Here is a 54,953-nt window from a genome sequence, read left to right as displayed (position 1 = left end):
CCGGATTTATCGTATTGCGCCGCGCGCCGGGCCAGCCGCGCCGACAGAGCCTTGGGGTCCAGCGGAGCGGGCGCCGCCCAAGACTGGACCGTCTCCACCAAATTGAGCAGCGCCCGGCCATCGCCATCGGCCATCTCAAGCAGCGCCAGTCGCGCTTCTTCCGTCAACGGCAAAGGCAGACCCAGATCCGCCTCGGCCCGCGCAACCAAAGTGTCCAACGCAGAGGCATCAAGCCGCTCCAGCACCAGCACCTGCGCCCGGGACATTAACGCGGCGTTCAACTCAAAAGACGGATTCTCGGTCGTCGCGCCAATCAGAACGAGGGTGCCGTCTTCCATATGTGGCAGAAAGCTGTCTTGTTGCGCCTTGTTGAAGCGGTGAATCTCGTCGACGAACAATAAGGTGCCCTGCCCGGTCTGCCGCCGGATGCGTGCAGCCTCGAACACCTTTTTCAGGTCCGCGACGCCGCTAAAGATCGCGCTGATCTGGACGAAACTTAAATCGGTCTGATCTGCCAGCAACCGGGCAATAGTGGTCTTGCCGACACCAGGCGGCCCCCATAAAATGAGCGATCCCAACCGACCCGATGCCAGCATCGCCCCCAGCGGGCCTTCCGGCCCCAGCAAAGACTGCTGCCCGATCACTTCGGACAAGGTTGCAGGCCGCAACCGGTCGGCCAAGGGGCGGTGTCCCTCAGTGGTCGGAACCGGCGTGGCGCCAAACAAATCCATTGTCACCCTCCTGAACAGGCCTAACCAGCGGGCCAGACAGCCCTGCCCCACACTAACGCGCAGCACAGGAAAAGAAAAAGCCCCGCGCCAAAGGCGCAGGGCTGTCGTCCCGGGTCACCCCAAGAAAAACTTAGTCTTCGGCGTTCGCCAGTTCGCTTTCAACGCGAGCCTTGTCGCCAGCGCCTTTGGCCGAAACGTCGCGGTCTACGAATTCGATGATCGCCATCGGTGCCATGTCGCCATAGCGGAAGCCAGCCTTCAGAACGCGGACATAGCCACCCTGACGGTCTTTGTAGCGCGGTCCAAGCACCTCAAACAGTTTCGCCACATAGGCGTCCTGCTTCAACTGGCTGCCAGCCTGACGGCGTGCGTGCAGATCGCCGCGCTTGCCAAGGGTGATCAGCTTTTCGATGATCGGACGCAATTCCTTTGCCTTCGGCAAGGTCGTCTTGATCTGCTCATGTTCGATGAGCGAGCCAGCCATGTTCGCCCAGAGCGCCTTGCGGTGCTCGTGCGTGCGGTTCAGGCGGCGGTATCCTCGTGCGTGACGCATGGGTCAAGTCCTTTTGATTGTACTTTGTCCGGCCCCCGATGCGTGTCGGGCGCGCTCCTTATTGGGGCAGAAGTGCCCGGGTCTTCATGCCAACGGCGCGGTACCGTGTGGCGATGCGGCAGGCACCAAAGGCACCTGCCGCAAATCTTTTAGAACTGGTCTTCGAACTTCTTGGCCATGTCTTCGATATTCTCAGGCGGCCAATCTTCGACGTCCATACCAAGGTGCAGACCCATACCCGACAGCACTTCCTTGATCTCGTTCAAGGACTTGCGGCCGAAGTTCGGGGTGCGCAGCATTTCTGCTTCAGTCTTCTGGATCAAATCGCCGATATAGACGATGTTGTCATTCTTCAGGCAGTTTGCCGAACGGACCGACAACTCCAACTCGTCGACCTTCTTCAGAAGCAACGGGTTGAATTCCAGCCCATCATCTTCGTTGTCCGCGCGGGCCGGTTCCGGCTCGTCGAAGTTGACGAAGATCTGCAACTGGTCCTGAAGGATACGCGCAGCATAAGCCACGGCATCATCCGGGGTGATCGACCCGTCGGTTTCCAGCGTCAGTGTCAGCTTGTCATAGTCCAGCACCTGGCCCTCACGGGTGGGCTGCACATCATAGCTGACGCGCTTGACCGGCGAATAGATCGCGTCGATCGGGATCAGACCGATGGGCGCATCTTCGGGACGGTTCTTGTCCGCCGCGACATAGCCTTTGCCGGTGCCGACGGTCAGTTCCATGAACAGATCAGCGCCGTCATCCAAGTGACAGATCACGTGATCGCGGTTCAGAACCTCGATCCCGGCGGTCTGCGAGATGTCGCCTGCGGTCACGACGCCCGGCCCTTTGGCCGAGATCGACACCCGCTTCGGGCCTTCCGCTTCCATCCGGATCGCAACGCCCTTAAGATTAAGAACGATGTCGGTCACGTCTTCGCGAACGCCAGCAACGCTGGAGAATTCATGCAGAACGTTATCAATCTGAACGCTGATAATGGCGGCGCCCTGAAGCGACGACATCAGAACCCGGCGCAATGCGTTGCCCATGGTCAAGCCAAAGCCGCGCTCCAGCGGTTCTGCTGTCACGGTCGCCTTGCGCTGCGGGTCCGCACCCGGACGAATGTCCAGTTGCGTCGGTTTGATAAGTTCTTGCCAATTTTTTTGGATCATGCCTGTCGCCTCCATGCTCGTTCCCGTCTCATGTCCGAAGTCGGGAACACCCGAGGATAAAATGACAAAAGCCGGCCGCTCCTGACGGAGCGGCCCAGCCAATGTTTGCCGTGTGTCAGACGCGGCGGCGCTTGGGCGGCCGGCAGCCGTTATGCGCAATCGGCGACACGTCGCGGATCGAGGTGATGTTGAACCCGACAGCCGCCAAAGCGCGCAGCGCGCTTTCACGACCCGAACCCGGGCCCTGCACTTCGACTTCGATGGTCTTAACGCCGTGATCCTGAGCTTTCTTGCCAGCGTCTTCTGCGGCAAGCTGAGCGGCGTAAGGCGTCGACTTACGCGAGCCTTTGAAGCCCATGGTCCCAGCCGAGGACCATGCGATTGCATTGCCCTGAACGTCCGAGATCAAGATCTTGGTGTTGTTGAACGTCGAGTTCACATGCGCCACACCAGCGGCGATGTTCTTGCGTTCTTTTTTCTTGGTCGTGCGTGTTTTGGTATCGCGTGCCATGATCTGTGCGCCCCCTTATTTCTTCTTGCCAGCGATGGCTTTTGCAGGGCCCTTGCGGGTACGCGCGTTGGTGTGGGTCCGCTGACCACGCACCGGAAGACCACGACGATGGCGCAGACCGCGGTAGCAGCCAAGATCCATCAAACGCTTGACGTTCATTTGAACTTCGCGGCGCAGGTCGCCTTCGACAGTCAAATTCGCGTCGATAAACTCGCGCATCGCCAGAACTTCGGCGTCGCTGAGTTCGTTAACACGACGAGTCGCATCGATGCCGACAGCTTCGCAAACTTGCGCAGCGCCAGACGGGCCGATGCCATGAATATATGTAAGGGCGATTGGAACCCGTTTGTTGGTCGGGATGTTTACGCCGGCAATACGTGCCACGTGGTCTGTCCTTTCGTTGCGGTTCCGTAACCCCAGAACCTTTTTTCACAACTTTAGCCGGACGTGAGGTCCGGCCTCAGAAGTATTCACTCCGGTCCGACCATGCCTTGCGGCACCGGCGGACCGATTCTCATATGAGAAGCGTCGGCTTATGGATATTTTTACGAGTCGTCAAGTCCGTGGGATCACGGTTTCGTCAAGCATCCAAAACCTTGGCTATATCTCCGGCGACGTCATCCATCGATCCAAGCCCCTTAACCCAAGCAAGTTGGCCCTTGGCATGGTAGTAACCGATCAACGGCGACGTCTTCTTGTAGTATTCGGTCAGCCGGGTTTGCAGGCTTTCCTCGTTATCATCCTTGCGGCGCGTAAACTCGGTTCCGCCACACACATCGCAGACACCTTCGGCAGCGGGCAGCTTGAACGCGTCGTGATACCCTGCCCCACACTTGGCGCAGGTAAAGCGCCCGGTGATCCGCTCGATCAGTTCGTGATCGTTGACTTCCATCGCGACAACCGCGTCCAGAGTTTGACCATTGCGGGTCAGCATCTCGGACAAAGCATCGGCTTGCGCCAAGGTCCGCGGGAAGCCGTCAAAGATCACGCCGCCGCCGATATCGCCCTGCAGCTTTTCTTCGATCAGGCCGATCACGATTGCGTCCGTCACCAGTTCGCCAGCATCCATGATGGCCGCAACCTTGTTGCCCATGGCGGTGCCCGACGTGCGGGCCTCGCGCAACATGTCCCCGGTGGACAGCTGCACCATGCCACGTTCTTCGACCAGGCGCTTGGCTTGCGTTCCCTTACCGGCCCCCGGAGGCCCCAGTAGAATAATATTCATCGACGGGAGGGTCCCTTTCTAGCGGAGGAACGCTTCTTCCCCCGAAGGTTAGATTTCTCGATCAGGCCTTCATACTGATGCGCCAGCATATGCGACTGAACCTGTTGGATGGTGTCCATGGTGACCGACACCACGATCAAGACCGACGTACCACCGAAGTAGAACGGCACCGCCAATTGCGACCGCAAAATCTCAGGGAACAGGACCACGAGGGCCAAATAGGCCGAGCCAATGACCAGAACCCTGGCAACCACGTAATCCAGATACTCGGCCGTACGCTTGCCGGGCCGAATGCCCGGAACAAAGCCATTCTGGTTCTTCAGGTTGTCCGCAACTTCATCCGTCTTAAATGCAACGTTCTGGGTGTAGAAATAGGTGAAGAACACCACCATTGCGGTCATGAACAGCAGGTACAGCGGCTGACCAGGGCCGAAATAGGCCAAGATCGTGGACAGGACCGGACCGGTCTGATTGCCCGAGAAGGTCGCCAGCGTGGTCGGCAACAGCAGCAGTGACGAGGCGAAGATCGCCGGGATGACCCCAGCCGGGTTGACCTTGATCGGCAGATGCGAATTACCACCATCATAGACCTTCATGCCAACTTGGCGGCGCGGGTACTGGATGTGGATTTTGCGCAGCGCGCGCTCCATAAAGACGACGAAGGCCACCAGCGCCAGAACCATGATCAGCACGCCAATAATCACTGCAGGGCTAATTGCGCCAGAGCGACCTTGGCTGAAGAACTGTGCCAGTGCGGCCGGAAGTTCGGCAACAATACCGACGAAAATGATCAAAGAGATGCCGTTGCCGATGCCGCGAGCGGTGATCTGCTCACCCAGCCACATCAGGAACATGGTGCCGCCGACCAGCGTGATGATACAGGCAATGCGGAAGAACCAACCGGGATCGGTGACCAAACCGCCCGATTCGAGGCTGATCGCCAGACCGTAGGCTTGGAACGTCGCCAGCAGCACGGTGCCGTAGCGCGTGTACTGGTTCATCTTGCGGCGGCCCTGCTCACCTTCTTTTTTCAACTGCTCCAGAGGCGCCCACATGGAGCCCAACAGCTGAATAATGATCGAGGCAGAAATATAAGGCATGATGCCGAGCGCAAAAATGCCCATCCGGCTGATCGCGCCGCCAGTGAACATGTTCAGAATGCCGCCGATGCCGGCCGAGGCCTGCTCCATAAAGGCGCGCAATTCCCCGCCGTCGATGCCGGGCACAGGAATATACGTTCCCAGCCGATAGACCATCAAAAGTCCGATGGTGAAGAGGATGCGCTGCCTGAGCTCGGTCGCCTTCCCGAAGGCGCCCCAGCTCATGTTCGCCGCCATTTGTTCCGCAGCCGATGCCATGCTGTGTCTCTTTCAACGTTGCGCCGCCGACCCGGCTTCCGGATCGGCGGCGCTGGAAAACCTGAGAAAGATGTAAGCGGCAATTACGCCGCCCACAACCGTTTACTCTGCCGCAACCGCCGAAGTGGCCGTCAGTGAACCGCCTGCTTTCGAAACGGCCTCAATGGCCGAAGCCGATGCGCCAGTGACGGTCAAGGTGACCGCTGTGGTCAATTCGCCCTTTGCAAGGATGCGAACACCGTCCAGCTTGCGCCGGATCGCGCCAGTCGACACCAACACGTCTTCGGTGATCGGCGCACTTGCGTCGAGCTTGCCCGCGTCGATGAACTTCTGGATCAGGCCCAAGTTGATGACGGCGTATGCTCTCCGATTCGGCTTGTTGAAGCCGCGCTTAGGCAACCGCTGGTAGAGGGGCATTTGGCCGCCTTCATACCCATTGATCGCCACACCCGAACGCGAGTTTTGACCCTTGATCCCGCGACCACCGGTCTTACCAGTGCCGGAACCCGGACCGCGACCGATGCGCTTGCGCTTTTTGGTGGCGCCGGGATTGTCGTGCAGTTCATGCAGTTTCATGTCGCTTAACTCCTATGCCGGACATGCCCTACCAGCGACGGTGTGAGGCAGACTCGGCGTTTCTAATCAGGATGCAGGCCATCGGCCCGCAAAGTGTCTTGGTCGTCTGGCTCCGGCCGAGACCGGAACATCGCGCCTGATACACGCGCCTAGCGCGAGGATCAAGCACCTCTCGGGAAATCCCTCTGGTGACATCGCTGCCCACCGAGCCAGGATCGCCGGAAACGCATGTTGCACGACCGCTAAGCGGCCACTGCGCGTCAGCCCTTGGTGGGGCCGCTGCCACGACGGGATGCAGTCTTGGGACCGCTCAACCGCTTGGCGTTAGACGCTGTTTTGGCACCGATGGGCGTAATTGCCGCAAGCGCCACTGCTGCTGTGCCGCGCTGTGCCGCATGGGCTCGCGCCGCCATCTCAAATAATTTTGCCATCGCAGCAGGCTTTTCAAGCACCATCCGCGCGGCTTCTTCCGGCTTCATGGTTCCAAGCGCCATTTGCATACACCGGCGTTGGATCACCACATTGGCCGTGATCACCATCTGCCCATACGCAAACGCTGCTTTGTTCCAAGTCTGAGCGGCGGTTAGCAGGGCAGAGAAATCGAACATGGGAGTCGATCCAGACAATAGAAAATGCCCCCCGCCGAAGCGGAGGGCAAACACGGTTTAACCGCGCTCTTCGATAATTTCGACCAGATGTGGGATGCTGTTGACCATGCCACGAACGGAAGGGGTATCTTCCAGTTCACGGGTCTTGTGCATCTTGTTCAGGCCGAGGCCGACCAGCGTAGCACGCTGCTTGGCGGGGCGACGGATGGGCGAACCCACCTGCTTGACGACGATGGTTTTTGCCATTGATTCGATCCTCACGCGTCTGCGGTTTCAGCAGCTGCTTCGGCGTCAGCCGAAACCGGTGCGTCATCCCGCTTGGGAAGAATATCAGAGACCTTTTTACCACGGCGCTGTGCCACCATACGGGGGCTGCTTTCCTTGGTCAGGCCATCGATCGTTGCCCGGATCATGTTGTACGGGTTCTGCGAGCCTTGCGACTTCGCAACAACGTCCTGCACACCCAGCATCTCGAACACAGCGCGCATTGGACCACCAGCGATGATGCCGGTACCTTGCGGTGCTGTGCGCATCACGACTTTGCCAGCGCCCCAACGGCCCTGCATGTCATGGTGCAGCGTGCGACCTTCGCGCAGCGGGATACGGACCAGCTGACGACGGGCTTGCTCGGTTGCCTTACGGATCGCCTCGGGGACCTCTTTGGCCTTGCCCTTGCCGAAGCCGACGCGGCCCTTTTGGTCGCCAACGACGACAAGCGCGGCAAAGCCAAAGCGCTTACCACCCTTAACGGTCTTGGAGACGCGGTTGATCGCAACCAGACGATCGGCGAATTCCGGGTTTTCGTCGCGATCGCGACCTTGCCGGCGGTTGTCTTCTCTAGCCATACGGCATCCTTTCGTTACGGCACGAGGTGCCGCATTCGGTCAATCGCAGTAGGCAAAAACGGCCCCTGGATCATCGAGGCAGCACCGAAACGCCACCTCCACTCAATAGAATGGGGCACCCAACCGGGTGCCCCTCTAAGTCTTTAGAACTTCAGGCCACCTTCACGGGCTGCGTCGGCCAAAGCCTTCACCTTCCCGTGGAACAGGAAACCGCCGCGGTCGAAATAACATTCGTCGAGGCCCTTTGCCTTAGCCCGCTCGGCAATAGCCGAACCAACTTTGGTCGCCGCGTCGATGTTGTTCTTCCCGACAACGCCCAGATCCTTCTCGAGCGAGGACGCCGAGACCAAGGTCACGCCATTCACATCGTCGATCAGCTGGACGCTGATGTTCTTGTTGCTGCGGTGAACCGACAGGCGCGGACGCCCATTCGCCATTTTCCGCAGTTTGTTCCGAACGCGCATACGGCGCTTCAGAAACAGTGTTCTTTTGCTGTTTGCCATGTGCCCGTCCTTACTTCTTCTTGCCTTCCTTGCGGAAGATGAACTCGTCTTTGTACTTGATACCCTTGCCCTTATAGGGCTCAGGCGCACGCCATTCGCGGATGTTTGCCGCGACTTGGCCGACGAGTTGCTGATCGATGCCCTCGATGATGATCTCGGTCTGCTTGGGGCAGCTGACGGTCACACCTTCGGGGACGATGAATTCAACGTCGTGGCTATAGCCAAGCGCCAACTTCAAGTTGGTGCCGACCATTTGAGCCCGGTAACCAACACCGTTGATTTCCAGTTCCTTGCGGAAGCCCGTGGTCACACCCTCAACGAGGTTGCCAACCATGGTCCGCGACATACCCCAATGCTGCAAAGCAACCTTGGACTTGCCACGAGGCATCACCGAGATGGCGCCCTCTTCCATAGTCACGTTGATCTGATCGGACGCGGTGAAGCTCCGGGTGCCTTTCGGCCCCTTTACTTCAACGGTCTGACCGGACACCGTTGCGGTGACACCCGACGGAAGGGCAACCGGCTTTTTACCGATACGAGACATATCCTGCCCTCCTTAGAATACGGTGCAGAGCACTTCGCCGCCAACATTGGCAGAACGTGCAGCAGCATCCGACATCACGCCGCGGGGCGTGGAGACGATGGAAACACCCAAGCCCTGACGGACCTGCGGCAATTCCTGGGAACCCGAGTACACACGACGGCCGGGGGTCGAAACGCGGTGGATTTCGCGAATAACCGGGGCGCCATCGAAATACTTCAGGCTGATTTCAAGGGCAGGATGGCCGTTTTCGTCCGTGGTTTTCTCATACCCACGGATATAGCCTTCGTTGGCCAGCACATCGAGAACCCAGACGCGCAGCTTGGAGGCTGGCGACTTAACTACGGACTTCCCACGCATCTGCGCATTGCGGATGCGGGTCAGCATATCACCAAGAGGATCGTTCATTCTTTGCCCTCCTTACCAGCTCGATTTCACGAGACCGGGGATTTGGCCATTCGAGCCAAGTTCCCGCAGCGCGATCCGGGACAGCTTTAGCTTGCGGTAGTACGCATGCGGGCGGCCGGTCAGCTGACAACGGTTGTGAAGACGGGTTGCGGACGAGTTGCGCGGCAGTTTTGCCAATTTCAAGCGGGCTTTGAACCGCTCTTCCATCGGAAGACTGTCATCTTTCGCGATCGCTTTCAGTTCAGCGCGTTTGGCGGCGTACTGTTCCACCAGCTTCTCACGCTTCAACTGGCGTTCGATCATTGCTTTTTTTGCCATGTTCGTGTCTCTCCCGCGATCAGCTGGTGAAGGGCATGTTGAAGAACTTCAACAGCGCCTTGGCTTCCGCGTCGGTCTTCGCGGTTGTACAAATGATGATGTCCATACCGAGGACCGAGTCGACTTTGTCGTACTCGATTTCGGGGAACACGATGTGCTCTTTCAGACCCATGGCATAGTTGCCACGACCGTCGAAGGACTTCGGCGAAATGCCGCGGAAGTCGCGAACGCGTGGCAGTGCGATGGTGACCAGACGATCGAGGAATTCGTACATCTTCTCGGCGCGCAACGTCACTTTACAACCAAGCGGCATCTCTTCGCGAACCCGGAAGCTTGCAACAGATTTCTTGGCGTAGGTGATGAGAGCTTTCTGACCGGCGATGGTGGTCATGTCTTCTTGTGCGAATTTCACCTTTTTGGTGTCCTTCACGGCCTCGCCGACGCCCATGTTCAGAACGATCTTGTCCAGACGCGGGATCATCATCTCGTTCTTGTACGAGAATTCTTCCTTCATCTGAGCCCGGATCGTCGAACGGTACTGAGCTTTTAGGCGCGGGGTATAATCGGTGGTGTCGAGCATCAGACGGTCTCCCCCGTGGTCTTGGCGAAGCGCACTTTCTTACCGTCTTCCATGCGGAAGCCGATCCGGGTGGGTTTGCCGTTTGTGTCGATCAAAGCCAGATTGGACAGATCAATCGGGGTTGCGGTCGGTACGCGACCACCCTGAGTGTTCTGGGTCTGCTTGACGTGACGAATAGAAATATTCACGCCGTCAACCACAGCCTTGCCGGCTTGCGGGTTAACCGAAGTGATTTCGCCTTCACGGCCCTTGTCCTTACCGGACAGAACCAGAACCTTGTCACCTTTGCGGAGCTTGGCAGCCATTACAGCACCTCCGGCGCAAGCGAGATGATCTTCATGAAGTTCTTCGCGCGCAGTTCACGAACCACCGGCCCAAAGATACGGGTGCCGATCGGCTCATTGTTGTTGTTTAGAATGACGGCGGCATTACGATCAAAACGGATCGCGGTGCCATCTTCCCGGCGGACTTCTTTCGCGGTGCGAACGACGACAGCCTTACGGACATCACCCTTCTTAACGCGTCCACGGGGAATAGCCTCTTTCACCGACACCATGATGATGTCGCCGACAGAAGCATAGCGGCGATGCGAGCCGCCAAGGACCTTGATGCACTGCACCCGGCGTGCGCCGGAGTTGTCAGCAACATCCAGATTGGTCTGCATCTGGATCATTTAGGTTTCTCCCGACCTTTGGGGGGGCTTCATGCCCATTCCCCCAGGGTTTCGTAAACCAGAAAGTAACGACCTTAGGCGGTCAGAACTTCCCAGCGTTTCGTTTTCGAGCGCGGCGCACATTCAATGATGCGAACCTGATCGCCTTCTTTGAAGGTGTTCTGCTCGTCGTGAGCCCGGTATTTCTTGGACTTACGAATCGTCTTCTTCAGAACCGGGTGCGTAAAGCGACGCTCGACCGAAACGGTCACGGTCTGCTCGTTTTTGCTGCTGGTCACGGTGCCGGTCAGGATGCGTTTGGGCATAGTGTTAGGCTCCCTTTTCAGCAGCCGCTTCAGCGGCTTTTTGGTTCAGAATGGTCATCACGCGAGCGGCGCCACGACGGACGACGCGCATGCGTGCAGTATTTTCAAGTTGCCCGGTGGCCTGTTGAAAGCGGAGGTTGAAGGCCTCTTTCTTCAGATTGACCAGCTCTTCACGAAGCTGATCTGGGGTCTTGTCACGTAGTTCAGTGGCGTTCATCGCCCTTTTCCTTTCAACGTCACCGGAACGCCCCTAGCGGGTGACGCCGAATCCGGTGGAGTGCGAGTAGAAGCTGGCTCAATAGGGATAATGGCGGGGCATGGCAAGCACTGATTGGAACTTCGTGCAGAACGTGACCCAAAGCGCCCACTTAAGCGCCCTCCCTGCCCCATCCCAAACCGCGGCACGGCGCCCAAACAACGGGCTGGCACCACAAAGCGCGCGCCCGCCCCTGCAGCCGATAACGAGGTACAAATGGAAAATGGCCCCGCCGGTTTCCCGGCAGGACCATTTTTAAGTTTGTGCAGAGCGAAAATCGCTCAGGCGATTACCAGTCTTCGCGAACCACGAAGCGGGTCTTGATCGGCAGCTTCATTGCAGCAAGGCGCAGGGCCTCGCGCGCAACAACTTCGGTCACGCCGTCCAGTTCGAACATGATCCGGCCGGGTTTCACCCGAGCGGCCCAATAATCGACAGAACCTTTACCTTTACCCATCCGCACTTCGGTCGGCTTGGAGGTGACAGGAACATCCGGGAAAATCCGGATCCAGACACGGCCTTGACGCTTCATGTGACGCGTCATGGCCCGACGGGCAGCTTCGATCTGACGCGCTGTGATACGCTCAGGTTCGGTCGCCTTCAGGGCATAGGTCCCGAAAGAGATGTCCGATCCGCCTTTAGCTTCGCCGTGGATACGGCCTTTGTGCTGTTTGCGGAATTTCGTGCGCTTTGGTTGCAGCATCTGTTCGGTTCCTTACCTACGGTTGCCGGGGCCACGGTTGGTCTGTGCGCCACGTGGCGTCGGACCATCCTGAAGCTCCTGCGCCTTGCGGTCGCGTGCAGCCGGATCGTGCTCCAGAATCTCGCCTTTGAAGATCCAGACCTTGATGCCGATGATGCCGTAGGGCGTCATGGCTTCGACCAAAGCATAGTCGATGTCTGCGCGCAGCGTGTGCAACGGCACCCGACCTTCACGATACCATTCGGTCCGCGCGATCTCGGCACCACCAAGGCGGCCCGCGACGTTCAGACGGATACCAAGGGCACCCATACGCATGGAGTTCTGCACCGCACGCTTCATGGCGCGACGGAAAGACACCCGGCGCTCCAGCTGCTGTGCCACGTTCTCGGCGACCAAATAGGCGTCAAGTTCGGGCTTGCGGACTTCGACGATGTTCAAGTGAACGTCGCTTTTGGTCATCGCGGCAATTTTCTTGCGGAGCGTCTCGATGTCCGCGCCTTTTTTGCCGATGATGACGCCCGGACGTGCAGTGTGGATCGTAACGCGGCACTTCTTGTGCGGACGTTCGATGATCACACGGCTGATCCCGGCTTGCTTGCACTCCTTGCGGATGAACTCGCGAATCCGGATATCTTCCAGCAGCATATCGCCGTAGTCTTTGGTGTCAGCATACCAACGGCTGTCCCAGGTCCGGTTGACCTGAAGCCGCATGCCGACGGGATTGACTTTATTACCCATTAGGCTTGCTCCTCAACCTGGCGGACCTTGATGGTCAGTTCCGAGAACGGCTTCATGATCTTGCCGAACCGGCCACGCGCCCGAGGACGCCCGCGCTTCATGGTCATGTTCTTGCCGACATAAGCTTCGGCAACGATCAGACCGTCCACGTCGAGATTGTGGTTGTTCTCGGCATTCGCGATGGCCGACTGAAGACATTTCTTCACGTCGTCCGAGATACGCTTGGACGAGAACGTCAGATCAGACAGAGCCTTGTCGACCTTCTTGCCGCGAATCATCTGCGCCACGAGGTTCAGTTTTTGCGCGCTTGTACGCAGCATCCGGACTTTCGCCATAGCTTCGTTGTCTGCCACGCGCCGGGGGTTCTTTTCCTTGCCCATGACTTACTTCCGCTTCGCTTTTTTGTCGGCGGCATGGCCATAATAGGTCCGCGTCGGCGAATATTCACCGAACTTCTGACCGATCATGTCTTCGCTGACGTTCACCGGGATGTGTTTCTTGCCGTTGTAAACGCCAAACGTCAGGCCCACAAACTGGGGCAGGATCGTCGAGCGACGCGACCAGATCTTGATGACTTCGTTCTTTCCCGAATCACGGGATTTTTCGGCCTTCTTCAGCACATAGCTGTCGACAAAAGGCCCCTTCCAGACTGAGCGTGCCATCTATTAGCGGCCCTTCTTCTTGGCGTGACGCGAACGCAGGATGAGCTTGCTGGACGCCTTGTTCTTGTCGCGGGTGCGGGCACCTTTGGTCGGCTTACCCCAAGGGGTCACTGGGTGGCGACCACCCGAAGTCCGGCCTTCACCACCACCATGAGGGTGATCAATCGGGTTCATAACCACACCGCGCACCGACGGACGGATGCCCTTGTGACGGTTACGGCCGGCTTTACCGAAGTTTTGGTTGGAGTTGTCAGGGTTCGACACGGCACCAACGGTGGCCATGCATTCCTGACGCACCAGACGCAGTTCGCCCGAAGACAACCGGATCTGAGCGTAGCCGCCATCGCGACCAACGAACTGGGCATAGGTGCCAGCGGCGCGTGCGATCTGGCCGCCCTTGCCTGCTTTCAGCTCGACATTGTGCACGATCGTACCGATCGGCATGCCCGAGAACGGCATCGCGTTGCCCGGCTTAATGTCAACTTTGGCGCCTGCGACGATCTTGTCACCGATCCCAAGACGTTGCGGTGCAAGGATATAAGCCTGCTCGCCGTCATTGTACTGGATCAGCGCGATGAACGCGGTCCGGTTGGGGTCATACTCGATCCGCACGACGATACCGTCGACATCGAATTTGTTACGCTTGAAATCGACGATGCGATAGAGACGCTTCGCGCCACCGCCGCGGCGACGCATCGTGATCCGTCCGGTGTTGTTCCGGCCGCCCATCTTGCTCAGACCCTCAGTGAGGCTCTTAACAGGGCGCCCTTTCCAGAGCTCCGAACGGTCGATCAGAACCAGCCCACGCTGGCCAGGCGTCGTCGGTTTATACGACTTGAGTGCCATGCTTTCTGTCTTCCGTTGTTGTTCTGCCCCGAAGGGCAATCGTCTAATAGTAGCGGCCCCGGATTACTCCGGAGCCGAAGAAGATGCGGAGCTATCAGAGCCCGGTAGAGACGTCAATCGTGTTACCCGCTTCGAGGGTCACATAGGCCTTCTTAACGTCTTTACGTTTGCCGAGCATACCGCGGAACCGCTTGACCTTGCCTTTGGTGACGGTCGTGTTGACGGCCTTCACTTTGACATTGAACAGCGACTCGACCGCTTCTTTGATCTGAGGCTTGTTGGCATCGATTGCCACCTCAAATACCACCGCATTCGCCTCGGAAGCCAAGGTGGCCTTCTCGGTGATGATCGGCTTACGGATCACGTCGTAGTGTTGTGCTTTCGTGCTCATTTCAAACGAGCCTCCAGAGCTTCGACACCAGCTTTGGTCAACACGAGTGTTTCCCGCTTCAAGATGTCATAAACGTTGGCGCCCATCGATGGCAGCAGGTCCACACCTTCGATGTTAGCCGCAGCGCGCGCAAAGTTTGCGTTCACTTCAGCACCATCGATGATCAGAACACGCTTCCAACCGAGGTTCTTAACTGCTTTGGCCAGCAACGCTGTTTTCGCTTCGCTCAGAACGGCTTCGTCCAGAACGATCAGGTTGCCAGTCGCGGCTTTCGAGCTGAGCGCATGCTTCAGACCCAGTTTACGGAACTTCTTGGTCAAATCATGACCGTGGCTCCGTGGAGTCGGACCTTTATAGATACCACCACCGCGGAAGATCGGCGCATTGCGATCCCCGTGACGCGCGCCGCCAGAACCTTTCTGGCGAACGATCTTCTTGGTCGAATAGCTGGTCTCGGACCGAGTCTTCACCTTGTGCGTGCCAGCTTGCGCATTGTTGCGCTGCCAGCGGACGACACGGTGCAGAATGTCAGCGCGTGGTTCCAGGCCGAAGATGTCTTCGCCCAGATCGACGCTGCCGGCTGCAACGCCGTCCAGATTGATCACGTCGAGTTTCATTCCTCGCCTTCCTTCTTCTCAGCAGCGGCGGCCAGTTCAGCAGCAGCTTTTGCAGCTTCAGCTTCTTCAGCAGCGGCCTGAGCCGCGGCTTCAGCCGCCAGACGCTTGGCTTCTTCAGCGATCGAACGCAGACCTGCGGGCAGGATTGCATTCTCGGGGAACGGCTTCTTCACCGCATCCTTGACCGTCACCCAGCCACCCTTGGAGCCCGGAACCGCGCCCTTGACCATGATCAGGCCACGGTCGAAGTCGGTCTTCACGACTTGAAGATTTTGGGTCGTGATACGGGCGGAACCCATATGACCGGCCATCTTCTTGCCCTTAAACACCTTGCCCGGATCCTGACACTGGCCAGTCGAACCGTGCGAACGGTGGCTCACCGACACACCGTGCGACGCCCGAAGACCGCCGAAGTTGTGCCGCTTCATCGCACCTTGGAAGCCTTTACCGATCGAGGTACCGCTGACATCCACGAATTGGCCGGCGAAATAATGATCTGCAGTGATTTCTTCACCAACTTCGATCATGTTTTCGGGGGCAACACGGAATTCCGCGACCTTCCGCTTGGGGGCCACATTCGCAACTGCGAAATGGCCACGCATAGCTTTGCTGACCCGCTTGACCTTGGCCGTACCGGCGCCCAACTGGACGGCGGAATACCCATCGGTCTCGGCAGTGCGCTTAGCAACCACCTGCAGGTTATCGAGTTGAAGGACGGTCACAGGAACCTGCTTTCCATCCTCCAAGAACAAGCGGGTCATGCCCACTTTCTTTGCAATCACACCAGAGCGCATGGTCAGCCCCTTATACCTTGATCTCAACGTCAACACCGGCGGCCAGGTCGAGCTTCATCAGCGCGTCCACTGTCTGCGGCGTTGGGTCGACGATGTCGAGAAGGCGCTTGTGGGTCCGGATTTCGAACTGGTCCCGCGACTTCTTGTTGACGTGGGGGCTCCGGAGAACGGTGAATTTTTCGATCTTGTTCGGCAGCGGGATCGGCCCGCGCACTTGCGCACCGGTCCGCTTGGCCGTGTTGACAATCTCAAGAGTACTCGCATCGAGCACCCGATAGTCAAAGGCCTTCAGCCGGATGCGAATGGTCTGGCTTTGCATTATTCTTTGCCTTTCGCGGCGAGAGAAAGAGAGGTGGAGCGCGGATGATCCCGCGCCCCACAGTCATTCCCGAAGGTCAGTCTAGATTATTCGATGATCTTGGAGACCACGCCGGCACCAACGGTGCGGCCACCTTCACGGATGGCGAAGCGCAGCTTCTCTTCCATCGCGATCGGGGCGATCAGTTCAACGTTGAACTTCAGGTTGTCGCCCGGCATCACCATTTCGGTGCCCTCAGGCAGCACAACCGTGCCGGTCACATCCGTGGTCCGGAAGTAGAACTGCGGACGGTAGTTCGCGAAGAACGGCGTGTGACGGCCGCCCTCTTCCTTGGTCAGGATGTAGGCCTCGGCTTCGAACTTGGTGTGCGGTGCAACCGACTTCGGCTTACACAGAACCTGACCACGCTCAACGCCCTCACGGTCGATGCCGCGCAGCAGAACGCCGACGTTGTCACCAGCTTCACCACGATCGAGCAGCTTGCGGAACATTTCCACGCCGGTACAGGTCGAGGTTTTGGTGTCTTTGATGCCAACGATCTCGATGCTGTCGCCAACATTGATCACGCCGCGCTCGATCCGGCCGGTCACAACAGTCCCACGACCCGAGATCGAGAACACGTCCTCGATGGGCATCAGGAACGGCAGGTCAACCGCGCGCTCAGGGGTCGGGATGTACTCGTCCACAGCCGCCATCAGCTTCTTGATCGACTCTTCGCCGATTTCCGGACGGGTGCCGTTCATCGCGTGCAAAGCCGAACCCGGAATGATCGGGATATCGTCGCCGGGGTAGTCGTAGGAGGACAGCAGCTCGCGGATCTCCATCTCGACCAGCTCGAGCAGCTCTTCGTCGTCCACCTGGTCGACCTTGTTCATGTACACAACCATGTACGGAATGCCGACCTGACGACCGAGCAGGATGTGCTCGCGGGTCTGGGGCATCGGGCCGTCGGCTGCGTTCACAACCAGGATCGCGCCGTCCATCTGGGCAGCACCGGTGATCATGTTTTTGACGTAGTCGGCGTGGCCGGGGCAGTCGACGTGGGCGTAGTGACGGCCTTCGGTCTCATACTCAACGTGAGCGGTCGAGATCGTGATCCCACGTGCCTTCTCTTCCGGCGCGCCGTCGATCTGGTCATAGGCTTTGAAATCGCCGAAATATTTGGTGATTGCAGCCGTCAGCGTCGTCTTGCCGTGGTCAACATGGCCGATCGTGCCAATGTTCACATGCGGCTTGCTGCGGTCGAACTTTGCTTTTGCCATGATGGCCTCCTGTTCTCGTCGGACGGTGGGGAAACGCCCACCCTACGGGGTTGCGGTAGGGTGGGAAAGACCCACCGACCGTTATGCGTATTTCGCTTGAATTTCGTCGCTGATGTTCTGCGGCACGGGATCGTAATGGTCGAACTGCATCGAGAAGTTCGCCCGGCCCGAAGACATCGACCGCAGAGTGTTGATGTACCCGAACATGTTCGCCAGCGGAACGAAGGCTTCGATCGCGATGGCATTGCCACGCGTGTCTTGACCCTGAACCTGCCCGCGACGCGAGGTCAGATCGCCGATCACACCACCGGTATAATCCTCCGGCGTGATGACTTCGACTTTCATGATCGGCTCAAGCAACTTGGCTCCAGCGCGGCGCAGACCTTCGCGCATGCACATCCGGCCTGCGATTTCAAAGGCCAGAACCGAGGAGTCCACGTCGTGGAACTTACCGTCGATCAAGGCAACCTTAACGTCGATCACCGGGAAGCCCGCAAGCGGACCGCTATCCATGACCGACTTCACGCCCTTTTCGACGCCCGGGATGTATTCCTTCGGAACCGCACCACCAACGATCTTGGATTCAAACGAGAACCCTTCGCCCGGTGCTGTCGGCGTGATGATCATCTTGACCTCACCGAACTGACCCGAACCACCCGACTGCTTCTTGTGGGTGTAGGAGTGCTCGATCTCGTGACCGATGGTCTCACGATAAGCCACCTGCGGCGCACCGATATTGGCTTCGACCTTAAATTCACGCTTCAGACGGTCCACCAGAATGTCGAGGTGAAGTTCGCCCATGCCCTTCATGATGGTCTGACCGGATTCCTGATCGGTCTCGACGCGGAAGGACGGATCCTCGGCAGCAAGACGGGCCAGACCCTGAGACATTTTCTCTTGGTCTGCTTTGGTCTTCGGCTCGACCGCGATCTCGATAACCGGATCGGGGAAAGTCATCGTTTCCAGAACCACAGGATCAGCCACCGAACACAGGGTATCCCCAGTGGTGGTGTCTTTCAAACCTGCGAGTGCAATGATGTCGCCCGAAAACGCCTCGTCGATTTCCGACCGGTTGTTCGAGTGCATCATCATCATCCGGCCCACACGCTCTTTCTTCCCCTTGGTGGAGTTGAGCATGGTGTCGCCCTTGTTCAGCTTGCCCGAGTAAATCCGGGTAAACGTCAAGGAACCAACGAAGGGGTCGTTCATGATTTTGAAGGCAAGACCCGAGAAGGCCATGTCATCGTCAGCACGACGGGGAATGTTGCGTGTTTCAGTTTCGTCGCCGGGCTTAAAGCCCATGTAGTCAACCACATCCAGCGGGCTGGGCAGGTAATCGACAACCGCGTTGAGCAACGGCTGGACGCCCTTGTTCTTGAACGCCGAGCCACACAGAACCGGCACGAAGGACATGCTGAGCGTACCCTTACGGATTAGCTTGCGCAGTGTCGGAACGTCGGGCTCATTGCCTTCCAGATACGCTTCCATCGCGTCGTCATCCATGTCGACGGCGATTTCGATCAGGTTGGCGCGCCACTCGTCGGCAAGATCCTTCAGCTCGTCGCGAATCTCGCACTGAATCCAGGTCGCGCCCAGATCTTCGCCCTTCCAGACCCACTCCTTCATGGTGACGAGATCGATCAAGCCTTCCAGCTCGGTCTCGGACCCGATTGGGATCTGAATCGGAGCCGGAATTGCTCCGGTCCGGTCAGCAATCATGCGAACACAGTTAAAGAAGTCAGCGCCGATCTTGTCCATCTTGTTGACGAACACGATGCGCGGAACTTTGTAACGGTCGGCCTGACGCCAAACAGTTTCGGTCTGCGGCTCAACACCCGCGTTGGCATCCAAAACAGCAACCGCACCGTCGAGCACCGCCAGCGACCGTTCAACTTCAATAGTGAAGTCAACGTGGCCGGGGGTGTCGATGATGTTCAGACGGTGCTTTTCAGTATCCGGCGTGGTGCCGTCCTCAGTGCGCTCCCAGAATGTGGTGGTCGCTGCCGAGGTGATCGTGATGCCCCGTTCCTGCTCCTGCTCCATCCAATCCATGGTTGCGGCGCCATCATGCACCTCACCAAGGTTGTGGGACTTGCCGGTGTAGAACAGGATCCGCTCCGAACAGGTAGTTTTACCTGCATCGATATGCGCCATGATACCAAAGTTACGGTACCGGGAAAGGGGATAGTCACGTGCCATTGGGTCAGTCCTTCAGGCGAAAATAGAGATTACCAGCGGTAGTGGCTGAATGCCTTGTTGGCGTCGGCCATTTTATGGGTGTCTTCGCGCTTTTTAACAGCCGTTCCACGCATGTTCACAGCATCGACCAACTCACCGGCCAGACGCTCTTCCATGGTGTTTTCGTTGCGCTTGCGCGCAGCAATGATCAGCCAGCGAATAGCCAAGGCTTCGCGACGCTCAGGACGAACTTCGACAGGCACCTGGTAGGTCGCACCACCGACGCGGCGCGAACGCACCTCGACCGACGGCTTGATGTTTTCCAGCGCCTCGTGAAAGACCTCGACCGGAGCTTTCTTCAGCTTCGACTCAACGCGATCAAACGCGTTGTAGACGATTCCTTCGGCGACGGATTTCTTACCGTCAACCATCAGGTTGTTCATGAATTTCGTAAGAACGCGGTCGCCGAACTTGGCATCGGGCAGAACTTCGCGTTTTTCAGCAGCGTGACGACGGGACATTTCTGCCTCTCCTTATTTGGGGCGCTTAGCGCCATATTTCGAACGCCGCTGCTTACGGTCCTTGACGCCTTGCGTGTCGAGCACGCCGCGCAAGATATGGTAGCGGACACCCGGAAGGTCTTTCACACGACCGCCGCGGATCAGCACAACAGAGTGCTCCTGGAGGTTGTGGCTCTCACCGGGGATATAGCTGATAACTTCGAAGCCGTTTGTCAGGCGCACCTTGGCGACCTTCCGCATAGCCGAGTTCGGCTTTTTCGGAGTGGTCGTGTAGACGCGGGTGCAAACACCACGCTTCTGAGGGCAGGACTCCAAGTGCTGTGACTTAGAGCGTTTAACTTTGGGCTGCCGCGGCTTGCGGATCAGCTGTTGGATCGTTGGCATTCCGGTTTTTTCCCCGCGTTGCGCATCATTTTCGTCTCGGCAGCACGCCGCAGAGACGTGCAGGTTCATCAGTTTGCGTCGGACCCTGCGGACAAACGCAAAAACCGCTCCCGCTCCCAACTCCGGGGAACGACGCGGCGGGTTCCAGAGGATCGGGGCTTTAGGCCCGGATCTTGACCACGGTAAATCTGACCCGATCATGGAGATTTCCCGACCGGTTCGGCGGCGTATAGAGGGAGTCGCAGGGGGTGTCAACAGGCACAGGGAAAGACTATCCCAATCCGGCCCCAAACCGGCATGGCCCCGGCAGATTGGTCATGACCTAAGCGGCGGGTTTCCCCCTGCCCTTCTGTCAAAACCCTGCCCAGGCCGCGCGCCATGCCTATCGTGCCTTTCAGCGCCGAGTGCAAGCCCAAGCGGTTGGGGCCGTAGAGTCAACGCGTTACCGCCCAGACGTCACCTGCGGGCCTGTCAGCCCCCGCCATCCCACCCCGTTCATGAAGACGCATCGCACACGCCTGCCCCCCAGGCATGACCCACCGGCGCAGAGAGCGTGATCTAGCGTAGGCGCGACGGCTGACCTCCCTACCGCACCGGCCCAACGAAAAAGGCCCCCCGCGTTGCGGAGGGCCTTTGTTCTGATTGTGAGGAAGATCAGCTTCAGCTGTTTTCCGGCGTCTCCACCAGAGTCTCTTCCGGATCTGCACCGAACACGTCGTTTGCAGTGGTCTGCGGCTCAGGAGCCGCGAGAGCCAGCGCCGCTTCGGCTTCGGCCTTCTTCTCGTCCACGACCAGCTGATCGCGGTCGAGAGCGATCTTGCGAACCCGCATGCTGGCGCCGCCCGTCCCTGCGGGGATCAGACGCCCAACGATGACGTTCTCTTTCAGGCCAACCAGTTTGTCGCGCTTGCCCTGAACCGAAGCCTCGGTCAGCACCCGCGTGGTTTCTTGGAACGACGCCGCCGAGATAAACGACCGGGTCTGAAGCGATGCCTTGGTGATCCCCAGCAGGATTGGCTCGGCCGTGGCCGGACGCATCCCGTTGTTGAGCGCCTTGGTGTTCATCTCTTCCAATTCGGCCTTGTCGACATGTTCGCCCTTCAGAAGGGTGGTCTCGCCGCTGTCCAACACTTCGAACTTTTGCAGCATTTGCCGCACGATCACTTCGATGTGCTTGTCGTTGATCTTCACGCCCTGCAGGCGATAGACGTCCTGCACTTCGTCGATCAGGTAGTCGGCCAGCGCCTCGATCCCCATGATCCGCAAGATGTCATGCGGCGCGGGGTTGCCATCCATGATGTAGTCGCCCTTCTGGACGAAATCGCCCTCGGCAACCGGGATGTGCTTGCCCTTGGGCACCATGTATTCGACCGTGTCCAGCGTATCGTCTGCTGGCTCGATGCTGATGCGACGCTTGTTCTTATAGTCGCGCCCGAACCGGACATAGCCGTCAACTTCGGCGATGATGGCGTGATCCTTGGGACGACGGGCTTCGAACAGTTCGGCCACACGCGGCAGACCACCGGTGATGTCCTTGGTCTTGGCACCCTCGCGCGGAATACGCGCCACCACGTCACCGGCTTTGACTTCTTGGCCTTCTTCGACCGAGAGAATCGCATCCACCGACATCCCATAGGTCACCGGGTTTCCGGCATCGTTGCGCATCGGTTCGCCGGTTTCCGGATCCATGATGATGATCTCGGGCTTCAGGTCGTTGCCTTTCGGCGCGGAGCGCCAGTCGATCACGATCTTCTGCGTCATGCCGGTCGCTTCGTCGGTATCTTCGCGCACGGCAATACCGGACGCCAGATCAACGAATTTCGCGACACCATCCCGTTCAGCAATCATCGGCAGGGTGTAGGGGTCCCATTCGTACAGCTTCTCGCCGCGCCCGACCTTTTGGCCGTTCTTGACGTGCAGCTTGGTCCCGTAACCCAGCTTGTGGCTGGCACGTTCCTCACCGTTCTCGTCGATGACGACGATCTGCATGTTCCGGCCAATGACGATCTGATCGCCAGCAGCGTTGGTCAGCAGGTTAGGATTGCGGAACTCGGCCTTCCCTTCGACGCTACTTTCTTGGAACGACTGTTGGCCACCCTGCGCAATCCCGCCAATGTGGAAGGTCCGCATGGTCAACTGTGTGCCCGGCTCGCCGATCGACTGGGCCGCGATGATGCCAACGGCTTCACCTTGGTTCACCAGCGTACCACGAGCAAGGTCACGGCCATAGCACATGGCGCAGACGCCTTCATCTGCTTCACAGGTCAGCGGCGACCGGATCCGCATCTTGGCCACGCCAGCAGCCTCGATCAGATCGGCTTTGCGTTCGTCGATCAACTCGTTCTGAGTCAGCAGCACTTCATCCGTGCCCGGACGCAGCACATCATCAGCCGAAACCCGACCAAGGATGCGTTCCGCCAGCGACGACACCACTTCACCATCATTTACGGCCGCTTCAGCCGTGATGGCCTTGTCGGTGCCGCAATCATGGCTGCGCACGATGCAATCCTGCGCCACGTCCACCAAACGACGGGTCAGATAACCCGAGTTCGCCGTCTTAAGCGCGGTATCAGCCAGACCCTTCCGAGCCCCGTGGGTGGAGTTAAAGTACTCCAACACGGTCAGACCTTCTTTAAAGTTCGAGATGATCGGCGTCTCGATGATCGAGCCATCCGGCTTGGCCATCAGACCGCGCATCCCGCCGAGCTGCTTCATCTGAGCGGGCGAACCACGGGCCTTGGAGTGGGCCATCATGTAAACCGAGTTCGGTTCCTGCTCGACCCCATCTTCAACCCGCATCGCCGAGATGTCGGCCATCATCGCATCCGCGACCTGATCCGAACACTTCGACCACGCGTCGATCACTTTGTTATACTTCTCGCCCTGAGTGATCAGGCCGTCCATATACTGCTGCTCGAACTCTTTGACCTGATCCTTGACGCCGTTGACAATCGTCCACTTGCTGTCCGGGATCACCATGTCGTCCTTACCGAACGAAATGCCGGCCTTGAACGCTTCGCGGAACCCGAGGGTCATGATCTGGTCACAGAAGATAACCGACTCTTTTTGGCCACAATAACGATAGACCGAGTCGATGACCTGCTGAACTTCACCCTTGCGCAGCAGACGGTTCACCAGATCGAACGGTGCTTTCGCGTTCAGCGGCAGCAGCGCACCCAACCGGATCCGGCCAGGCGTGGTTTCGAACCGGCGGAAGACTTCGTTGCCCTCTTCGTCGATCTGCTTGATCCGCGCCGTAACTTTGGCGTGCAGATGGACAGCGCCGGAATCCAGTGCGTACTGAACTTCGTCGACATCCGCGAAGACCATGCCTTCGCCCTTCATGCCTTTGCGTTCCAGCGTGACGTAATAGAGGCCAAGAATCATATCCTGCGACGGCACGATGATCGGTGCGCCGTTTGCAGGCGACAGAACGTTGTTCGTGGACATCATCAGGACGCGCGCTTCCAGCTGAGCCTCAAGGCTCAGAGGGACGTGCACAGCCATCTGGTCGCCGTCAAAGTCAGCGTTGAACGCCGAGCAAACCAGCGGGTGCAGCTGGATCGCCTTACCTTCGATCAGCTTCGGCTCAAACGCCTGAATGCCAAGACGGTGCAAGGTTGGTGCGCGGTTCAGCATCACGGGATGCTCGCGGATCACCTCGTCAAGAATGTCCCAAACTTCAGGACGCTCTTTTTCCACCAGCTTCTTGGCTTGTTTGACGGTCGAGCTAAGCCCCTTCGCCTCAAGACGGCTGTAGATGAACGGCTTGAACAGCTCGAGCGCCATCTTCTTCGGCAGCCCGCACTGATGCAGCTTCAATTCCGGCCCGGTCACGATGACCGAACGACCCGAGAAGTCGACCCGTTTGCCCAAAAGGTTCTGACGGAAGCGGCCCTGCTTCCCCTTCAGCATATCGCTGAGGGATTTCAACGGACGCTTGTTGGCACCGGTGATGACGCGGCCACGACGACCGTTATCAAACAGCGCATCGACCGATTCCTGCAACATCCGCTTTTCGTTCCGAACGATGATGTCCGGCGCGCGCAGCTCAATCAAACGCTTGAGGCGGTTGTTCCGGTTGATCACCCGGCGATACAGATCGTTCAGGTCGGACGTTGCAAAGCGGCCCCCATCCAGCGGCACCAGCGGGCGCAGCTCAGGCGGGATGACCGGCACAACCGTCAAAATCATCCATTCCGGGCGGTTGCCGGACTCGATGAAGTTTTCGACGATCTTCAGGCGCTTGATGATCTTCTTGGGCTTCAATTCGCCCGTGGCTTCTTTCAGATCTTCGCGCAACGTCGCGGCTTCGGCTTCCAGATCGATCTGGGCCAGCATGTCGCGAATGGCTTCAGCCCCGATACCGGCAGTGAACGCGTCGGCGCCATAAGCGTCCTGCGCATCCATGAACTCGTCTTCCTGCATAAGCTGACCATAGGTCAGGTCTGTCAGGCCGGGTTCAATCACCACGTAGTTTTCGAAGTACAGAATCCGTTCCAGATCCCGCAGGGTCATGTCCAGCATCAGACCGATCCGGCTGGGCAACGACTTCAGGAACCAGATATGCGCAACCGGCGCTGCCAGTTCGATATGGCCCATCCGCTCGCGGCGGACCTTTTGCAGCGTGACTTCCACGCCGCATTTCTCGCAGACAACGCCGCGATACTTCATGCGTTTATATTTGCCGCACAGGCATTCGTAATCTTTGATCGGGCCAAAGATACGGGCACAGAATAGGCCGTCGCGCTCGGGCTTGAACGTCCGGTAGTTGATGGTCTCGGGCTTTTTGATCTCGCCGAAGGACCACGACAGGATCCGTTCGGGAGATGCCAACGACACCTTGATTTCGTCAAACGTCTTCACCGGGGCGACCGGATTGAACGGGTTATTGGTCAGTTCCTGGTTCATTTTGCGTCCTTACATGTCAGGGGATGGGATGATCGAGGCGCGAGCGCCTCAATCCTCCTCCGCATCCAGGAGTTCCATGTTGAGGCCCAAGCCGCGGACCTCTTTGACGAGAACGTTGAACGATTCCGGTACACCGGCTTCGAAGTTGTCCTCGCCTTTGACGATCGATTCATAGACCTTGGTCCGGCCGGCAACGTCATCCGACTTCACCGTCAGCATCTCTTGCAGGGTGTAGGCGGCGCCGTAAGCTTCCAGAGCCCAGACCTCCATCTCCCCGAAGCGCTGACCACCGAACTGCGCTTTACCGCCCAGCGGCTGCTGGGTGACCAAGCTGTAAGGCCCGGTCGAACGCGCGTGGATCTTGTCGTCCACAAGGTGGTGCAGTTTCAGCAGGTACTTGACCCCAACCGTCACTTTGCGGGCGAATTCCTCGCCGGTGCGGCCGTCGAACAGGCGGGACTGGCCCGACTGGTCAAATCCAGCACGCAGCAGCGCATCGTTCACGCCCTCTTCGCGCGCACCGTCAAAGACGGGCGTTGCGATTGGGACACCGCGGGTAACGTTGGACGCCGCCTCAACCAGACGCTTGTCGTCCATGTCTTTGATGCCTTCTTCAAAGACATCATCGCCATAGCCGATCCGCATTGCTTCACGCACCGGGGTCAGATCACCATTGCGGCGGTAATCCTGCAGCGCCTCGTCGATCTTGATGCCAAGACCGCGGCTTGCCCAACCCATGTGGGTTTCCAGAATCTGACCGACGTTCATCCGCGACGGCACACCCAGCGGGTTCAGACAGAAGTCGACCGGGGTCCCGTCCGCAAGGAACGGCATGTCCTCCATCGGAACAACCTTGGAAATAACACCCTTGTTGCCGTGACGTCCGGCCATTTTGTCGCCCGGTTGCAGCTTGCGCTTCACCGCCACGAACACTTTGACCATCTTCATCACGCCCGGGGGCAGATCGTCGCCACGACGGACCTTTTCGACCTTATCCTCAAAGCGCGCGTCCAGCGCCCGACGCTGTGCGTCGAACTGGGCGTTCAGAGCTTCGACCTGCTTGGCCTCTTGCTCTTCTTCCAGAGCCAACTGCCACCACTGACCTTTGGACAGAGTCGCCAGCAAGTCCTCGGTGATTTCCGAACCCGGCTTGACGCCTTTGGGGCCCTTCACCGCGATCTTGCCGTGGATCATGGAATTCAGGCGCGAATAGATGTTGCGCTCAAGGATCGCCAACTCGTCATCACGGTCACGCGACAGACGTTCGACTTCTTCGCGCTCGATCTGAACTGCACGTTCGTCTTTGTCGACGCCGTGACGGTTGAACACCCGCACTTCCACGATCGTGCCGTAGTCACCCGGGGGCAACCGCAGCGACGTATCCCGCACGTCCGAGGCTTTTTCCCCGAAGATGGCGCGCAGAAGCTTTTCTTCCGGCGTCATCGGGCTTTCGCCCTTGGGCGTGATCTTACCAACCAGAATATCCGCCGGACCGACTTCGGCACCGATATAAACAATCCCGGCTTCGTCGAGGTTGCGCAGAGCTTCCTCACCGACGTTGGGAATGTCGCGGGTGATTTCTTCTGGCCCAAGCTTGGTGTCGCGCGCCGCCACTTCGAACTCATCAATGTGGATCGAGGTGAACACGTCGTCCCGGGTAATCCGCTCGGAGATCAGGATCGAGTCTTCGTAGTTGTAGCCATTCCACGGCATAAAGGCGACGATGACGTTCTTACCAAGCGCCAGTTCCCCCATATCGGTGGATGGACCATCGGCGATCACTTCGCCTTTGGTGACCATGTCACCCACCTTCACCAGTGGCCGCTGATTGATACAGCTGTTCTGGTTCGAGCGCTGGAACTTGCGCATCCGATAGATGTCGACGCCCGGATCGCTGGGATCCAGATCGTCGGTCGCACGGACCACGATACGGGTCGCATCAACCTGGTCGATGATACCGGTCCGCTTCGCCACAATCGCGGCGCCACTGTCGCGGGCAACAACTTCCTCGATGCCGGTGCCGACCAGAGGCGCTTCGGCCTGCAGCAACGGAACCGCCTGACGCTGCATGTTCGAGCCCATCAAGGCGCGGTTGGCGTCGTCGTTTTCAAGGAACGGGATAAGCGAGGCCGCAACCGACACCAACTGCTTCGGCGACACGTCGATCAGGTCGACATTCTCGCGCGGGCTCATGGTGTAGTCGCCCGATTGCCGGGTGTTCACCAGATCGTTGATGAAATAGCCGTTCTCGTCCAGCTGCGCGTTGGCCTGCGCCACGGTATGACGCATTTCTTCAGTCGCAGACATGTACTGCACTTCGTCGGTCACGTGACCGTCAACCACTTTGCGGTAAGGGGTCTCGATGAAGCCGTACTTGTTCACCCGCGCGAAGGTGGCGAGCGAGTTGATCAGACCAATGTTCGGGCCTTCCGGGGTCTCAATCGGGCACATCCGGCCGTAGTGCGTGGTGTGCACGTCGCGGACTTCAAAGCCAGCACGTTCGCGGGTCAAACCGCCCGGCCCAAGCGCCGACAAGCGGCGCTTGTGGGTGACTTCCGACAGCGGGTTGGTTTGGTCCATGAACTGCGACAGCTGCGACGAGCCGAAGAATTCACGTACAGACGCGGCAGCAGGCTTGGCGTTGATCAGGTCCTGCGGCATCACCGTGTCGATTTCGACCGACGACATCCGCTCTTTGATTGCCCGCTCCATGCGGAGCAGACCAACGCGGTACTGGTTTTCCATCAATTCCCCGACCGAGCGCACACGACGGTTGCCCAGGTGGTCGATGTCGTCGATGTCGCCCTTGCCGTCACGCAATTCCACCAGCGCCTTGATACAGGCAACGATGTCAGCTTTGCGCAGGGTCCGCTGGGTGTCTTCAGCATCGAGGTTCAGACGCATGTTCATCTTGACCCGGCCAACGGCGCTGAGGTCATAGCGTTCGCTATCGAAGAACAATGTGTCGAACAGGGCCGAGGCCGCGTCAACGGTCGGCGGCTCGCCCGGGCGCATCACACGGTAGATATCCATGAGCGCGGTATCGCGGTTCATGTTCTTGTCCGCAGCCATCGTGTTACGGATGTAAGGACCGACATTGATGTTATCGATGTCGAGAACCGGAATATCGGTGATGCCAGCGTCGATCAGCTCTTTCAAGGTGCCGCCGGAAACATCGCCTTCCTTGTTCAGCTCCCACGTCAACTCATCGCCAGCTTCGACATAAATCGCGCCGGTTTCTTCGTTGATGATGTCTTTGGCCACATAGCGACCGATGATCGAATCGAACGGAACCAGCAGTTCCTTGACATTGCCTTCGTCGATCATCTGCTTGACAGCGCGCGGCGTGATCTTCTTGCCAGCCTCGGCAACGATCTCGCCAGTTGCGGCATCGACAAGGTCATGCACCGGGCGCGTGCCCCGCGACCGTTCCGGGAAGAACTTGGTCGCCCAGCCGCGATTGTTCATCAAGCGGAATGACACGGTATCGTAATACGCATCACAGATATCCTCTTGGTCCAAACCAAGCGAATACAGCAATGTCGTTACCGGCAATTTCCGGCGACGGTCGATCCGCGCGTAGATCTGGTCTTTGGCGTCGAATTCGAAATCCAACCACGACCCGCGATACGGGATGATCCGGCAGGCAAACAGCAACTTGCCCGAAGAGTGAGTCTTGCCCTTGTCGTGATCGAAGAACACGCCGGGGCTGCGGTGCATCTGCGACACAATAACGCGCTCGGTCCCGTTGACGATAAACGTGCCGTTCGGTGTCATCAAAGGCATGTCGCCCATGAAGACATCTTGCTCTTTGATGTCCTTGACCGATTTTGCGCCGGTATCTTCGTCGATATCAAACACGATCAGACGCAGTGTCACCTTCAAAGGTGCCGCGTAGGTCATGTCGCGCTGCTGACATTCCTCAACGTCATATTTCGGCTTTTCCAGCTCGTAACTGACAAATTCCAAAACCGACGTCTCGTTGAAGTCTTTAATCGGGAAGACCGATTGGAACACGCCTTTCAGGCCTTCGCCATCCAGCGGAACCGGGCTGTCGCCGGACCTTAGAAACAAATCATAGGAGGATTTCTGAACTTCAATGAGGTTCGGCATCGCCAGAACTTCACGAATTTTCCCATAATACTTGCGGAGTCGCTTCTGGCCAAGGAAGGTCTGAGCCATATGTCTTATCGCCTTTCGTTTCGTCCGGAAACAACCACCGCCGGGGCCACGGGGTGCATCCTTGAAACAGGGGGGACGGTCCATGCTGGCACCCTTCCCAGGGGGCGCCTTCCGACCAGTTCCCGCCGCCTGGAGAGGACCCGGTGCAGACGGGTCCTCTCCAAGATGCGGACGGCTGAGCCCGGAAAGACCGGGCTCAGCCAAGGTATGTCAGGGTCGGACCCGGATAGGGTCCGCCATGATTACTTCAGTTCGATCTCGGCGCCAACGGCTTCGAGTTTCGCTTTGATGTCGTCTGCTTCAGCTTTGGCAACGCCTTCTTTGACGGGCTTGCCACCAGCTTCGACCAGTTCCTTGGCTTCTTTCAGGCCAAGACCGGTGATCGCGCGGACTTCTTTGATGACTTTGATTTTCTCAGCGCCAGCGGCTTTGAGGATCACGTCGAACTCGGTCTGCTCTTCTGCAGCTTCTGCAGAGGCAGCCGGGCCGGCCATCATGACTGCGCCACCGGCAGCCGGTTCGATGCCATACTCGTCCTTGAGGATGGTTTTCAGTTCCTGTGCTTCGAGAAGCGTCAGGTTAACGATTTGTTCAGCAAGTGCTTTCAGATCAGCCATTTTCTCTGTTCCGTCTTATATGATGTGTTCCAGCGTCCTGATGGCGCCACACACGGGGGTCTCACGCGGCTTCGCCGCGCTCCTCGATTGTCGAAAGAATGCTCGCAATGTTCGAAGCAGGTGCGCCAATAGCCCCGGCAATGTTCGAAGCAGGTGCGCCAATACAGCCGACGATGGAAGCAATAAGCTCATCGCGCGACGGCATTTTCGACACGGCCTCAACACCAGCCCGGTCCAGAGCCGTCTCTCCCATTGCCCCGCCTAGGATCAAGAACTTCTTGTTATCCTTGGCGAAATCCTCGGCTACCTTGGCTGCTGCCACGGGATCCTCGGAGTAGGAAAGAACGGTCATGCCCGTCAAAAGCGAACCAATGCTTGCGCACGGTTTGCCCTCAAGGGCGATCTTGGCGAGCCTGTTTTTGGCAACACGTACGGACCCACCGGCAGTACGCATACGCGCCCGCAGATCCTGCATTTCGGCAACCGTGAGTCCCGCGTAATGGGCAACCACTACAACGCCAGAGCTTTCGAAGATCTGGCCGAGTTCGTCGACCAATTTCTCTTTCTGGGCTCTATCCACAGTTTCACTCCAAATTTGAGGGGTCTCCCCCTCGGCTCACGTCGTGCTGAGTTTCCTCAGCGTTCGGGTCCTATGTCAGGGTCCCGAGGTCAGATCGCCCGAGGGCCGGAAAACCGGCACCCAGAGAAATGTCTCGATCCCCATCTCAGGAAGGATATTAAGCCCCTACCTGTCAGTCTTGCGACCAGCAGCAGGCGCCCCCTCCGTCTCGGACAGGACAGGGTCCACGGCCGAAGCCTGATCCCTGTCATTCAGCAGGTCACCCTGCCAAATCTTGTGTGCTCAGACTGCCGAAGCAGCCGAGTCGACCGATACCGAAACGCCCGGGCCCATTGTCGAGCTTAGGTTGATCCGCTTCAGATAGGCGCCCTTGGCACCTGCCGGCTTAGCTTTGGCCACCGCATCGACGAAAGCACGGATGTTTTCAGCCAGCTGTGCGGCGTCAAACGATGCTTTGCCAACACCGGCGTGAACCACACCAGCTTTTTCGGCCTTGAACTGAACTTCTCCGCCCTTGGCGTTGGCAACAGCAGTTGCCACATCCATGGTCACGGTTCCGACTTTCGGGTTCGGCATCAAGTTGCGCGGCCCGAGGATTTTACCCAGACGGCCAACGATCGGCATCATGTCCGGCGTTGCGATGCAACGATCGAAGTCGATCTTGCCGCCTTGGATGGCTTCCATCAGGTCTTCTGCGCCAACAATGTCAGCACCAGCTGCGGTTGCTTCATCGGCCTTAGGGCCACGCGCAAACACAGCAACGCGAACAGTTTTGCCCGTGCCGTTTGGCAGGGTCACAACGCCGCGAACCATTTGGTCTGCGTGACGCGGATCAACCCCAAGGTTCATCGCGATCTCAATGGTCTCGTCGAATTTCGCGGTGGCATTGGCCTTGATCAGGCTTACTGCATCTTCCAGCGAAATGTTGTCTTTGCCAGCGAAGGCGAGACGGGCGGATTTGGTACGTTTTCCAAGCTTTGCCATGATCTTAGCCTTTCACCTCGATACCCATCGACCGGGCGGAGCCCAGGATGACCTTCATCGCGGCCTCAACGTCGTTCGCGCTAAGGTCTTTCATCTTGGCTTCGGCGATTTCACGCACCTGAGCCACAGTGACATAGCCAGCGGTTTCCCGCGACGGCGTCTTGGCACCGGATTTCAGCTTAGCGGCTTTTTTCAGGAAGTAAGACGCCGGCGGCGACTTGATGTCGATGGTGAACGACTTGTCCTGATAATAGCTGATGACGGTCGGGCACGGTGCGCCGACTTCCATTTCCTGCGTCTTGGCGTTGAACGCCTTACAGAATTCCATGATGTTGATGCCGCGCTGACCCAGCGCCGGACCAACCGGCGGGCTGGGGTTTGCTTTGCCTGCAGGAACCTGCAGTTTCAACGTCCCGATCAGTTTCTTGGCCATGCGGCCTCTCCTTCTTGTCAACACCAGCCTGACGCGTCAGGCGGCTCTTGTTGCTGTGGTGCGGTCACCCGGGCGCGCCCGGCCTTCCTCCCACAGGGGTCGCTCAGGCGTCTTTATTGACCTGAGTGAATTCCAGTTCGACCGGGGTTTCCCGACCAAAGATCGATACGGTCACCTTCAGGCGCTGCGCATCTTCGTCTACTTCTTCGACAGTGCCTTCGAAATCTTCGAATGGCCCTTCGTTGACCTTCACGCGCTCACCGATCTCAAAGTGGATCAGCGTCCGAGGCGATGCTTCGCCCTCTTCCACGCGGTTCAGGATTTGGTTCACTTCGGCATCCCGCATGGGCATCGGCTTGCCCTGCTGGCCCAAGAATCCGGTGACCCGGTTAATACTGCTGATCAGGTGATAGCCCTGATCGGTCATCTCCATCCGAACCAGGACATAGCCAGGCATGAAGCGACGTTCGGCGGTGACTTTCTTGCCACGGCGCACCTCGATCACTTCTTCGGTCGGAACAAGTACCTCTTCGATTTCGTCTTCGAGGCCCTTCTCGATGACCTCGGTGCGAATCTGTTCCGCGATCTTCTTCTCGAAGTTCGACAGAACGCTCACCGAATACCATCGTTTCGCCATATTGCCCGCCGCCCCGTTCTGACCCGAAGGCCCTGTTTCTTGAATCTCTGTGTCTCGCAGCCCGGACGCAAAAAGCGGCGTGCAATACGAATCGTTGCACACCTCTCGCCGGAACTAGGCGGTGTGCTAGCCGTTGAGCCCGGACTTTGCAAGCCCCAAACCCACCAGCATCACCCGACTGTGTTCAGCTTCCGAAGAAGGCGAGGGTGAATTTCAGTCCCGTACGGATCAATACATCCACCGTAAAGAACAGCAGCGACGTCAGGGACGCCATCACCAGCACCATGGCCGTGGTCAGAAGGACCTCACGCTGACCGGGCCAGGTGATCTTGGCGACCTCGCCGCGGACCTGTTGGATGAACTTGAGGGGATTGGTCATGGCCATAGGACGTCCTGTTGTCGCGATCTGGGTCAAATACGCCTGAGCCGCCGGGAGTTCAAGACCGAACCGGACCCGCCGGTGTCGCAGCCCGGAACTCTGTCCGACGCGATCACGGGTCACCCTAGGTTGGCTTGCCGCTGTGGTGAAATGACTGGCAGGGGCTGGGGGACTCGAACCCACGACCCTCGGTTTTGGAGACCGATGCTCTACCAACTGAGCTAAGCCCCTGCAATCAGCGCGGGGATAATTCGAAACGCGCAGCACTTCAAGCGGAAACCGCCCTGTCACCCACCTGTTTTTGGCATCTGTCGAAATTTGGCCCCGCCCCTGCCCCCAGACATGCAAAGGCCGCCCGCAATGCGGACGGCCCAGCCTGATCGATGGGCGACGCGCGCCCGAAGGTCAGTATAGATTATTCGATGATCTTGGAGACCACGCCGGCACCGACGGTGCGGCCACCTTCACGGATGGCGAAGCGCAGCTTCTCTTCCATCGCGATCGGGGCGATCAGTTCAACGTTGAACTTCAGGTTGTCGCCCGGCATCACCATTTCGGTGCCCTCAGGCAGCACAACCGTGCCGGTCACATCCGTGGTCCGGAAGTAGAACTGCGGACGGTAGTTCGCGAAGAACGGCGTGTGACGGCCGCCTTCTTCCTTGGTCAGGATGTAGGCCTCGGCTTCGAACTTGGTGTGCGGTGCAACCGACTTCGGCTTACACAGAACCTGACCACGCTCAACGCCCTCACGGTCGATGCCGCGCAGCAGAACGCCGACGTTGTCACCAGCTTCCCCACGATCCAGCAGCTTGCGGAACATTTCCACGCCGGTACAGGTCGAGGTTTTGGTGTCCTTGATGCCAACGATTTCGATGCTGTCGCCAACATTGATCACGCCGCGCTCGATCCGGCCGGTCACAACAGTCCCACGACCCGAGATCGAGAACACGTCCTCGATGGGCATCAGGAACGGCAGGTCAACCGCGCGCTCAGGGGTCGGGATGTACTCATCCACAGCCGCCATCAGCTTCTTGATCGACTCTTCGCCGATTTCCGGACGGGTGCCGTTCATCGCGTGCAGCGCCGAACCCGGAATGATCGGGATATCGTCTCCAGGGTAGTCGTAGGAGGACAGCAGCTCGCGGATCTCCATCTCGACCAGCTCGAGCAGCTCTTCGTCGTCCACCTGGTCGACCTTGTTCATGTACACAACCATGTACGGAATGCCGACCTGACGACCGAGCAGGATGTGCTCGCGGGTCTGGGGCATCGGGCCGTCGGCTGCGTTCACAACCAGGATCGCGCCGTCCATCTGGGCAGCACCGGTGATCATGTTTTTGACGTAGTCGGCGTGGCCGGGGCAGTCGACGTGGGCGTAGTGACGGCCTTCGGTCTCATACTCAACGTGAGCGGTCGAGATCGTGATCCCACGTGCCTTCTCTTCCGGCGCGCCGTCGATCTGGTCATAGGCTTTGAAATCGCCGAAATATTTGGTGATTGCAGCCGTCAGCGTCGTCTTGCCGTGGTCAACATGGCCGATCGTGCCAATGTTCACATGCGGCTTGCTGCGGTCGAACTTTGCTTTTGCCATGATCTAAGGCGCCTCTGCTTGGGGCGAGTGCTTCTGCCCGGGGTCTGTCAACGCGGGCTCGTTACAAAGCGCAGCCCGGAAAATCAAGAGCCTGTTTTGGTGGCCGTGGCCGGTGCCGCAACGGCATCTCCGCTGCGTTCGGGTCTGGACCGGGCCCCGCCGAACCAATTTTCGTTCTTCCGTAGCCACAATTCGATCTCAATTGCGGCGTTATCGGCGACCTCCAGCAATTGCTGTTCGGCGCTTTGAGTATAGCCCGATCCCATCACGGTATCGCCGCCAGCATCCTCGAACACCGTCAAATTCAGGGTTTCCGGGTTCAAGCGCACCGGCACATCGTTGTAAACATTGACCGACAACAGCAGCATGGACCGCGGCGCCAACAGAATCGGCACCCCCGGATAGGCCAGCACGAATGCCTGCACCTTGATCCCCAGCGAATAGGTCTCATCACCCTTGAAGCGACCAAACCGCGCAGTCACCGCATCGGTCACCGCCGCCTTCAGCGCCGCATCTTCAATATCGCGCGACAACGGCCCCCGGGTTGGATCATCCGACACCACAACAACCCGGTCGAGGCGGAAATTTCCAAGGCCCGAGGCCTGCGTGGCGCTGTCAAGTTCGGTGGTGCAGGCCGACAGGCCCACGACGGCAGCCAAGGCGAAGGCCGCACAGACGGCGCGAGAAAGTAGCATCGAGCGTTCCTTAGTCCTGAGCCGTTCGGGGGTCGGCCCCATCTGCTAGCGCACCCGGCCTCAAAGGAAAAGGCCCGCCATTGCCGGCGGGCCAGTTCTCATCATGCAGCGCAGGCAGCGCCGGTTCAAAGTTTTTCGGTCAGTTCCGGCAATGCGGTGAACAGATCGGCAACCAAGCCGTAATCGGCCACCTGAAAGATCGGCGCCTCTTCGTCCTTGTTGATCGCCACGATGACCTTACTGTCCTTCATGCCCGCAAGATGCTGGATCGCGCCCGAAATCCCCACAGCGATATAGAGATCCGGTGCCACCACCTTGCCGGTCTGCCCGACCTGCCAGTCATTCGGCGCAAAGCCCGAATCGACCGCAGCGCGGCTGGCCCCGACAGCGGCCCCCAACTTGTCGGCCAAAGCCTCGATCAGGTGGAAATCCGCCTCTGAGCCGACGCCGCGTCCGCCGGACACCACGATGCCCGCGCTGGTCAGCTCTGGCCGGTCGCTTGCGGCCAGCTTGTCCTCAACCCAGTGCGACAGGCCCGGATCTGCGGCCGCATCCAGCATCTCGACCGGTGCCGCCGCGCCCGTCCCTGCCAAATCAAAGGTCGAAGCCCGGATCGACACCACCTTGATGGCATCCCGCGATTTTACGGTTTGAATGGCGTTCCCGGCATAGACCGGACGTTCAAACGTGTCCGCATCGACGACGCCGGACACATCGGTAATCACCATCACATCCAGCAGGGCCGCGACCCGGGGCAGGATGTTTTTGGCATCGGTGGTGGCCGGTGCCACGATATGGGAATATTCGCCCGCCAGTGACACGATCAGCGCCGCCGTCGGCTCTGCCAGACGATGCCCATAAAGATCATGTTCGGCGCACAGCACCCGCGACACGCCCGCGATGGTCGCCGCTTCTTCCGCCGCCTTGGCGCAGGTGGCGCCAACACACAGCACCGTCACATCGCCCAAGCCCGCCACTGCGGCCACGGTCTTAGAGGTGGCATCCAACGACAGTTCGCCGTCATTCACTTCGCCCAGAAGAAGAACCGCCATCAGATTACCCCCGCATCTTTGAGTTTCGTCACCAGTTCATCGACCGAGGCCACCTTGATCCCGGCCGCGCGCACTGCGGGCTCAGCCGTCTTGATCACCTCAAGCCGGGGGCTGATATCGACGCCGTAATCTTCCGCCGTCTTCGCCTCCAACGGCTTGCGCTTTGCCTTCATGATGTTGGGCAGGCTGGCATAGCGCGGCTCGTTCAGACGCAAATCCACCGTCACGATCGCTGGCAACGTGACCTTGATGGTCTGCAAACCGCCATCGACCTCACGGGTCACGGTCGCCGCGCCATTCGCGATCTCGATTTTCGAAGCATTGGTCGCCTGCGACCAGCCCAACAGGGCCGCCAGCATCTGACCGGTGGCGTTCAGATCGTTGTCGATCGCCTGCTTGCCCGCCAGAACCAGTTCCGGCGCTTCGGTGTCGATCACCGCCTTCAACAGCTTGGCCACGGCCAGCGGTTCGATATCGGTCTGCACGTCCGCAGTGGCCTCAATTAAAATCGCCCGGTCCGCGCCCATGGCTAGGGCCGTGCGCAGGGTCTCTTGGGCCTGCTTGACGCCAATGGACACCACCACGATTTCGCTGGCAATGCCCGCCTCTTTCAGGCGGATGGCTTCTTCCACCGCGATTTCATCGAAGGGATTCATGGACATCTTAACGTTCGCAAGATCGACGCCGGACCCGTCCGCTTTGACGCGGACCTTCACGTTATAGTCGATCACGCGTTTTACGGGGACCAGTATTTTCATCGTGTCTGTCTCCTCTGGACTGTCGTCGTGCGTGGATTGGGTCGGGTCTAGACAATCCGTCCCGTGACATACAGACCCAAAATGATGCGGCGCAGCACGCAACGCGACACCCATAGCTTTGAGCTATGCGTCTCAGATCGCCAAACGTCGTGCAGGTGCCGCGCTGGCAAGCCTCAGCGGTTTGCGCTTCCGGTCGCCAAACGCGGTGCGATTGCCGCTTCGGCAGGCCTCAGCGGTTTGCGCCCGGAACCCACAAAACATCGCTGCGCCCATCGTCATTAGCGATGCGCGAGGCGACGAAAAACCAGTCCGAAAGCCGGTTCAGGTACTTTTGCACCGCCGGATTGATTTCTTCAGCCCCCGACAGGGCCACGGTCAGGCGTTCGGCCCGGCGGCTGACTGTACGGCACAGATGCAGATGCGCCGCCAACGCCGACCCGCCCGGCAATACAAACGACCGCAGCGGCTCTAGCACCGTGTTCATCGCGTCGATCTCGGCTTCCAACCGGTCCACCTGCGCTTGGGTCACCCGCAGCGGTGGATAGGCAGCTTCAGCGTCCTTGCTGTGATCGGGGCGGCACAGATCCGCCCCCAGATCGAACAGATCGTTCTGCACCGCCGCCAGTTGCGCATCCATCGCGCCGGTGGCGTGCAGCCGCGCCAGTCCGATGGTGGCGTTGGTCTCGTCCACCGTGCCATAGGCCTCGACCCGCAGATCGTGCTTGGCCACCCGCGTACCGTTGCCAAGCGCCGTTTGTCCGGCATCGCCGGTGCGGGTGTAAATCCGATTTAAGACGACCATCACTGACCCCCGATCTGGCGATAGGCGACAAAGCCCAATATCAGCAGCACCGCGAAGAATTGGGCACCAATGCGATAACGCATGATCCGGTTGGCGTGCTTGCGGTTAAACTCGCCACCCTTGGCGAATGTGCCGATGCCCACCATCAGGATCACGAAGACCACAAGAACGGCAAGGGCAACGACGATGAAGAGAGGATCATTGGTCATGGCGTGCTTCCTTTTCTGAGCCTGACATAGGGCCGGACGGCCCAAAAGCGAACCCGCAATGCGCCGCGTCAGGCCCGATGCAACAGCCAATCCAAAGCCGCTTCTGGCAGCACCCGCTTGGCCACCGCCATCGCCCGGGTCGGCACCGTCACCCGATAGCGCCGCCGCGGTCTCCGCGCCGTCAGGGCGTGGATCAGCGCATCGGTCACAGCCGCAGGCGGCAACTCAAACCCCTTGCCCGGTTTGGGCCGGGCACGCAGCCATGGGATCAACCGATCCCGATAGGCGTCGGCGCGCGGGCTGGCCTGCCAATCGATCCAGCGCTCGAATTGCAGGGTCGCATTGATCCGAAACCGGGTGGTAATCGGCCCCGGCTCAATCAAACTGACGGCAATCCCCACATCGCGCATTTCCATGCGCAGCACATCGCCATAGCCTTCCAGCGCGTATTTCGTCGCCACATAGGCACCGCGCCACTTGGTCGGCACAAAGCCCAGCACCGACGACACCAGCACGATCCGCCCGTGCATCTGATCCGCACCCGCCGTCTGTGCCCGCATCACCGGCAGCACCAAACGGGTCAACTCGTGCCAGCCAAACAGATTGGCCTCAAAAATCGCCCGCAGCCCGTCGGTCGGCAGGTCCTCTAATGCGCCGGGGATCGCATAGGCGCCGTTGTGATACAGCGCGTCCAGCCGCCCGCCCGTCTCGGCCAATATTTCCGTCACCGCTGCGGCGATGCTGTCCGGGTCCTCGTAATCTAAGCGCGGCGCCCGCAGGCCTTCAGCCTCAAGCCGGGCGCAATCCTCGGCCTTGCGGCAGCACGCGAATACTTGCCAGCCGTCTGTGGCCAGCCGCCGTGCAGCATCCAGACCAATTCCAGACGAACAGCCCGTAATCAGGATCGAGCGGGTCCCTGTGTCAGACATCCGGGCCTCAGTTCGACTGCATCAGCAGAAAATCGGTCGCCATATAGACCGTGTTGCCGGTGGCCGGGTCGCGAATCGCGCTCCAGCCCGGCACCGGCGTGCCGGTGACTTCCACCAGATCGCCCTCAGACGCCCGGCCAACCACCGCTTCGGCCGTAGACGGGCCCGCCCGCAGGTTCACCGCCGTCGCAGTCACCCGCGCCATTGGCCGCGCCGTGCTGCCGGAAGGCCCAGTGTCGGTGGCAGCCGGGGCCGGGGCGTCCGGCGCTGTCTGTGCGGTCACTGGTGGTGGGGCCTCTGGGCGGCGCAACGGTTGGGCCGGATCTTCCGCCATGCGCGCCCGCACCCCATCCGCCAAGGACAACGCGTCCGAACCACTGTCGAATGACAGGCCAGACATGCCAAGGCCGGGCAGCACGACGGGCGCGTCGTCCTCGGCTTCGGCGGCCACTTCACTTTCAGCTTCGGCCTCCGCCATGGTCTGACCGGTCGGCGCAGCATCCGGGGCCATCGACGCCACCGGGGCATCCGAAGCTGAGGGCGCTGCCGGAGGTGCCGGTGCAATGTCGGCCTGAGGCTCAGGGCTAGGGTCCGGCGCAGTTGCGGCGCGGTCGGCCTCGGGCGGGGCTGGCGCGTCAGGCGCCGTCGTCCCGGTCTGCCCTCCTGCCCCTGTTGCGGTACGGCTGCGGCTCGGACCGTCGGAATCCCCGGCCAGATACATGGCCATGAATATCAGCCCCGCCAACAAGATCGTCAATTTCAGTGCCATTCAGCCTCGCCCCCCGCGCATCCTCAGGTCCATGCGTATCCCATTCTCACACCACAACGCGACCTTACCGTGATTCGGTCCACGGGCCGCGTGTCGTTTTTGCCCCGGTCCATACGCTGTGGCCGCTTTACCGGGCCGGGTCCAGCCGCTATTAGCCAGCCATGAGCGACCCAGACCTGCCCCCCGACGTGCCGACCAGCACCCCATCTGACATCACCGAGCCGCTTCGTCGCGCCCTCGGCAGTCGCTACCTGACCTATGCTCTGTCCACCATCATGCACCGGGCGCTGCCCGACGCACGGGACGGGCTAAAGCCGGTCCACCGCCGCATCTTGTATGCGATGCGGGAATTGCGCCTGTCGCCCACTGGCGGCTTCCGCAAATCGGCCAAGATCTCGGGCGACGTGATGGGCAACTATCACCCGCACGGCGATGCCGCGATCTATGATGCCATGGCGCGTTTGGCGCAGGATTTCGCAGTGCGCTATCCGCTGGTCGACGGTCAGGGCAATTTCGGCAATATCGACGGCGATAATCCGGCCGCCTCGCGCTATACCGAGGCCCGCCTGACCGCCGCCGCCGAAGCCCTGATGGAAGGGCTGAACGAGGACGCCGTCGATTTTCGCGAAAACTATGACGGCACCCTGACTGAACCTGCAGTCTTGCCAGCGGCCTATCCCAACCTGTTGGCCAACGGCTCCAGCGGGATTGCGGTGGGCATGGCCACCAACATTCCGCCGCATAATATCGGGGAATTGGTCGAGGCCTGCCTGCATCTGATCAAATCGCCCAATGCCCTTGATGAGACCCTCGTCAATCACATCCCCGGACCGGACTTCCCCACCGGCGGCGTGATTGTTGAACCACCTGAAACCATCCTTGAAACCTATCGCACCGGGCGCGGCGCTTTCCGCCTGCGCTCGCGCTGGGAGATTGAGGATCTGGGCCGGGGCCAGTGGCAGATCATCGTCACCGAGATCCCCTATCAGGTGCAGAAGTCCAAGCTGATCGAAAAGCTGGCCGAGCTGATCCAGTCGAAACGGGCCCCGATTCTGGCCGATGTTCGCGACGAATCGGCTGATGACATTCGCATCGTGCTGGAACCCCGCTCGCGCAATGTCGAGGCCGAGGTGCTGATGGCCACCCTGTTCCGGCTGTCCGAACTGGAAACCCGGTTCTCGATGAACATGAACGTGCTGATTGACGGGCGCACGCCCAAGGTCTGCTCGCTCAAGGAAGTGCTGCGCGCCTTTCTGGATCACCGCCAAGAAGTGCTGCAACGACGGTCGCGGTTCCGGCTTGGCAAGATCGACCACCGGTTGGAAGTGCTGGAAGGCTATATCATCGCCTTCCTCAACCTCGACCGCGTGATCGAAATCATCCGCACCATGGACGAGCCCAAGCCGGTGATGATGGCCGAGTTCCATCTCAGCGATGTCCAAGCCGAAGCCATTTTGAACATGCGTCTGCGCAGCCTGCGCCGTCTCGAAGAAATGGAGCTGCGCAACGAACGCGACGCCCTGATGGCCGAGCGCGCTGGTTTGGTCGATCTGCTCGACAGCGAAGACCTGCAATGGGCCCATATCGCCGGACAACTGCGCGAGATCCGCAAGACCTTCGGCGCGAACAGCCCGAACGGGGCCCGGCGCAGCACCTTCGCGCGGGCCATCGAAATCGCGGAAATGCCGATTGAGGCGATGATCGACCGGGAACCGGTGACCATCGTTTGCTCAAAGATGGGCTGGATTCGGGCGATGAAAGGCCATGTCGCCCTCGATCAGACCCCGAAATTCAAGGATGGCGACGAAGGCCGCTTCCTGTTCCACGCCGAAACCACCGACCGCTTGCTGTTGTTCGGGGCCAACGGGCGGTTCTACACCCTGTCCGTTTCCAGCCTGCCCGGTGGGCGCGGCATGGGTGAACCGGTCCGCCTGATGGTCGATCTGCCCAATGATGCCGAAATCGTGGCCCTGTTTATTCATCAGCCCGGGCGGCGCCTGCTGGTGGCCTCGACCTCCGGCGACGGCTTTGTCGTGCCCGAGGATGACGTGCTGGCCCAGACCCGGACCGGACGGCAGGTGTTGAATGTCCGCGCCCCGTCCCGGGCGCTGCTGTGCAAACCGGTGCGCGGCGATCACGTGGCCAGTGTCGGTGACAACCGCAAGCTGCTGGTTTTCCCGGTCTCCGATCTGCCCGAGATGGGCCGCGGCAAAGGCGTGCGGATGCAGAAGTTCAAGGATGGTGGCCTGTGTGATGTCATCACCTTCACCCTTGCCGACGGCCTCAGCTGGAAAGACCCCGCCGGACGCACCCGGCTGGAGGCCAATCTGGAAGAATGGACGGGCGCGCGCGCCGGAACTGGCCGAATGGCGCCGCGCGGCTTCCCCCGGAACAACCGGTTCACCTCGTAAGCTGACCGGCGCACAATCGCAGAGGGCCGGCACCGGCCTTCTGCCCCCGCACAGTTGCCCGGCGCAGGCACCCTGCAACACGGCGGCGTCGAAACATTGTCCGAAAATTAGCGGTCAGATCGCGGCCCGAACGGCGATCAGCGCCCGGATGCAGGCGGCGTGCCTTCGGCATCCGCGTCGGTCAGGGTCAGGGTCCGCTCGCGCAGCCACGCCATGAACCCGCGCGGATCGCCGCGCCAGCGGGCGCAATCCTCGGGCAAGATCGGCGCGCCCACCACAGGTTTCTGCGGCTGGTTCAGCGCATGCACAACCTCGTGGATCAACAGCCCCTGACGCAGGGTCGCCGAAATCCGGTTGGCAATCTGATAGGTCCGGCTGTTCTGCCCGGGGAAATATACCGGCACCACCGTCGCGCCGCTGCGCAGGATCATCTTGGCGGTAAACGCGTTCCAGTCGGCCTCAATGGCCGGGCCGAACAGGCTGTGCGAGCTGGCCACCACACCCGACGGAAACAGCACGATGACGCCGCCCAGCCCCAAGTGATCCATCGCCCGCTGGCGCATCGCCAAATTCTGCTGCAACGCGTCTTCTTCATGCACGAACGGCACCGGGATCATATAGCGTTTGACCTCGTCGACGCTGGCCAGCAGCGACCGGGTCAGAATTTTGTAATCATCGCGCACCCGCCCGATCATCTCGGCCAGAACCATGCCATCCACCAAGCCATGCGGATGGTTCGCCACGATCACCACCGGCCCGTCCGCCGGAATATTACGGATTTGCGCCTCAGGCGTCTTCAGTTCAATCCCCATGACCGCCAAGGCCCGCGACCAGAAGGCCTGTCCTTGCGGCACACCATCCCGTTCGAACCGGCGGATCAGGCGCAGCAATGTCAGCTTGCCGGTCGTCCATTCCAAGACCTTGATCGCAAAGGCATGAACAGGACTGTCAAAGGTCGACGCATACGACAGCTTGCGCTTGTCATAAGGCACATAGTCCGACGGCGGCGCCGCCGGGTGGCCGACCCGATCAACCATCGGCGTTCACACGCCCGAAGGCGCGCCCAAAGGCAGTGTAGCGGATCATGTTAAAACTCTTCGCCAAAGCGATTCGCCACCAGTTGTTCCAGCGCGTCAGACAGGGCCAACGCTTCGGCCCCCCGGGTCCGCACCTCAATACTGGTGCCCAGTGACGCGCCCAGCATCAGCAGGCCCATGATGCTGTCCCCCGAGGCACTGAGCCCATCGCGCAGGACTTCGGCATCGGCGTCATGGGCATCCACCACCTCGACCATACGGGCCGACGCACGGGCGTGAAGCCCCTTCTGGTTGATGATTTTCAAGGTCTTGGTAATTGGATCAGTCATACTGTTGCCGTCAATTGCCGAAAGCGTCGAAGCAATCAAGGTATTTCCGCCCATCTTGCACCGCCCGGGTCACCGCGTCGCGCAGGGGAAGATGCCGGACACGGACCATTTTGACCAACATTGGCAGGTTCGCACCATAGACAATCAGCCGATCCGGCCGGTCACACGCCGGCAAAGACAGATTCGACGGCGAGCCGCCGAACATGTCCACCACCACCACCACACCTGCCCCACAATCGACCTGCGCGGTCGCTTCAAGGATCTCGCGCGCCTTGGCGACGCGGTCTTCCTGCACTCCGATTGAAATGGCCCGAATCGCCGCCTGTTTGCCCAGAACATGCTCAACCGTGGCCAGAAATTCGCGGGCCAAACCGCCATGCGCCACCAGGACTATGCCGATCATCCGGGGACTCCTGTCTTGGCGGTCCGGGCTGCCTCGGATGCGGCACCAATCTGGCCACGGCGCTCCAGTTCGTGATGGCGCAGCGACACCGCCCAACCTTGCGCCCGCAGACTGGCGGCAATGCCTTCAGCCATGGCCACCGACCGGTGCTGGCCGCCAGTGCAGCCGAAGCCGATCGACAAATGCGCCTTGCCCTCTTCGATATAGGCCGGCAGCAGGAACTCGGCCAGATCAAGGGTCTTGTCGAAAAACCCCGAGAACCGGGCGTCGGTGGCGATATGGGCCACCACCTGCGGATCGCGCCCATCCAGCGGTCGCAACGCCGGCTCCCAATGGGGGTTCTTCAGAAAACGGCAATCGAAGGCCATGTCGATCCCCGGCGGCAAGCCGCGCTTGTAAGAGAAGGAATGCACCGTCACTGCCAGCCGCTGCGGCCCCCCCGGATCGAACCAACGGGCCAATTCGGCACGCAGATCATGCGGTGTCAGGTCCGAGGTATCGATCAACAGATCGGCATTGCGCCGAATCGGCGCAAGCAGCGCCAGTTCTCGGTCGATCCCCAGTTGCGGGCTGTCTTCCGGGGCCATGGGATGGCGGCGCCGGGTTTCTGAAAAGCGGCGCAACAACACGTCCGGACTGCAATCGAGGTACAATATCTCCAGCGCGGCCTCTCGGGCGCGCAGGGTCTGCACCATCTGCAAGAAGCCGTTGGTGCTGAAATCGCGATTGCGGACATCAATGCCCAGCACGAGGGTCCGGGTCAGCGCCGGTCCTTCCAACAGCCGCGGCACCAGACTGAGCGGCAGGTTGTCGATCGCCTCGCAATCCAGATCTTCCAGCACCTTAACCGCGGTGGAGCGCCCTGCCCCGGACGGTCCGGTGACCAGAACGATGCGGAATTGGGCGGCGTTGGTGGCGGCGATGTCCGCAGTCTCGTCCCGTATCACGTCAAGGCCCCTGCCTGCCCTTTGGCATATTGGATCAGGGCCTGCGGGAAATGCGGACCCTGTGGCCGGGACATCACGGTGATGCTGCGCCCCAGCACCTGACGCTGGCGCGGCACCGGCAGACGCTCAGTCTCGACGTGGGCCAGATCAACGATCAAGTGCAGTTCCGTCGGGCCAGTCAGACAGACCGGCAACAGACCGACGCCGCGGGCTTCAATCAACGCCGGCAGTGTCGCGGGCGCGGCGGCCAATACCGGACCGTCCCCAAACCGGCGCAACTCGGTCCGGTCATCGGCCACAAGCCCAGCCCCCAGCGCCAGAAGGTCCAGCGCAAGCGATGACTTCCCCGACCCCGACGGGCCCTCGATCAGGATCCCCAGCCCGTTCACCACCACTGTGCTGGCGTGCCATATCTCGGATCGTGCCGTCATCCTTGTCCAGATCTCCCGCAGTACAGTCGCTGGAATACCCCAAAGGGCCAGCCGCCCCGTGGGCGTTATGCCGACATTAATCTTTTCGGCAAATGAAACCAGACTGCGTCGTACGTTTTTTGATCTCCCGTGACCGAAAGCCCCCTCTCTTTTGTTAGGCCGGTGCCCGATTGTCAGGATTGACGCGGATGGGCATAGCGATAACCGATGCCATACAGGGTTTCGATCGCCGCAAACTCAGGATCCACCGTGCGGATCTTCTTACGCAGCCGTTTGATGTGACTGTCGATGCTGCGATCCTCCACATCCCCTCCGTCGCCATAGGCCACATCCAGCAGCTGTTCGCGGGTTTTGACGTGACCGGGACGGCGGGCCAGCGCCTGAAGTACCCGAAATTCGGTCTGGGTCAGGGGCACCCGCCGCCCCTGCCACGTCACCAAATGACAGCGCGCGTCCATATTCAACGCCCCCTGCGCCAGAACCCGGTCATCGCTGCCGCGCCGATCCGGCAACTCTGATACCGGCGACAACCGATCCAACCAGCGCAGGATCCGCGCGACCAGCGGCTTGATCCGCACCGGCGGGCGCAGGTAATCATCCGCACCGGCCTGCCAACAGGCGATTTCCTCGCGGTCATCATCGCCATCCGCCAGCACCAAAAACGGCACCGCCCAACGGTCGCGATACTGCTGCACCACCGCCGCGCGCGGACCACTCACAGCGCTTAACTCCAAGACCACCAAATCGGGCGCTTTGGCCTTTGGCCCGTCATCCAAGCCGCCGCACTTGGCTTGCAACCGCGACGCGGCCTCGGCCTGCGCCCCAATCAATGGCACCAATCCCGCCGCCCGCAGCAGCGCGGCCAATTCACGACGAAACGCCCCATCCTGACAAATCAACGCCACACGGCGCGCCTCGACATCCGCACCCCTGCGGATGTCTGTGACTGAACTCCAGTCCATCATAACCCCCTGACACTCAACAACACCTCTCGTGCGAATCGCGCACCCCTGCCTCATTTGGCCCATAAAGCGGAAAGATTGCCTAAACGCGCCCCAAGCACAGGCGCTAACCATGGTTGCGCAAACATCGCCCGTGATTGCGCTAACTGTTGAAAAGACACTGTTTTTCGATACATCCGTCCTATAGGACTGCGGCAGGCGCCCCTCGCCGGGACGCCCAGCACGGCGGCGGCCATTGACAATTCCGGTCGCTACAGAGTGCGAAATGACAACATTCTTCGCCACCTAGGGCGATCGGGAGCACGCAAATGGGCAATGATCAGGTGATTCCATCCTTCGATCTGAAGGAACAGGGCATGACGGGGCTCGGCACGGTCTATTATAATCTTCTGGAACCGGCACTGATCGAACGGGCGCTGATCCGCGGCGAGGGCAAGCTGGGCCAAGGCGGCACTTTCCTCGTCTCCACCGGCAAATACACCGGTCGCTCGCCCAAGGACAAACACGTGGTCAAGACGGCCACCACCGCCGACACCATCTGGTGGGACAACAACGCCGAAATGTCGCCCGAGGGCTTCGCCGCCCTGCACACCGACATGCTGGACTACATGCAAGGCCGCGACCTGTTTGTGCAGGACCTCTATGCCGGTGCCGATCCGACCCTGCGCCTTGACGTGCGCATCGTCACCGAACTGGCATGGCACAGCCTGTTCTGCCGCCACCTGCTGCGCCGCCCCGAGATCGCCGAACTGGCCGAATTCCACCCGGATTTCACCATCATCAACTGCCCCGGCTTCAAGGCCGACCCGGCCCGTCACGACTGCAAAAGCGACACCGTGATTGCGATGAATTTCGACGAAAAGCTGATCCTGATCGGCGGCACTGAATATGCGGGTGAGAACAAGAAGTCGGTCTTCACCCTGCTGAACTACTTGCTGCCCGACAAGGGCGTCATGCCGATGCACTGCTCGGCCAACCACGCCCCCGGCAACCCGGTCGACACCGCGATCTTCTTCGGCCTTTCGGGCACCGGCAAGACCACGCTCTCGGCCGATCCTGACCGTACCCTGATTGGCGATGACGAACACGGCTGGTCGGATCGCGGCACCTTCAACTTCGAAGGCGGCTGCTATGCCAAGACCATCTCGCTCAGCCCCAAGGCCGAGCCGGAAATTTATGCCACAACCCAACGCTTCGGCACCGTGATTGAGAACATGGTCTACGATCCCTACACCATGGATCTGGATTTCGAGGATGACAGCCTGACGCCGAACATGCGTTGCGCCTATCCCCTCGACTACATCTCCAACGCCTCGGACACGGCGCTTGGCGGCCACCCCAAGAACATCATCATGCTGACCTGCGATGCGTTCGGGGTTCTGCCGCCGATCAGCCGCCTGACCCCGGCGCAGGCCATGTACCACTTCTTGTCCGGCTTCACCTCGCGCATGGCCGGGACCGAGCGCGGCGTCACCGAACCGTCGCCGGTGTTCTCGACCTGCTTCGGCGCGCCGTTCATGCCCCGCCGCCCCGAGGTCTATGGCAACCTGCTGCGCGAAAAGATCGCCAAGCACGGCGCAACCTGCTGGCTGGTCAACACCGGCTGGACCGGCGGCGCCTTTGGCACCGGATCGCGCATGCCGATCAAGGCAACCCGGGCCCTGCTGACCGCCGCCCTCGACGGCTCGCTGCACGAGGCGACCTTCCGCAAGGACCCCAACTTCGGCTTCGACGTGCCCGTGACGGTGGCCGGGGTCGACAGCGGCCTGCTCGATCCACGCTCCACCTGGACCGACAAAAAGGCCTATGACGCCCAGGCCCAGAAACTGGTCGAAATGTTCGCCGAGAACTTCGACCAATACCTCGCGTATATCGACGAAGACGTCAAAGCCGCCGCCATCGGGTAACCGTGACGGCCAGCGCCACCAGCAACGCCCCGGCCCGTGCGGTCGGGGCGTTTGCGTTTGGGACACTCCGCTGCGCGGGTCACCACCGTCGCAGCAAGGCCCTTCAGCAACGCGGCGAATTTCTCAGCTTGAAAACGCGCAGCCCGGCTCGTAGCCTCAGACATCAGTTCAGCTCAAGTCCGGAGCCTAGATGCAAAAGATTGCCGCCATCGCCTGACCCTCTCAACGGGATTGGGTCATCGCGCCCCCACCGGCTTCGGTGCGGGTCATGCAATCTTTCGATCTAAAGAAAGCTCACTGATGCAAATTCCTTCCACCATCCGCGTCGAACAAAGTGGCGATTTCGCGGCGGTTCACGCCCTTCACGATGCCGCATTCGATCACAATCCGGCCATCTCGGCCCTCGTCTGCGACCTCAGAACCCTAGACGCGCCCTTTCCGGTCATCTCGCTGGTGGCGGTCGACGATTCGGACACGCCGAAAGGCCATGTGATGCTGACGCATGCATGGCTCGACGCTTGGGATCGGATGATCGATGTCATGGTCCTGTCGCCCTTGGGGGTTCATCCCGACGCGCAAGGTCAGGGGATTGGAACCGACCTCATCGACGCGGCCTTACGGGACGCCGACAAGTTGGCGGTGCCCATCGTCTTCCTTGAAGGCAACAACAAGTATTATGGCCCGCGCGGGTTCAAACCGGCAGTCACTCTGAACATCCGCCGCCCATCGTTGCGGATGCCCGACATGGCGTTTCAGATGAAACCTCTGTCGGCCTACACACCCGACATGACCGGGTCCTTTGTCTACCGCGATGTGCATTGGACACACGGCGTGGGCCTGTATCGCTAGCAGCGGCTATGGCGGCGTCCGCGAGTCAGTACCCGCGGGCGTCGCCGATCGGCCCTTGCGCCACGTATGGCGCAACGGGTTCCGTCCCGGCCCAGCACCCCTGCCTCACGCGTGCCGTCAGCCGAAGCCAACAATCCCCCGCCGCACCAGATTGGCGCCGACCACCAGCAACGCACACAGCATCACCTTGCGGAACCGCGCCTGATCCAGCCGGTCTTGCACCAATTGCCCAATCATCATGCCGATCACCATCGGCGGCACCATCGCGAAGGACAGCGGCAGGGTCGCACCGTTCAGCACCCCGGACCGCAGATGCGCAAACAGCAGCACGATGGCCCCGCCCAGATAGACCACGCCCTGCACCCGAAGCGCACGCTCCTTGTCCGCACCGATCGCGGCCAGATAGGCCACCGTCGGCGGCCCCCAAACCCCAGACACGCCGCCCGAAAACCCGGCAATGCCGCCGATCACCACATCGGCCAACCGCCGCCGCGCATCCGGGATCGCCGGAATCCAGCCGATCAGCATCACCGCCGCGAAAAACGTAATTGGCACCCCGAGGCACAGAAACAGCACCGGCTGCGGCAACACCCGCACCAGTTGCGCCGACAGCCCGATCATCACCAGCACCATACCGATATACCAGCGGAACTCCTTTAAAATACTAAAGGCATGACCCACCCCGCCCCGGAATGCCTGCCAGATATTGGCGATCAATGTCGGCACGATCAGCGCGCCAAGCGCTTGTTCCCCGGGCAGAAACAAGGTCAGACCGGAAATCATCAGCATCGGCATGGCAAAGCCGATCGCGCCTTTCACAAAACTTGCGCCCAGCGTCACCGCCACCGCAGCAATCAGCACCTCAGGCGATAATAACGACACATCCATCCGACCACACACTCCACACTGTTTGGTTCTGAATGCCCGATCCGGCCCGGGTCCGCAGAAATTATTACAGTTACAATCATGCGAATATGGACAGTCTTTTGAAAATATGTTTCGCTGCGGCTGCAAAGCGACGATCCAGACCGTGAGCCTCAGAAGGACCCCTGCCATGCCCCATGACGGACAGCCGCGCGTCGGCGCGACCCCTGCCCCGGTGATCCTGCCCGACCTTCTGGACCTCACCGCCGCCGCCCTGCCCGCCGTCGCCGCGCTGATGACCGTGGCCACCGCCCGGGTCCGCACGCTGGTCACCGCCGAGGGCCGCGTCTCCGCCCCCCTGATCGAGGCGCATCAAACCGCCGCCCATGGCCTTGCGTGGCTCGCCACCTATGACATGGCGCTGCAACAAATGCAGGCTTGGGCGACCCGCCTTCACGACGACGGCAAGTTCTCCGAGATCGAACAGCTGATCCACCAGATCGCCTTTGGCGAATACCTCGCCCAGATCGCGGGCGGCATCCCGATGAACCAGGGCGAAATCCTTCGCCTCTCAGACCTCGGCCTCACCACCACCGAGATCGCCCCCCTCACCGATCCCGCCGTGCAAACCCTTGCCACCACCGGCAATTCCCAAGCCGCCCGCACCCGCCTCGTGGCGCTGATGCAGGACCAGTCCGCCAACACCACGGTCGGGGCCACCGGTCTCGACGACGAACTGGAAATGATCCGCGACCAGTTCCGCCGTTTCGCCGTCGACAAGGTCATCCCTGACGCCCATGACTGGCACCTCAAGGACGCACTGATCCCGATGTCGATCATCACCGATCTGGCCGACATGGGCGTGTTCGGCCTGACCATCCCGGAAGAATTCGGCGGGCTCGGCCTCAGCAAAGCCTCCATGGTGGTGGTCTCGGAAGAATTATCGCGCGGTTATATCGGCGTTGGCTCCCTCGGCACCCGCTCGGAAATCGCGGCCGAGCTGATCCTCTGCGGCGGCACCGACGCGCAAAAAGACCACTGGCTGCCGCGCATCGCCAGCGGAGAGATCCTGCCCACCGCCGTCTTCACCGAACCCAACACCGGCTCCGACCTCGGGGCCCTGCGCACCCGCGCCACCAAATCCGGCGCGGACTGGGCGATCACCGGCAACAAGACCTGGATCACCCACGCCGGCCGCGCCAACATCATGACCCTGCTCGCTCGCACCGATCCGGGCAGCACCGACCACCGCGGCCTGTCGATGTTTCTGGCCGAGAAAACCCCCGGCACAGAGGCCGACCCCTTCCCCACTCCGGGCATGACCGGCGGCGAGATCGAGGTTTTAGGCTATCGCGGCATGAAGGAATACGAGCTGGCCTTCGATGGCTTCACCGTCACGGGCGACAACCTGCTGGGCGGCGAGGCGGGCCGCGGCTTCAAACAACTGATGGAAACGTTTGAATCCGCCCGCATCCAGACCGCCGCCCGTGCCATCGGCGTCGCGCAATCCGCCCTCGACATCTCGATGCAATACGCCATCGACCGCAAACAATTCGGCAAATCCCTGATCGCCTTCCCCCGCGTCTCGGGTAAACTGGCGATGATGGCGGTCGAGATCATGGTCGCGCGCCAGCTCACCTATTTCTCGGCCTGGGAGAAAGACCACGGCCACCGCTGCGATCTGGAGGCCGGCATGGCCAAACTCCTCGCCGCCCGCGTCGCCTGGGCCGCTGCCGATAACGGCCTACAAATCCACGGCGGCAACGGCTTCGCGCTGGAATACACCATCAGCCGAATCTTGTGCGACGCCCGGATCCTGAACATTTTTGAAGGCGCGGCAGAGATTCAGGCGCAGGTCATTGCGCGGCGGCTTTTGGTGTGAGGCGCGCCGGGAAAACGGTTCGGCGGGCGATTTCGCTTGCGGCCTCGCAGTGAAAACCCTTTATTGAATATGATAACTTGCTCCGAATAGTTAAAGCAAACGAGCGCAGCGAAACACGCTGATCAGACAAGATCCCAAGACATAAGCATCTAAATATTTCCGTCAATTAAGCGTGAAAACACATGCTAAATATTAATCAGTTTGACACCACCGAGGACCTACCAAAATTTTATCTACCCGTTTTAAATTTAAAAATGGGAAATTTAAACACAGGCCCAGTTGAGATTCCAGTCTCTTATGGAAGTAATTGGGAAGTAATTTTTCATTTAGGAGAATTCGCTTCATACCTCGACGCGGTCAAAGATTTTTTTTCCGAAATTTATACCGCGAGCATAAGTCTCGAGACCTTAAATAGTCCTGTCGAGCTTATGATTTCAAAACGAAAACTAAGTTCTGAAAAAGACCGAGTAGTCATCGAGGCGCGCGCCCGGACAGAGCCTATTTTACTAGCGCACTCGACCTCAGGGATTGGATTTAAGGCAGTTCTAATCTCCGCGCCGACGTTCTTACAAAAACCGATCACCTTGCGCGACGCGCACTCAAACGAATTTGAGATCACGCCACCAACGTCCAAAGACTGCACGACATGTATTGTATCTTCAAGCCAAAATGTGGTTTCCGAAAATTTGCTCGGAAACCTGCAATCTTTTTTAACGTTTCTCACATTTGTTAAGGGATCCCATAGTGGATTTGGAAATTTAACCGCCTCAAGCGAAAATGGAGAAGCCGCTATAGAGCTAATTGGTTTCACCAAAAACGACTCAGACAAAAGGCAGACCAACTGGTTCGACGTTGAAGTGCAGAACCATCTTCCAGAAGTATTTTTTGCCTTCTCCAGTTCAATGACGGATGCTGCAGCAAAACACGCCCTCCGCCAGTCAATTAACTTTTATCGCGCGTCTAATGCTTCGCGCGGTGTGTCGTTAGAGATGTCAATAATTGCTGCGCACACCGCTCTTGAAGCGATAGTAAATTTTATTTTGGAGTCAAAAGCCGGCTGGACAAAAAACAAGTCTCTTGAGAAAATCCCCTTCTCCGACAAGTTACGTGCCGCAACTGCGTTCTATGGACTTCAAGGAGATCCTCTCGAACACAGCCCAAATCTTCTTAAACTCTCAAGTAGCAGACAAAATCAAGACGCGTTCGAATTGATATCCTTTTTCAGAAACAAACTTGTACATCAAGATCCGAAACTTATTCCATCAGGAACTCAACTGCTCGAAATTTGGCTTGTTGCTCAGTGGTTGGTTGAGATCCTTGTATTTGGAGTAATTGGTCACTGAGGAAAGATAGTCGATCGACGCATATACTCGGGATGGCGGGGAGCAACCTGTCAGATCCCGCTTTCACGATAGGGCACCGCTTTATCCGGCCCCTCACCCCCGCTCCTCCTCCTTAAACCGCTCATACGCCGCCTCAGCCTCGCGGACCTCCGCGATCTTCATCTGGGCATAGGTCGCCAAGATCCGGTTGATCCGGGCCTGATACCCGGCCCCTTGCGCCCGATAGAACTTGGCGACGCTGTCATCCAGCATCAGCGTCACCTTGGTCTTCTTCTCCCAGACGTCCACATCCGCCTCCAGCGTGTCCCACGCCTCGGGCACCGTCTCGCGCAGGAACAGGAACGGCGCCTCTGCCTCCGCCGACAGCTCATTCGCCGAGGCCAGCAACCGCTCATAGGCCAGCCGCCGGGTTTTGGTCCAACCGGCTTGCGGCCCCCGGCGGTAATGCGGCGCGGTGCGGTCACGGCTGGGGGTGCGGGCGGGCTTGGCAGGCATGGCGGCTCTCCGGGTGCGGCAATCTCTGGGCTCACCCTAGCCCGACACAGGTTAACAACGTCTCAGCCCAGCGTGCGCCCGGTCCGACGAAAGTCCGATCAAAGTCCGACGGTATCCCCCTGTGTCAGCGTAGTTGTCCGCCGCTCTATTTTTCCTCTACATTTTCGGCGGGCCAGATAGGACGATGACGTGGGATATTCACCCGAACGAAAGGCGGCCGTTCTGAAGCGGATGCTGCCACCAAACAACGTCCCTGTGCGGCAGCTGTCGCAAGAAGAAGGGATATCTGAGGCGACACTGCATAAATGGCGCACGGCGGCGCGTGGCAAGGGGCAGCTACTGCCGGATGCAGAAACTGGTCCTGAGGGCTGGTCTTCGCGTGACAAGTTCGCGGCGGTGCTGGAAACGGCAGCGCTGAACGAGGCTGATCTGGCCGAATATTGCCGCAAACGCGGGCTCTATCCGGCACAGATCACAGCATGGCGGTCAGCTTGTGAACAGGCGAACGATTGGGATCGCACCAGCACAGCGCGCCTTGGTCTGGCCACAAAGGAAGAGAAGAAACGGATCAAGGAGCTGGAACGCGACCTTGCCCGAAAGGATCGCGCCTTGGCCGAGACAGCGGCGCTTCTGGTTCTCAGAAAAAAGGCGGCGGCGATTTGGGGGGGCGACGAGGACGCATGATCAGCACCCCACATCGCCAAACAGCCATTGCCCTGATCGATGAGGCTGTCTGTGCTGGTGCGCGACGCCCCAATGCCTGTGTCGAGCTGGAAATCAGCGATCGCACCCTGCGCCGCTGGAGGAAAGACGGCCTGGTTCGCGCCGATCAACGCCCCCTCGTGCTGCGCCCGGAACCGGCCAACAAGCTGAGCGCGGATGAACGCGCCGCCGTGCTGGATGTCTGTAATTCAATGGAATTCGCAAGCCTCCCACCCAGCCAAATCGTACCGAAACTGGCGGATCAGGGGCAGTATCTGGCGTCTGAGTCCA

64 protein-coding genes and 1 tRNA gene (1 of these 65 running past the window's edge) are annotated in these 54,953 nt (G+C 59.7%); 7 read left to right on the top strand and 58 right to left on the bottom strand.

All coding sequences use genetic code 11. The features are described 5' to 3' along the window. The 50 genes from BV911_RS08995 to BV911_RS08750 form a co-directional block, all read right to left on the bottom strand. Positions 1–731, bottom strand: partial view of a replication-associated recombination protein A gene (locus BV911_RS08995; RefSeq protein WP_086053273.1) — the 5' portion only. 577 nt of this gene lie to the left of the window's left edge; 731 of the gene's 1,308 nt are visible here — the first part of the coding sequence; the start codon lies at positions 729–731; the stop codon falls past the left edge of the window. Between the two features lie 130 nt (positions 732–861). Continuing rightward, entirely contained in the window at positions 862–1,284 is a 423-nt protein-coding gene (gene rplQ / locus BV911_RS08990; RefSeq protein ID WP_086053272.1) for a 50S ribosomal protein L17, read from the bottom strand. Positions 1,285–1,433: 149 nt separating this feature from the next. Continuing rightward, the gene (locus tag BV911_RS08985; protein WP_086053321.1) at positions 1,434–2,450 is read right to left on the bottom strand and encodes a DNA-directed RNA polymerase subunit alpha; all 1,017 of its coding nucleotides are present in this window, start codon (positions 2,448–2,450) and stop codon (positions 1,434–1,436) included. Between the two features lie 115 nt (positions 2,451–2,565). Further along, complete coding sequence (rpsK, locus tag BV911_RS08980; RefSeq protein ID WP_086053271.1) at positions 2,566–2,961, bottom strand: 30S ribosomal protein S11; 396 nt, start codon at positions 2,959–2,961, stop codon at positions 2,566–2,568. Between the two features lie 15 nt (positions 2,962–2,976). Further along, entirely contained in the window at positions 2,977–3,345 is a 369-nt protein-coding gene (rpsM, locus tag BV911_RS08975; protein ID WP_086053270.1) for a 30S ribosomal protein S13, read from the bottom strand. A gap of 196 nt (positions 3,346–3,541) precedes the next feature. Beyond that, positions 3,542–4,186: an adenylate kinase gene (locus BV911_RS08970; protein WP_086053269.1), complete on the bottom strand. Its 645-nt coding sequence runs from the start codon at positions 4,184–4,186 to the stop codon at positions 3,542–3,544. Further along, positions 4,183–5,544, bottom strand: coding sequence for a preprotein translocase subunit SecY (secY, locus tag BV911_RS08965; RefSeq protein ID WP_086053268.1), 1,362 nt, complete (start codon positions 5,542–5,544; stop codon positions 4,183–4,185). The genes BV911_RS08970 and secY overlap by 4 nt, the downstream gene beginning before the upstream one ends. Positions 5,545–5,646: 102 nt before the next feature. Then, positions 5,647–6,120 carry a 50S ribosomal protein L15 gene (gene rplO, locus BV911_RS08960; RefSeq protein ID WP_086053267.1) on the bottom strand — a complete coding sequence of 158 codons (474 nt, stop codon included), beginning with the start codon at positions 6,118–6,120 and terminating at the stop codon, positions 5,647–5,649. Between the two features lie 260 nt (positions 6,121–6,380). Then, on the bottom strand, positions 6,381–6,728 hold the full coding sequence (locus tag BV911_RS08955) for a hypothetical protein (RefSeq protein ID WP_086053266.1): 348 nt from the start codon (positions 6,726–6,728) through the stop codon (positions 6,381–6,383). A 57-nt stretch (positions 6,729–6,785) separates the two neighbouring features. Continuing rightward, a complete protein-coding gene (gene rpmD / locus BV911_RS08950) occupies positions 6,786–6,974 on the bottom strand; it encodes a 50S ribosomal protein L30 (RefSeq protein WP_086053265.1) in 189 nt (62 codons plus the stop codon). A gap of 11 nt (positions 6,975–6,985) precedes the next feature. Then, a complete protein-coding gene (gene rpsE, locus BV911_RS08945; protein WP_086053264.1) occupies positions 6,986–7,573 on the bottom strand; it encodes a 30S ribosomal protein S5 in 588 nt (195 codons plus the stop codon). Between the two features lie 143 nt (positions 7,574–7,716). After that, a complete protein-coding gene (rplR, locus tag BV911_RS08940) occupies positions 7,717–8,076 on the bottom strand; it encodes a 50S ribosomal protein L18 (protein WP_086053263.1) in 360 nt (119 codons plus the stop codon). Positions 8,077–8,086: 10 nt separating this feature from the next. Then, positions 8,087–8,620, bottom strand: a complete 534-nt coding sequence (gene rplF / locus BV911_RS08935) for a 50S ribosomal protein L6 (RefSeq protein ID WP_086053262.1) — start codon at positions 8,618–8,620, stop codon at positions 8,087–8,089. A gap of 12 nt (positions 8,621–8,632) precedes the next feature. Beyond that, positions 8,633–9,025 carry a 30S ribosomal protein S8 gene (gene rpsH, locus BV911_RS08930; RefSeq protein ID WP_086053261.1) on the bottom strand — a complete coding sequence of 131 codons (393 nt, stop codon included), beginning with the start codon at positions 9,023–9,025 and terminating at the stop codon, positions 8,633–8,635. Positions 9,026–9,037: 12 nt separating this feature from the next. Next, positions 9,038–9,343: a 30S ribosomal protein S14 gene (gene rpsN / locus BV911_RS08925; protein WP_086053260.1), complete on the bottom strand. Its 306-nt coding sequence runs from the start codon at positions 9,341–9,343 to the stop codon at positions 9,038–9,040. Positions 9,344–9,362: 19 nt separating this feature from the next. Beyond that, entirely contained in the window at positions 9,363–9,923 is a 561-nt protein-coding gene (gene rplE, locus BV911_RS08920) for a 50S ribosomal protein L5 (protein ID WP_086053259.1), read from the bottom strand. After that, positions 9,923–10,228, bottom strand: a complete 306-nt coding sequence (gene rplX / locus BV911_RS08915) for a 50S ribosomal protein L24 (RefSeq protein ID WP_086053258.1) — start codon at positions 10,226–10,228, stop codon at positions 9,923–9,925. The genes rplE and rplX overlap by 1 nt, the downstream gene beginning before the upstream one ends. Then, the gene (gene rplN / locus BV911_RS08910) at positions 10,228–10,596 is read right to left on the bottom strand and encodes a 50S ribosomal protein L14 (protein WP_086053257.1); all 369 of its coding nucleotides are present in this window, start codon (positions 10,594–10,596) and stop codon (positions 10,228–10,230) included. The genes rplX and rplN overlap by 1 nt, the downstream gene beginning before the upstream one ends. Positions 10,597–10,670: 74 nt before the next feature. Beyond that, positions 10,671–10,901 (bottom strand): 30S ribosomal protein S17, encoded by a 231-nt coding sequence (gene rpsQ / locus BV911_RS08905; protein WP_086053256.1) that lies wholly within the window; start codon positions 10,899–10,901, stop codon positions 10,671–10,673. A 4-nt stretch (positions 10,902–10,905) separates the two neighbouring features. After that, entirely contained in the window at positions 10,906–11,118 is a 213-nt protein-coding gene (gene rpmC / locus BV911_RS08900; RefSeq protein ID WP_086053255.1) for a 50S ribosomal protein L29, read from the bottom strand. Positions 11,119–11,446: 328 nt separating this feature from the next. Beyond that, positions 11,447–11,860 carry a 50S ribosomal protein L16 gene (gene rplP, locus BV911_RS08895; RefSeq protein ID WP_086053254.1) on the bottom strand — a complete coding sequence of 138 codons (414 nt, stop codon included), beginning with the start codon at positions 11,858–11,860 and terminating at the stop codon, positions 11,447–11,449. Between the two features lie 12 nt (positions 11,861–11,872). After that, positions 11,873–12,598 (bottom strand): 30S ribosomal protein S3, encoded by a 726-nt coding sequence (rpsC, locus tag BV911_RS08890; protein WP_086053253.1) that lies wholly within the window; start codon positions 12,596–12,598, stop codon positions 11,873–11,875. Next, entirely contained in the window at positions 12,598–12,978 is a 381-nt protein-coding gene (rplV, locus tag BV911_RS08885; protein WP_086053252.1) for a 50S ribosomal protein L22, read from the bottom strand. The genes rpsC and rplV overlap by 1 nt, the downstream gene beginning before the upstream one ends. Before the next feature lie 3 nt (positions 12,979–12,981). After that, a complete protein-coding gene (gene rpsS / locus BV911_RS08880; protein WP_086053251.1) occupies positions 12,982–13,260 on the bottom strand; it encodes a 30S ribosomal protein S19 in 279 nt (92 codons plus the stop codon). A 3-nt stretch (positions 13,261–13,263) separates the two neighbouring features. Then, on the bottom strand, positions 13,264–14,106 hold the full coding sequence (gene rplB, locus BV911_RS08875) for a 50S ribosomal protein L2 (protein WP_086053250.1): 843 nt from the start codon (positions 14,104–14,106) through the stop codon (positions 13,264–13,266). Between the two features lie 94 nt (positions 14,107–14,200). Beyond that, positions 14,201–14,497 carry a 50S ribosomal protein L23 gene (locus BV911_RS08870; protein ID WP_086053249.1) on the bottom strand — a complete coding sequence of 99 codons (297 nt, stop codon included), beginning with the start codon at positions 14,495–14,497 and terminating at the stop codon, positions 14,201–14,203. Next, entirely contained in the window at positions 14,494–15,114 is a 621-nt protein-coding gene (rplD, locus tag BV911_RS08865) for a 50S ribosomal protein L4 (protein ID WP_086053248.1), read from the bottom strand. Before rplD ends, BV911_RS08870 begins: the two co-directional genes overlap by 4 nt. Then, a complete protein-coding gene (rplC, locus tag BV911_RS08860; protein ID WP_086053247.1) occupies positions 15,111–15,908 on the bottom strand; it encodes a 50S ribosomal protein L3 in 798 nt (265 codons plus the stop codon). The genes rplD and rplC overlap by 4 nt, the downstream gene beginning before the upstream one ends. A 10-nt stretch (positions 15,909–15,918) precedes the next feature. Further along, positions 15,919–16,227: a 30S ribosomal protein S10 gene (gene rpsJ / locus BV911_RS08855; protein WP_086053246.1), complete on the bottom strand. Its 309-nt coding sequence runs from the start codon at positions 16,225–16,227 to the stop codon at positions 15,919–15,921. 86 nt (positions 16,228–16,313) lie between these two features. Next, a complete protein-coding gene (gene tuf / locus BV911_RS08850) occupies positions 16,314–17,489 on the bottom strand; it encodes an elongation factor Tu (protein ID WP_086053235.1) in 1,176 nt (391 codons plus the stop codon). A gap of 81 nt (positions 17,490–17,570) precedes the next feature. Next, positions 17,571–19,688 (bottom strand): elongation factor G, encoded by a 2,118-nt coding sequence (gene fusA, locus BV911_RS08845; protein ID WP_086053245.1) that lies wholly within the window; start codon positions 19,686–19,688, stop codon positions 17,571–17,573. 29 nt (positions 19,689–19,717) lie between these two features. Further along, a complete protein-coding gene (gene rpsG, locus BV911_RS08840) occupies positions 19,718–20,188 on the bottom strand; it encodes a 30S ribosomal protein S7 (protein WP_086053244.1) in 471 nt (156 codons plus the stop codon). 12 nt (positions 20,189–20,200) lie between these two features. After that, positions 20,201–20,572 (bottom strand): 30S ribosomal protein S12, encoded by a 372-nt coding sequence (gene rpsL, locus BV911_RS08835; protein WP_008182915.1) that lies wholly within the window; start codon positions 20,570–20,572, stop codon positions 20,201–20,203. A 660-nt stretch (positions 20,573–21,232) separates the two neighbouring features. Then, a complete protein-coding gene (gene rpoC, locus BV911_RS08830) occupies positions 21,233–25,483 on the bottom strand; it encodes a DNA-directed RNA polymerase subunit beta' (protein ID WP_086053243.1) in 4,251 nt (1,416 codons plus the stop codon). 48 nt (positions 25,484–25,531) lie between these two features. After that, the gene (rpoB, locus tag BV911_RS08825; protein ID WP_086053242.1) at positions 25,532–29,665 is read right to left on the bottom strand and encodes a DNA-directed RNA polymerase subunit beta; all 4,134 of its coding nucleotides are present in this window, start codon (positions 29,663–29,665) and stop codon (positions 25,532–25,534) included. Between the two features lie 242 nt (positions 29,666–29,907). Beyond that, the gene (gene rplL / locus BV911_RS08820) at positions 29,908–30,282 is read right to left on the bottom strand and encodes a 50S ribosomal protein L7/L12 (RefSeq protein ID WP_086053241.1); all 375 of its coding nucleotides are present in this window, start codon (positions 30,280–30,282) and stop codon (positions 29,908–29,910) included. A 61-nt stretch (positions 30,283–30,343) separates the two neighbouring features. Next, complete coding sequence (rplJ, locus tag BV911_RS08815) at positions 30,344–30,862, bottom strand: 50S ribosomal protein L10 (RefSeq protein ID WP_086053240.1); 519 nt, start codon at positions 30,860–30,862, stop codon at positions 30,344–30,346. Between the two features lie 282 nt (positions 30,863–31,144). Further along, positions 31,145–31,846 carry a 50S ribosomal protein L1 gene (gene rplA, locus BV911_RS08810; protein ID WP_086053239.1) on the bottom strand — a complete coding sequence of 234 codons (702 nt, stop codon included), beginning with the start codon at positions 31,844–31,846 and terminating at the stop codon, positions 31,145–31,147. A 4-nt stretch (positions 31,847–31,850) separates the two neighbouring features. Further along, the gene (gene rplK / locus BV911_RS08805) at positions 31,851–32,279 is read right to left on the bottom strand and encodes a 50S ribosomal protein L11 (protein WP_086053238.1); all 429 of its coding nucleotides are present in this window, start codon (positions 32,277–32,279) and stop codon (positions 31,851–31,853) included. A 103-nt stretch (positions 32,280–32,382) separates the two neighbouring features. Further along, positions 32,383–32,916: a transcription termination/antitermination protein NusG gene (gene nusG, locus BV911_RS08800; RefSeq protein ID WP_086053237.1), complete on the bottom strand. Its 534-nt coding sequence runs from the start codon at positions 32,914–32,916 to the stop codon at positions 32,383–32,385. A gap of 184 nt (positions 32,917–33,100) precedes the next feature. Next, positions 33,101–33,295, bottom strand: coding sequence for a preprotein translocase subunit SecE (gene secE, locus BV911_RS08795; RefSeq protein ID WP_168184025.1), 195 nt, complete (start codon positions 33,293–33,295; stop codon positions 33,101–33,103). Between the two features lie 155 nt (positions 33,296–33,450). Beyond that, positions 33,451–33,526: transfer RNA gene (locus tag BV911_RS08790), tRNA-Trp, on the bottom strand. A 184-nt stretch (positions 33,527–33,710) separates the two neighbouring features. Next, a complete protein-coding gene (gene tuf, locus BV911_RS08785) occupies positions 33,711–34,886 on the bottom strand; it encodes an elongation factor Tu (RefSeq protein ID WP_086053235.1) in 1,176 nt (391 codons plus the stop codon). An 83-nt stretch (positions 34,887–34,969) separates the two neighbouring features. Continuing rightward, positions 34,970–35,581 (bottom strand): hypothetical protein, encoded by a 612-nt coding sequence (locus BV911_RS08780; protein WP_086053234.1) that lies wholly within the window; start codon positions 35,579–35,581, stop codon positions 34,970–34,972. A gap of 125 nt (positions 35,582–35,706) precedes the next feature. Further along, positions 35,707–36,633: an electron transfer flavoprotein subunit alpha/FixB family protein gene (locus tag BV911_RS08775; RefSeq protein ID WP_086053233.1), complete on the bottom strand. Its 927-nt coding sequence runs from the start codon at positions 36,631–36,633 to the stop codon at positions 35,707–35,709. Next, positions 36,633–37,391 (bottom strand): electron transfer flavoprotein subunit beta/FixA family protein, encoded by a 759-nt coding sequence (locus tag BV911_RS08770; RefSeq protein ID WP_086053232.1) that lies wholly within the window; start codon positions 37,389–37,391, stop codon positions 36,633–36,635. The genes BV911_RS08775 and BV911_RS08770 overlap by 1 nt, the downstream gene beginning before the upstream one ends. A 229-nt stretch (positions 37,392–37,620) precedes the next feature. Continuing rightward, positions 37,621–38,193 carry a cob(I)yrinic acid a,c-diamide adenosyltransferase gene (locus BV911_RS08765; RefSeq protein WP_086053231.1) on the bottom strand — a complete coding sequence of 191 codons (573 nt, stop codon included), beginning with the start codon at positions 38,191–38,193 and terminating at the stop codon, positions 37,621–37,623. Beyond that, complete coding sequence (locus BV911_RS08760) at positions 38,193–38,402, bottom strand: twin transmembrane helix small protein (RefSeq protein WP_086053230.1); 210 nt, start codon at positions 38,400–38,402, stop codon at positions 38,193–38,195. Before BV911_RS08760 ends, BV911_RS08765 begins: the two co-directional genes overlap by 1 nt. 68 nt (positions 38,403–38,470) lie before the next feature. After that, positions 38,471–39,331: an SDR family NAD(P)-dependent oxidoreductase gene (locus BV911_RS08755; RefSeq protein ID WP_086053229.1), complete on the bottom strand. Its 861-nt coding sequence runs from the start codon at positions 39,329–39,331 to the stop codon at positions 38,471–38,473. A gap of 7 nt (positions 39,332–39,338) precedes the next feature. Next, on the bottom strand, positions 39,339–40,100 hold the full coding sequence (locus BV911_RS08750; protein WP_086053228.1) for an SH3 domain-containing protein: 762 nt from the start codon (positions 40,098–40,100) through the stop codon (positions 39,339–39,341). A 161-nt stretch (positions 40,101–40,261) separates the two neighbouring features. Here BV911_RS08750 and parC point away from each other — a divergent pair, with 161 nt between their 5' ends. Then, positions 40,262–42,511 (top strand): DNA topoisomerase IV subunit A, encoded by a 2,250-nt coding sequence (gene parC / locus BV911_RS08745; RefSeq protein WP_086053227.1) that lies wholly within the window; start codon positions 40,262–40,264, stop codon positions 42,509–42,511. A gap of 137 nt (positions 42,512–42,648) precedes the next feature. Here the strand turns inward: parC and BV911_RS08740 are convergent, their stop codons facing one another. From BV911_RS08740 to BV911_RS20320, 6 genes are all read right to left on the bottom strand, one after another. After that, positions 42,649–43,548 carry a lysophospholipid acyltransferase family protein gene (locus BV911_RS08740; RefSeq protein ID WP_086053226.1) on the bottom strand — a complete coding sequence of 300 codons (900 nt, stop codon included), beginning with the start codon at positions 43,546–43,548 and terminating at the stop codon, positions 42,649–42,651. A 50-nt stretch (positions 43,549–43,598) separates the two neighbouring features. Then, a complete protein-coding gene (locus tag BV911_RS08735) occupies positions 43,599–43,877 on the bottom strand; it encodes an HPr family phosphocarrier protein (RefSeq protein WP_086053225.1) in 279 nt (92 codons plus the stop codon). 10 nt (positions 43,878–43,887) lie between these two features. Then, complete coding sequence (locus BV911_RS08730) at positions 43,888–44,280, bottom strand: PTS sugar transporter subunit IIA (RefSeq protein WP_086053224.1); 393 nt, start codon at positions 44,278–44,280, stop codon at positions 43,888–43,890. Then, on the bottom strand, positions 44,277–45,224 hold the full coding sequence (gene rapZ / locus BV911_RS08725; RefSeq protein WP_240512206.1) for an RNase adapter RapZ: 948 nt from the start codon (positions 45,222–45,224) through the stop codon (positions 44,277–44,279). Before rapZ ends, BV911_RS08730 begins: the two co-directional genes overlap by 4 nt. Continuing rightward, the gene (locus BV911_RS08720; RefSeq protein ID WP_086053223.1) at positions 45,224–45,658 is read right to left on the bottom strand and encodes an HPr kinase/phosphorylase; all 435 of its coding nucleotides are present in this window, start codon (positions 45,656–45,658) and stop codon (positions 45,224–45,226) included. Before BV911_RS08720 ends, rapZ begins: the two co-directional genes overlap by 1 nt. 173 nt (positions 45,659–45,831) lie before the next feature. Continuing rightward, positions 45,832–46,620: a response regulator transcription factor gene (locus tag BV911_RS20320; protein WP_168184024.1), complete on the bottom strand. Its 789-nt coding sequence runs from the start codon at positions 46,618–46,620 to the stop codon at positions 45,832–45,834. A gap of 308 nt (positions 46,621–46,928) precedes the next feature. Between BV911_RS20320 and BV911_RS08710 the strand changes: the two genes are divergently transcribed. After that, on the top strand, positions 46,929–48,527 hold the full coding sequence (locus tag BV911_RS08710; protein ID WP_086053221.1) for a phosphoenolpyruvate carboxykinase: 1,599 nt from the start codon (positions 46,929–46,931) through the stop codon (positions 48,525–48,527). 300 nt (positions 48,528–48,827) lie between these two features. After that, positions 48,828–49,376, top strand: a complete 549-nt coding sequence (locus BV911_RS08705) for a GNAT family N-acetyltransferase (protein ID WP_086053220.1) — start codon at positions 48,828–48,830, stop codon at positions 49,374–49,376. Positions 49,377–49,493: 117 nt separating this feature from the next. On the opposite strand, the gene BV911_RS08700 is transcribed toward BV911_RS08705, so the two are convergent. Next, positions 49,494–50,264 (bottom strand): sulfite exporter TauE/SafE family protein, encoded by a 771-nt coding sequence (locus BV911_RS08700; protein WP_086053219.1) that lies wholly within the window; start codon positions 50,262–50,264, stop codon positions 49,494–49,496. A 166-nt stretch (positions 50,265–50,430) separates the two neighbouring features. On the opposite strand from BV911_RS08700, the gene BV911_RS08695 reads away from it, so the two are divergent. Continuing rightward, the gene (locus BV911_RS08695; RefSeq protein WP_086053218.1) at positions 50,431–52,122 is read left to right on the top strand and encodes an acyl-CoA dehydrogenase family protein; all 1,692 of its coding nucleotides are present in this window, start codon (positions 50,431–50,433) and stop codon (positions 52,120–52,122) included. Positions 52,123–52,304: 182 nt separating this feature from the next. Then, positions 52,305–53,465: a hypothetical protein gene (locus BV911_RS08690; protein ID WP_086053217.1), complete on the top strand. Its 1,161-nt coding sequence runs from the start codon at positions 52,305–52,307 to the stop codon at positions 53,463–53,465. Between the two features lie 93 nt (positions 53,466–53,558). Here BV911_RS08690 and BV911_RS08685 read toward each other — a convergent pair whose 3' ends face one another. Then, positions 53,559–53,960 (bottom strand): BrnA antitoxin family protein, encoded by a 402-nt coding sequence (locus BV911_RS08685; RefSeq protein WP_086053216.1) that lies wholly within the window; start codon positions 53,958–53,960, stop codon positions 53,559–53,561. Between the two features lie 189 nt (positions 53,961–54,149). Here BV911_RS08685 and BV911_RS08680 point away from each other — a divergent pair, with 189 nt between their 5' ends. After that, positions 54,150–54,644, top strand: a complete 495-nt coding sequence (locus BV911_RS08680; RefSeq protein ID WP_139840057.1) for a transposase — start codon at positions 54,150–54,152, stop codon at positions 54,642–54,644. Then, a partial coding sequence (locus tag BV911_RS08675) for a helix-turn-helix domain-containing protein (protein ID WP_139840056.1) occupies positions 54,641–54,953 on the top strand: 313 nt, incomplete at its 3' end. The genes BV911_RS08680 and BV911_RS08675, both read left to right, overlap by 4 nt.

The organism is Pseudoruegeria sp. SK021, from assembly GCF_002119405.1.
Taxonomy (GTDB): Bacteria; Pseudomonadota; Alphaproteobacteria; order Rhodobacterales; family Rhodobacteraceae; genus Meridianimarinicoccus.
This window is presented reverse-complemented; position numbering and strand designations above follow the sequence as displayed.

Bases quoted from the DNA above. Each gene is read 5' to 3' on its own strand.
- rpsH (WP_086053261.1), bottom strand. From the start codon at position 9,025: ATGAACGATCCTCTTGGTGATATGCTGACCCGCATCCGCAATGCGCAG.
- rplL (WP_086053241.1), bottom strand. From the start codon at position 30,282: ATGGCTGATCTGAAAGCACTTGCTGAACAAATCGTTAACCTGACGCTT.
- BV911_RS08710 (WP_086053221.1), top strand. From the start codon at position 46,929: ATGGGCAATGATCAGGTGATTCCATCCTTCGATCTGAAGGAACAGGGC.
- BV911_RS08760 (WP_086053230.1), bottom strand. From the start codon at position 38,402: ATGACCAATGATCCTCTCTTCATCGTCGTTGCCCTTGCCGTTCTTGTG.
- rpsL (WP_008182915.1), bottom strand. From the start codon at position 20,572: ATGCCAACGATCCAACAGCTGATCCGCAAGCCGCGGCAGCCCAAAGTT.
- rpmD (WP_086053265.1), bottom strand. From the start codon at position 6,974: ATGGCAAAAACCATCGTCGTCAAGCAGGTGGGTTCGCCCATCCGTCGC.
- tuf (WP_086053235.1), bottom strand. From the start codon at position 17,489: ATGGCAAAAGCAAAGTTCGACCGCAGCAAGCCGCATGTGAACATTGGC.
- rplD (WP_086053248.1), bottom strand. From the start codon at position 15,114: ATGAAACTCGACGTGATCAATCTGGACGGCGTTGCAGCCGGCAGCGTC.
- BV911_RS08780 (WP_086053234.1), bottom strand. From the start codon at position 35,581: ATGCTACTTTCTCGCGCCGTCTGTGCGGCCTTCGCCTTGGCTGCCGTC.
- rplE (WP_086053259.1), bottom strand. From the start codon at position 9,923: ATGCTCGACACCACCGATTATACCCCGCGCCTAAAAGCTCAGTACCGT.
- BV911_RS08690 (WP_086053217.1), top strand. From the start codon at position 52,305: ATGCTAAATATTAATCAGTTTGACACCACCGAGGACCTACCAAAATTT.
- secY (WP_086053268.1), bottom strand. From the start codon at position 5,544: ATGGCATCGGCTGCGGAACAAATGGCGGCGAACATGAGCTGGGGCGCC.
- BV911_RS08695 (WP_086053218.1), top strand. From the start codon at position 50,431: ATGCCCCATGACGGACAGCCGCGCGTCGGCGCGACCCCTGCCCCGGTG.
- rplR (WP_086053263.1), bottom strand. From the start codon at position 8,076: ATGGCAAACAGCAAAAGAACACTGTTTCTGAAGCGCCGTATGCGCGTT.
- BV911_RS08775 (WP_086053233.1), bottom strand. From the start codon at position 36,633: ATGGCGGTTCTTCTTCTGGGCGAAGTGAATGACGGCGAACTGTCGTTG.
- rplV (WP_086053252.1), bottom strand. From the start codon at position 12,978: ATGGGCAAGGAAAAGAACCCCCGGCGCGTGGCAGACAACGAAGCTATG.
- rpsN (WP_086053260.1), bottom strand. From the start codon at position 9,343: ATGGCAAAAAAAGCAATGATCGAACGCCAGTTGAAGCGTGAGAAGCTG.
- rpsK (WP_086053271.1), bottom strand. From the start codon at position 2,961: ATGGCACGCGATACCAAAACACGCACGACCAAGAAAAAAGAACGCAAG.
- BV911_RS08740 (WP_086053226.1), bottom strand. From the start codon at position 43,548: ATGGTTGATCGGGTCGGCCACCCGGCGGCGCCGCCGTCGGACTATGTG.
- rplO (WP_086053267.1), bottom strand. From the start codon at position 6,120: ATGAAACTGCATGAACTGCACGACAATCCCGGCGCCACCAAAAAGCGC.
- BV911_RS08720 (WP_086053223.1), bottom strand. From the start codon at position 45,658: ATGACGGCACGATCCGAGATATGGCACGCCAGCACAGTGGTGGTGAAC.
- BV911_RS20320 (WP_168184024.1), bottom strand. From the start codon at position 46,620: ATGGACTGGAGTTCAGTCACAGACATCCGCAGGGGTGCGGATGTCGAG.
- rplN (WP_086053257.1), bottom strand. From the start codon at position 10,596: ATGATCCAGATGCAGACCAATCTGGATGTTGCTGACAACTCCGGCGCA.
- rplQ (WP_086053272.1), bottom strand. From the start codon at position 1,284: ATGCGTCACGCACGAGGATACCGCCGCCTGAACCGCACGCACGAGCAC.
- parC (WP_086053227.1), top strand. From the start codon at position 40,262: ATGAGCGACCCAGACCTGCCCCCCGACGTGCCGACCAGCACCCCATCT.
- BV911_RS08735 (WP_086053225.1), bottom strand. From the start codon at position 43,877: ATGACTGATCCAATTACCAAGACCTTGAAAATCATCAACCAGAAGGGG.
- rpsQ (WP_086053256.1), bottom strand. From the start codon at position 10,901: ATGCCCAAACGCATCCTGACCGGCACCGTGACCAGCAGCAAAAACGAG.
- rpoC (WP_086053243.1), bottom strand. From the start codon at position 25,483: ATGAACCAGGAACTGACCAATAACCCGTTCAATCCGGTCGCCCCGGTG.
- nusG (WP_086053237.1), bottom strand. From the start codon at position 32,916: ATGGCGAAACGATGGTATTCGGTGAGCGTTCTGTCGAACTTCGAGAAG.
- BV911_RS08870 (WP_086053249.1), bottom strand. From the start codon at position 14,497: ATGAGCACGAAAGCACAACACTACGACGTGATCCGTAAGCCGATCATC.
- BV911_RS08765 (WP_086053231.1), bottom strand. From the start codon at position 38,193: ATGGTCGTCTTAAATCGGATTTACACCCGCACCGGCGATGCCGGACAA.
- BV911_RS08750 (WP_086053228.1), bottom strand. From the start codon at position 40,100: ATGGCACTGAAATTGACGATCTTGTTGGCGGGGCTGATATTCATGGCC.
- rpsC (WP_086053253.1), bottom strand. From the start codon at position 12,598: ATGGGTAATAAAGTCAATCCCGTCGGCATGCGGCTTCAGGTCAACCGG.
- secE (WP_168184025.1), bottom strand. From the start codon at position 33,295: ATGACCAATCCCCTCAAGTTCATCCAACAGGTCCGCGGCGAGGTCGCC.
- BV911_RS08755 (WP_086053229.1), bottom strand. From the start codon at position 39,331: ATGTCTGACACAGGGACCCGCTCGATCCTGATTACGGGCTGTTCGTCT.
- rpsJ (WP_086053246.1), bottom strand. From the start codon at position 16,227: ATGCAAAGCCAGACCATTCGCATCCGGCTGAAGGCCTTTGACTATCGG.
- rpsG (WP_086053244.1), bottom strand. From the start codon at position 20,188: ATGTCCCGTCGTCACGCTGCTGAAAAACGCGAAGTTCTGCCCGATGCC.
- BV911_RS08700 (WP_086053219.1), bottom strand. From the start codon at position 50,264: ATGGATGTGTCGTTATTATCGCCTGAGGTGCTGATTGCTGCGGTGGCG.
- rpmC (WP_086053255.1), bottom strand. From the start codon at position 11,118: ATGAACGCCACTGAACTACGTGACAAGACCCCAGATCAGCTTCGTGAA.
- BV911_RS08985 (WP_086053321.1), bottom strand. From the start codon at position 2,450: ATGATCCAAAAAAATTGGCAAGAACTTATCAAACCGACGCAACTGGAC.
- rpoB (WP_086053242.1), bottom strand. From the start codon at position 29,665: ATGGCTCAGACCTTCCTTGGCCAGAAGCGACTCCGCAAGTATTATGGG.
- rplA (WP_086053239.1), bottom strand. From the start codon at position 31,846: ATGGCAAAGCTTGGAAAACGTACCAAATCCGCCCGTCTCGCCTTCGCT.
- BV911_RS08705 (WP_086053220.1), top strand. From the start codon at position 48,828: ATGCAAATTCCTTCCACCATCCGCGTCGAACAAAGTGGCGATTTCGCG.
- rplP (WP_086053254.1), bottom strand. From the start codon at position 11,860: ATGCTGCAACCAAAGCGCACGAAATTCCGCAAACAGCACAAAGGCCGT.
- rplX (WP_086053258.1), bottom strand. From the start codon at position 10,228: ATGGCTGCCAAGCTCCGCAAAGGTGACAAGGTTCTGGTTCTGTCCGGT.
- rplF (WP_086053262.1), bottom strand. From the start codon at position 8,620: ATGTCTCGTATCGGTAAAAAGCCGGTTGCCCTTCCGTCGGGTGTCACC.
- BV911_RS08955 (WP_086053266.1), bottom strand. From the start codon at position 6,728: ATGTTCGATTTCTCTGCCCTGCTAACCGCCGCTCAGACTTGGAACAAA.
- fusA (WP_086053245.1), bottom strand. From the start codon at position 19,688: ATGGCACGTGACTATCCCCTTTCCCGGTACCGTAACTTTGGTATCATG.
- tuf (WP_086053235.1), bottom strand. From the start codon at position 34,886: ATGGCAAAAGCAAAGTTCGACCGCAGCAAGCCGCATGTGAACATTGGC.
- BV911_RS08730 (WP_086053224.1), bottom strand. From the start codon at position 44,280: ATGATCGGCATAGTCCTGGTGGCGCATGGCGGTTTGGCCCGCGAATTT.
- rpsE (WP_086053264.1), bottom strand. From the start codon at position 7,573: ATGGCTAGAGAAGACAACCGCCGGCAAGGTCGCGATCGCGACGAAAAC.
- rplC (WP_086053247.1), bottom strand. From the start codon at position 15,908: ATGCGCTCTGGTGTGATTGCAAAGAAAGTGGGCATGACCCGCTTGTTC.
- BV911_RS08970 (WP_086053269.1), bottom strand. From the start codon at position 4,186: ATGAATATTATTCTACTGGGGCCTCCGGGGGCCGGTAAGGGAACGCAA.
- rpsS (WP_086053251.1), bottom strand. From the start codon at position 13,260: ATGGCACGCTCAGTCTGGAAGGGGCCTTTTGTCGACAGCTATGTGCTG.
- rplK (WP_086053238.1), bottom strand. From the start codon at position 32,279: ATGGCCAAGAAACTGATCGGGACGTTGAAACTGCAGGTTCCTGCAGGC.
- BV911_RS08770 (WP_086053232.1), bottom strand. From the start codon at position 37,391: ATGAAAATACTGGTCCCCGTAAAACGCGTGATCGACTATAACGTGAAG.
- rplB (WP_086053250.1), bottom strand. From the start codon at position 14,106: ATGGCACTCAAGTCGTATAAACCGACGACGCCTGGCCAGCGTGGGCTG.
- BV911_RS08685 (WP_086053216.1), bottom strand. From the start codon at position 53,960: ATGCCTGCCAAGCCCGCCCGCACCCCCAGCCGTGACCGCACCGCGCCG.